Genomic DNA, 55,261 nt, shown 5'->3' on the forward strand with positions numbered 1-55,261 from the left:
GGCAATCCTCGAAGAATTGCGCGCCCTGACCGGCGACGGGAAGCTGTTGTTCCCTGCCGTTACGTCGCGCACCGGCACGATGAGCGAGAACACCATGAACAGCGCGCTTCGCCGCATGGGCTTCACCCAAGACGAGGCGACGTCCCACGGCTTCCGGGCAAGCGCGTCCACATTGCTGAACGAAAGCGGCCAATGGGCGCCGGATGCGATCGAAGCGGAATTGGCCCATGTCGGCGCCGACGAGGTTCGCAAGGCCTATCACCGGGCGCTCTATTGGGACGAGCGCGTTAAGATGGCCGATTGGTGGGCTGGGGAAATCCACACGATGAAATCACAGGTGGAATAGGAGCAAGATTGGGCAACTGCCTCTTCTTTTGTCGTGGCCACCGCGTCTATGATCCCGCATCGGCAGCGGGACGGAATCGGCAATGCCAAGACTTGAACCCTTGTGGGCGCTTGACCCTGTTCTATATCTGATCTTGCAGCGCTACCCGATCTTGCGGTTCGGCGCTCGCTCTGAAAGCGTGGGGAAAGACTATGATCCGGCTTTCGAGGAAAAGAGGCAGACGGCCGAAGAGGAATCCAAAGCCTATCGCGACGAACTGGAGCAGCTTCCGACGGTCGAACTGAAAGCCCGAATTGCCGATGCCCGCAAGCGCGAAGCGGAGATCATCGCCGCGTCGAAAAAGCGTTTGGAGGACGAGCGCTTCTATAATCAGCCGGAGAGTACGGCCGATTTCAAATACTGGGCAAAGCTATCCTATTGGTCGCTCGAAGAGATCGTCGCGCTTTCCCTTGGCCGGGACCCGCGAAAGGTAAACTGGCAAATTATAGGCCGCTTCCACTTGGAATCCGAATTCGTCGCGGAATACAGTCAACGGAACACCATCGTCAGCCGTGCCAAAACGATGGGACAATTGTGGGATCAAACGATTCCCTTCATGGCAATCGCATGGGCTCGGCGAATGCGGTTTGATTTTCCGGAGGAGCTTGCAAGTGAAATCGAATCCCTTGGCATCCAAATTGCCGACTGGAAGAGCCTCTATGATCAAAAACAGAAAGCGTTGTCGGATCTAGAATCGGCTCTCGCAGAGGAACGAGAGAAATATTTGCAGGCCATGCAGCACAATTCGAAATTCCTGGACGAGTATTCGGCGAAGGCCAACAGCACGATTGACGGATACCAGATAAAAGTCGAGCGCATGAAAGCCGAGATTGCGGATCTTTCTGACGCGCTCAACCAAAAGCAAAAGTGCGGAAGCGACGCGCCGAACCGGGATGTTGGGACCCGCGAACGGGATAGTCTCTTGAAGCTTGTGCTGGGCATGGCGATCGATGGCTACGGATTCGATGTGAAAGCGGCAAGAAGCCCTACGGCTCGCGAGCTGTCCGACCACCTGCAAAGACTGGGCCTATCACTAAGCGACGACACAATCCGCGCCTATCTCAACGAAGCCAAAGCCTTGCTACCCGGCGATTTGCCCGAATAACACATCCCGAAACCGAATTCGGTTTGGCGTAAACCGAATTCGGCCAAGGCCCTTATCGGCCGACTTAGAACCACCTCAGTTCAACCAAGACGAGGTGGCACCATGCCGAACAATACCCATTTCCCCACGACCGGCTTCGTCCGGCTTTCCGCGATCATCGCGCCGAACGGGCCGATCCCTGTCAGCAAGTCCACATGGTGGGCCGGCATCAAGGACGGGCGGTTTCCGAAGCCGGTCAAGCTTGGCCCGCGCATCACCGCGTGGCGAGTGGAAGACATTCGATCGCTGATCGACAGCGGAGGCCGGTGAATGGCCGGGCGTCGCCCGAACCGGCGGGCGATCAAGCAGCATTACAGCTACACGACGGAAGAAGCGGCCAACGTCCTGGGTGTGGCGAAAGGCAGCGTGCGTCGATGGCTGAAAGCGGGATTGCCGTACCTTGCCGACCAACGGCCCTTCCTGATCCTGGGCGGCGATCTGCGCGCCTTTCTCGACAAGCGGGGCAAGCCGAAACAGCGATGCGGGCTTGCCGAATTCTTCTGCTTCCGTTGCCGCGAGCCGAAAGCCGCTGCCGGCGGATTGATCGACTATATCCCGCAAACGGCCCTCAGCGGGCAGCTCAGCGCGATCTGTGAAGAATGCGAAACGATCATGCACAAGAACGTCAGCGCCTCGAAGCTGGCTCTTCTGGAGCGCCAAGCAGCGGTTTCATTTCCCCAAGGTGATCCACGCCTAAACGAGATGGGCAATCCCCGTTGCAATGATCACTTCGAAAAGGAGCTGAAGGCATGAAGAAACACCACCCGAAAAACGAGCGGATCAAGCGCCGCTATTTCGATTACCTGAAGGAAGCGAAGAGAATGGATGTGAGCAGCATCGACATGGCCGCCGCCGCCATCGCGGGTTTTGAGCAATGGGCGAACTATCGGGATTTCGCGGGCTTCCACATCGAGCAGGCGAAGGGCTTCAAGGCGTACCTGGCCAAGCAGCGCAATGCGAAAACCGGCAGGCCGCTGTCCAAGGCGACGATCCATTCGCGGCTGATGACACTCAAAGCCTTCGTCTTCTGGCTTGCCGGCCAACCGGGCTACAGGTCGCGGATTTCCTATGCCGACGCGGACTATTTCAACCCAAGCGCCAATGACAGCCGCATTGCCACGGCCCGGCGCGACAAGAAGGTGCCGACATTGGAGCAGGTTCGACGCGTCATCTTCGCCATGCCGGCCGGCAGCGACGTGGAGAAGCGCGATCGGGCAATTGTTGCCTTCACGCTCCTGACCGGCGCGCGCGACAATGCGGTGGCGTCCTTCAGGCTGAAGCATGTCGATCTTGCCGCGCGAAGTGTGTTTCAGGATGCACGCGACGTAAGGACCAAGGGCCGCAAAACCTTCACTACCTTCTTCTTCCCCATCGGCGAAGACGTCGAAGCGGTGCTTGCCGAATGGATCGACCATCTGAAGAGCAAGCTATGGTTCGGCACGGATGATCCGCTGTTTCCGGCAACTAAGGTCGCGCTGACCAATGCCGGCCTGTTCGGCGCCGTTGGCCTTTCGCGCGATCACTGGAAGAACGCATCCGCCATTCGGCGCATTTTCAAAAGCGCCTTCGAGGCGGCGGGCCTGCCCTATGCCAATCCGCACAGCCTGCGGAATACGCTTGTCATGTTGGGCCTACAGCGTTGCCGCACGCCGGAAGAGTTCAAGGCCTGGAGCCAGAATCTCGGCCATGAGCAGGTGCTGACGACTTTCACCAGTTATGGCACGGTGGCGACCAGCCGGCAGGCGGAGATTATCACCGGATTGAAGGAGGAAGCGGCTGGTGCCGATCGGGCGGGCGACGACTTCGAACAGCTCGCCGCGCTTGTGGAACGAATGCGGAAGAAAGCGTGACAGGGCCAAATCCGGACTTTACAAAGCTGTCAGCGAACCAATGACAGATTGCAGGACCGGACATGCCCACACTCGACTGGATCGGCAAGAAAGCCGTCGTGAACCATCATCGCGAGGTTCCCTATCGGCTGATCCATTGCGACAAGGACAAAAGCCATGGCGACCCGGATGCCGGCAATCTGCTGGTGCAGGGTGACAATCTCGAAGCGCTGAAGGCGCTCTTGCCCTATTACGCCGGCAAGGTGAAATGCATCTATATCGACCCGCCCTATAACACCGGCAATGAAAGCTGGGTCTACAACGACAATGTGAACTCGCCGGAAATCCGCGCCTGGCTCGGCAGCGTCGTGGGCAAAGAAGCGGAAGACCTGTCGCGCCATGATAAGTGGCTGTGCATGATGTACCCGCGCCTTAAATTACTTAAGGAATTCCTTGTGGAAAGCGGTTCCATCTGGGTCTCGTGCGACGATAATGAGGGGCCGTACGCACGAATACTGCTAGAGGACATATTTGGTCGATCGAATTTAGTGGCGACCTTTGCGTGGGAGAAGGATAAAGGCCGCCGAGGCGATACAGACGTATCTGGTGCTCACGAGTACGTACATTGCTTCGCCAAAGACAAGGATATTTTCGCGAAGCAACGTAATCTGTTGCCTCGTTCCCTGCATCAGATTTCACGATACAAGAACCCTGACCGTGATCCGCGAGGGGTATGGCTCCAAGGCGACAATGGCACGGCTAAGAGTGGGACAGAGTCTCTGCGATTTCCCATAACACTGCCGTCTGGTCGCGTGGTACAGCCGCCGGAAGGCAACTACTGGCGGTTCTCGCAAAGCACCTTTGAAGACGCATTAGAAGAAAACCGAGTGTATTTCGGTGCCGACGGCGACAGCCTTCCGATCATTAAGAGATATCTGACTGACGTTCAGGATGGTGTCGTTCCGAGAACTTGGATACCCGGAGAGATCGGCGGAACCAATCAAAGTGCTAAGCGAGACCATCTGCGTAAGCTATTACCTGATCGAGAACCGTTTCAGACACCTAAACCGGAGGAACTTCTCTATTTCATCCTTCAGATTGCTTCGAGTCCGGCGGACTTGGTGCTTGACAGCTTCGCGGGCTCAGGGACGACAGCAACTTCAGCGATGAAAATGGGGAGGAAGTTCATCGCAGTAGAGATGGAGAGACACACGGCCGATTATGCGGTGCCCCGTCTGAAGAAAGTGGTTAACGGAGAGGATACTCGCGGCATCACAGGCGATACCGGCTGGCAAGGCGGCGGCGGCTTCCGTTTCTGCACCCTGGGCGAACCGCTGTTCGATGCCGACGGCAATGTCTCGCCGGCTGTCACCTTTCCCGACCTCGCCGCGCATGTGTTCTTCTGTGAAACCGGATCGCCGATCCCCAAGCGTGCCGACGGCGCCTCGCCGCTGATCGGTACGTTCCAGAACCGGGCGATCTATCTCTTGCATTCGGCGGAGGCCGTGGGCGTGGCGCGCGAACAGGCGGGCAATGTGCTGACGGGCGCGGTGCTCGAAGCACTGCCGCTGCCGGACAAGGATTTTGCCGGCGCGCGGATCGTCTATGCCGAGGGCTGCACGGTGCCGGATGACCGGCTTTCCGCCCTTGGCATCACGTTCAAGCAAATTCCCTATCAGATTGAGGGGATTTGAGGCGATGGGCGATGAAAAGCCGCCAATTGAGGGCGAAATTCTTCTCTATTCCGGGCCTGAAGGTTCGGTGCGCGTCGAAGTGCTGTTTGAGAACGAGAGCTTCTGGCTGACCCAGAAGCGCATGGCGGAATTGTTCGAAGTGACAGTTCCGACCGTCAACGAGCACTTGAAAAACACGTTCCGAACAGGCGAACTTCAGGAAGACTCAGTTATTCGGAAATTCCGAATGACTGCCGACGACGGAAAGAGCTATCTGACGAGCTTCTACAATCTCGACGCCATCATTGCCGTGGGCTACCGCGTCAACAGTCGCCGGGCGACACAGTTCCGCATCTGGGCGACGTCGGTCTTGCGAGAGTTCATCATCAAGGGTTTTGCCATGGATGATGAGCGATTGAAGCTCAACAAGCGTTTCAGCAAGGACTATTTCGACGAGCTGCTTGAGCGTATTCGGGAAATCCGGGCGAGCGAGCGGCGCTTCTATCTCAAGATCACCGACATTTATGAACAGTGCAGCTTCGATTATTCGAAGGATTCCGAGATCACGGAAACCTTCTTCAAGACGGTGCAGAACAAGCTGCACTGGGCGATTACCGGGCAGACGGCGGCGGAAATCATCAAAAAGCGCGCTGATGCCAGCAAGCCCAATATGGGCCTGACAACGTGGAAGAACGCGCCGGATGGCAAAATTCTGAAATCGGACGTCTCGATTGCCAAAAACTATCTCGATCAGGACGAAATCAAGGCACTTGAGCGCATCGTTTCCATGTATCTGGACTACGCCGAAAACCAAGCCGCGCGACAAATTCCGATGAAAATGGCCGATTGGATGGCCAAGCTCGACGCCTTCCTTGCCTTCAACGAATACGAAATTCTGAAGGACGCGGGCAAGGTCAGCCATGCGGTCGCCAAGGCTTTGGCCGAACAGGAATATGCGAGTTTTCGCGAGCTTCAGGACCGAAGCTTTGAAAGCGACTTCGAACGGGAAGCCGGGCGCATGATTTCCAAGAGCAAGGAAAAGCCGGTGACACGCGCCGCCAAACGGAAAGACGACGACCAATGAGCCTTCCGGTCTTTTCGCTGAAGAACTATCAGCTCCAGACGATCGCCAGCCTTCGCCGCTTTCTCGAAAAGACGGTGGAATTGAACGATGCCGACACGGCCTTCTATGCCCTGACCAAGCGGCCATTCTTTCAGCCGCCGGGCCTGCCGGGCCTACCTTACGTCTGCCTTCGCGTGCCGACCGGCGGCGGCAAGACGATTCTTGCCGCGCACAGCATCGCGGTCGCGGCCGATGCCTTCCTCCGATGCGACAATCCGACCGTGCTTTGGCTGGTGCCTTCCGATACGATCCGCGAACAGACGCTGGCGACGCTTTCGAGCCGGGCGCATCCGAACCGGCGGGCGCTGGCCGATCGGTTCGGCGAGAATGTCCGGGTGATGACCATTCAGGATGCGCTCTATGCCAAGCGCGCCGATTATGACGGCGGCGCCGTGGTGATCGTGGCAACCATTCAGGCCTTCCGCGTGGAAAAGACCGAAGGCCGCAAGGTCTATGAGGCCAATGGCGAGCTGATGGACCATTTCAGCGGCATTGCCAAGGAACAGCGCGCCATTCTCGAAGCCGGACCTTCCGGCGATCCGCTGCCGTCACTTGCCAACGTGCTGCGCATGCGCCGGCCCATGGTGATCGTCGACGAGGCGCACAATGCCCGCACCGACCTGTCCTTCGACACGCTGGGCCGGCTTTCGCCTTCGCTAATCGTGGAGCTGACGGCAACGCCGGTCACGCCGGACGAGCACAAGCCGGAAAAGGGCATCTACGCCTCGAATGTCCTGCACCATGTCTCGGCAGCGGAACTCAAGGCCGAAGAGATGATCAAGCTGCCGGTCATCCTGCGCGGGCGGGCCGATCCGCGCGACACGATCAGCGACGCCATGGCCTGGCTGGACGAGCTTTCGGCAACGGCGCGGGCCGAAGAGAATATCACGGGCGAATTCGTCCGGCCCGTCATGCTGCTTCAGGCCGAACCGCGCTCGAAGGAAAAGCCGACGCTGCACGCCGACGAGGTGAAGAAACTGCTGGTCGACGATTTCCGAGTGCCGGAAGAGCATATCGTGATTGCAACCGGCGACAGCAAAGGGCTCGATGGCGTCGATCTGTTCGACCGCGATTGCAAGGTACGCTTCATCATCACGCAACAGGCGCTGAAAGAGGGATGGGATTGCTCCTTCGCCTATGTGCTGTGTTCGGTTGCCGAGCAGAAATCGGCGCGGGCGGTGGAACAGCTTCTGGGCCGCGTGCTTCGCCTTCCCCACGCCAAGCGCAAGCACCATGAAGACCTGAACCGCGCCTTTGCTTTCGCCACCACCACAAGCTTTCAGAACGCGGCAAACACCCTTCGCGACGGGCTGGTGAACAACGGCTTCGAGCGCGTCGAAGCGCAAGCGCTGGTGCGGGCCGTTGCCGAGCCGCTGCACGGGCTGGAGCCGGGCGGGCTGGCGCATCTTCATGAAGAAGCCGTTCCGTTCGAACTGGACTTCCAAGCCTTCGAAAAGAACATTCATACGCTGACCGGCGGCCGTGTCGAATTCGATGCCGAACGGCAGGTCATCCGGGCGCGCGGCGCGCTCACCGACTACGACAAGACGGCGCTGCTTCTGGCCTTGCCCGATGCTGCCGCCGGCATGGTCGAAGCCCTTGTGCACAAGTCACGCGGCGCGCGGCTGAAGTCGATCGGCGAGGAACAGGACGCTATCCGCTTCGCGGTGCCGCGCCTTGCGGTGAAGACCGCGCACGGTTTGCAGCTCTTCGATCGCGGGCACTTCCTCGACATTCCCTGGAAGCTCGAAAACGACGATCCGGCACACATCATGGATTTCTTCGTTCCGCCAAGACAGGCCCGCGAGGAAGCGCATGTCGACGTGGATCAGTCCGGCCATGTCAATGTCGAGTTTGTCACCGACCTGCACGAACAGTTGATGCTCAACCTTCAGGAACGCGGCTGGACGAAGAATGCGCTGGTCAACTGGCTTGACCGGCGGCTTCCCTTCACGGCCCGGCGGGACATTACCCGCATTTCCTCGACGCTCTTCATTTCCAAGGCGCTGGACCTGATTTCCGCACAAACCGGCATGTCGCTCGAAGCCTTGGCGCGGGCGAAGTTTCGGCTTGTCGAAGCGCTGGTGAAGGTGATCGCCAAGCACCGCGACGGCCGCGAAACTCAAGCCTTTCAACAGGCGCTCATTCCACAAGGTGGGCTGGACTTCAAGACTAGCGCCGAGCTGGAGCTTGTCTTCGAGGAAAGCCGCTATGCCTATCGCGAACCCTACAAGGGGCGGACGGATTTCAGGAAGCATCTGTTCCGCGTGATCGGCGATCTGGAGCCGACCGGCGAGGAGCACGAATGCGCGGTCTATCTGGAGCGCATGCCGGAAGTGAAGGCATGGGTGCGCAATACGTCTCAACAGCCGAATTCGTTCTGGCTTCAGACGGCAACGGACAAGTTCTATCCCGATTTCGTCGCCCTGCTTTCCGACGGGCGCGTTCTGGTGATAGAATATAAAGGTGCGCCCTACTTCACCAATGACGACTCGAAGGAGAAGCGGCTTGTCGGCGAGTTGTGGGCAGACCGTTCCGGCGGCTCTTGCATCTTCGCAATGATCGAAGGCAAGGAATTCAGCCGGATCGATGCCGCAATCCGCAAGGGTGGCTGACTTTATTGGGGATAACCCGAAAAGATGGGCAGCAAGGCAAGCGAGACGACAGGGATTTCGATTTGTTGGTATTTTTGTTGGTACGAGACAAAATTAAACTCATCCAAACTCTATAAATTCAATTAGATAAGCATATTTTTCTAGTCCTCTTCTGGGCACCAAATTCCCGTTTCAGACCGTGTCTAACGGTCCGGAAACAAAACAAAAAAGCCCGGTTCGCCGGGCTTTTTTGTTGCCGAAAATTCAACGGGACGGGGCGGCTCGCGACGAGGGTCCGGTCAGCGGTCGATGATGCGGGGATTGACGCCGGGATACCAGCCGCCGGAGGGATTGGGCGGCTCGGTGCTCTCGTAGACCACGCCGTCGCGGGTGCAGCGATAGACGCGAACCGGCACGCCGTCGCCGAAAAAGCGCACGCCGTGGCGCTGCCTTACCTGTCGAAGTTCCGTCTCGCATCGATAGCCGTTGCCGAACAGATCGCCGGACTGCGGCTTGACTCCGGGCAAGTCGTGAAACGACTGCGGCGCGGCGGCGGGCGGATGCGAGGGGCCGGCCGCCCTGGCGACAGGGATCGCGGCGGGGACCGCGACTGGGAGGACGACGGCGAGGCACAAGACGGACAGGGTCGGCAAGGCCCTGCGCATTGGCTGCGACCAGGGCTCTGTCGGTGCCTGTGTCTGAAGCCGGCGGATGGCCTGGCTTGCCCGCCGCATCATCGAGAATATGGTCATGACACCCTGTCTCATCCGCTGCATTCCAGTCGCCATATAGGGATCACGGTCGCCTCGCCCAAGACCCGTTGCCAATGCCCGTCGCCCCAAGCTCGTCGCCCTTAGAGCCGTGGCAAGCCCTGCCGCCCCGGAGCCGTCGCCCGGCACCCCTTCCGCCTCAGGGGAAACCGCCTTCCCTGCGGCCACCTCCCTGTTGCCCGGCCTGTGGTGCGGGCCTGCCTGCACAGGCCCTGCTCAGGCGACCGGCCGGCGATAGCCGGTCGGCATTTCGTAAAGCCAGCCGATGCGCTTCACCGCCGCCTCGAAATCCTCGAGTGCCACGGTCATGGTATGACCATTGGCGTGCAGAAGGGTCTTCTCGTCGGTCATGATGCCGGCATGGCCCTTCCAGAAGACCAGATCGCCACGCCGAAGGTCCTCGCGGGCGATGACCGCACCAAGTCCTGAAGCCTGCATGTCGGAATCGCGCGGTGCGGTCCGCCCCGTCATCTGCAGTGCCAGCTGAACCAGGCCCGAACAGTCGATGCCGAAACCGGAGCGGCCGCCCCAGAGATAGGGCGTCTCGAGGAAGCGCGCGGCGATCGCCACATAGTCGTCGGTGGCGTAAGTGCCCAGCGGCAGGCAGTGGCCAGCGACGACGGCGCGGCCGTCCGCCAGCAGGAAATAGCGAGTGCCACGCGTCTCGGCTTCGCCGACGACCGCGATGCGGCTGCCCATGGAGAGTGCCGCCGAGACGGGAAAGCGCAGGTCCGGTCCGGGATAGACGAAGGTACGCGGCACGATCACGTGATGGGTCGGCTGACCTCCGTCGGTGGCAAGCGCGCTCTCCGGCAGGTAGCCGACATAACCGTCGGTCGTCGCCTGGACCCAGGCCCAGCCATCGGCGCGATCGAAGACGGCGACATCCTCGCCGAACAGAAGCTCGGTGTCGATGCCGCTTGCGGCATCCGGCCTCGGCCGAAGGCCGGCGACCGGAACGGCGAGACGGGCGGGCGCGCCGGAGGTGAAACGGGCGGCGGTCACCTGCCCTTGCAGCACCGTGTCGGCAAGGTCATCGCGATAGGCATGCAATCTGCGGTCCAGTGCCATGTCACTCTCTCAAAAGCTGTTTCGTCAAAGCGCGCAGCGATCCTGGCGCCGGAACGGGTAGAAGCAAAAAGCCAGAGCAAGAGTGCATTTGAAGAAGAATGCCAACCTGCTCTAGTATCCCAGTCTGCGGCCCTGATCGATGATCAGGTCCCCCAGTTTCTCGAGGAAAAGCGCGCCGCCGACGGTGCGCTTGACGATGACGCTGCGCCGATCGCGTTCGTCGCGCACCCGGTCGACAAGCCCCATCTCGCCCATGGTGTCGAGCGCACGGGTGATCACCGGCTTGGTGACGCCGAGCGTTGCGGCCAGGCCGCGCACGGTGTGCGGCGGTGGCACCAGATAGATCTGCAAGAGGATTGCCATCTGCCTGAGCGTCAGGTCGCGCTTGTCCTCCTGCACCTGTTGCAGGCTTACCTGGTGCCACAGGCCCAAGGCCTGGCTGGCGGTCAGTTCAACACTCATCAACCGATCCGGAACGTCGTTGTCGCCTCTTCTTTTCCGGCAATCGGCGCGGCATTGCAAGCGCGCCGACACTTGAGGCCGGCGCGCCGCTCAAGGCCGGCCTCAGCGCAGATTGGTGCGCAGATAGCGGTACAGCGCGCGAATGCCCTGGGCCTCGCCGCCGACCGGCGAATGCGGGCGCTCGGACGGCGCCCAGCCGAAGATGTCGAAATGCACCCATTTCGTCGACTTATCGACGAAGCGCTTGAGGAACAGGGCGGCCGTGATCGAGCCGGCCATGCCGCCGGCGGGCGCGTTGGTAAGATCGGCGATCTGCGCCCGGATGTTCTTCTCGTAGCCCTTGTAGAGCGGCATGCGCCACAGCGGGTCGTCGGTCTCCAGGCTGGCGTCGATCAGGTGCTCGGCAAGGTCCTCGTCGTCGGTGTAGAAGGGCGGCAGGTCGGGGCCGAGCGCGACGCGGGCGGCACCGGTGAGCGTCGCCATGTCGATCAGCAGGTCCGGCTTGTCCTCGTCGGCATAGGCCAGCGCGTCGGCGAGGATCAGGCGGCCTTCTGCATCGGTATTGTCGATCTGGACGGTCAGGCCCTTGCGGCTGCGATAGATGTCGCCGGGACGAAACGCATTGCCGGCTATGGAATTTTCCACCGCCGGCACGATGACGCGCAGGTCGATCTTCAGCTTGGCGTCCATGATCATCAGGGCAAGGCCCATGACATTGGCGGCGCCGCCCATGTCCTTCTTCATCAGCAGCATGTTGGCCGAGCCCTTGATGTCGAGGCCGCCGGTGTCGAAGCACACGCCCTTGCCGACCAGCGTCACCTTGGGATGGCCCTTCTTGCCCCAGCGCATCTCGAGCAGGCGCGGCGCCTGGGCGCTCGCCCGGCCGACGGTGTGGACGAGCGGGAAATTGCGCTCGATGAGCCCGTCGCCGACCACCACCGAGACCTCGGCCTTGTAGTGATCGGCCAGCGCCCTGAAAGCCTTTTCCAGATCGGCCGGGCCCATGTCATTGGTCGGCGTGTTGATCAGGTCGCGGGCGAGATAGATGCCGGCGAGCTGGCGCTTGATGTCGGCGGCGTCGGCATCCTGCGGAATCATCAGCGTCGGCTCGACCGGCTTTTCCGAGCGGTAGCGGCCGAAGCGATAGGCGCCGAGGCCATAGCCGAGGAGCAGACGATTGGCGGTCAGCGGCGCGGTCTCGATGTGCCATTCGCCGGCGGGAAGGCTGCGGGCGAGCTTGGCGGAGAGGAAGGGATTGTCCGACGGATTGCTGCCGAGGCCGAAGAGCGCTCCGCCGAGATGCCCGTCGGCGGTCGGGATCAACAGCAGGGAGCCCGCATCCGCCTTGAAACCGGCCTTGCGCGCCCAGTCAAGCGCGATCGGATCGATCGTCCCGGTTTCGATATGGGCGGGAGTGACAGCGAAGACGGGAAGCGTGTGGCCGCCCTTGGTGCTGAAGGGGGTCGGTCTTTCGATATACTGATACGGGGCCATGGCCTGCCTTCTTGGGAGAATCAATGCGGATCGGGGTTATTAACACTCCGTTAGGGTTAACAGATTATTGCTTGAGTGGAGGTTGCGCCGCCTTCGTCCGCACGGATGGACATGCGGCGCCGGCAAACCGATCCAGGATAAGCGACATGGCTCTTCGGCAGACTTCACCACGGCACCGCATCGGCATTCTCGGCAGCGTCTGCGTGCTGATCGCGGCTGCGGCCCTTGGCGGCTGCTCGACGACGAAGAAGCCTCTGACGACCGGGTCCATCCCGAAACTGTCCAAGCCGGTCGAGACGATGAACGCCCCGGAACTGGCGCGCGCCGCAGCGACCGTAGGCGCCGGCTACGAGCGCAATCCGAAGGACCGGAACACCGGCCTCGCCTATGCCAACATCCTGATGATGACCGGACGCAACACCCAGGCGCTCGCCGTCATGCAGCAGGTGGCGATCGCCCATCCCTCCGACCGCGAGGTGCTTTCCGCCTTTGGCAAGGCGCAGGCTGCGGCCGGCCAGTTGGAACAGGCGCTCGGGACCATAGGCCGGGCGCAGACGCCGGACCGCCCGGACTGGCGCCTCTATTCGGCGGAAGGCGCCGTGCTCGACCAGCTCGGACGGTCCGACGAGGCCAGGGGGCGCTATCGCATGGCGCTCGACCTCAAGCCCAACGATCCGACCATCCTTTCCAATCTCGGCATGTCCTACGTGCTGGGCGGCGATCTCAAGACCGCCGAGACCTATCTCAGATCGGCCTCGCAGCAGCCCGGCGCCGACAGCCGGGTGCGGCAGAACCTGGCGCTGGTGGTCGGTCTGCAGGGGCGCTTCCCCGAGGCCGAGCAGATTGCCCGCCAGGAACTCGACCCGCAGCAGGCCGACGCCAACGTCGCCTATCTGCGCTCGATGATGAGCCAGCAGAATTCCTGGAAGCAGTTGGCGGCCAAGGACGGCAAGAACGACAAAAGCACCAACTGAGGCTGGTCGAGATCCGTCAGGGACGCGGTCGGGTGGTTGCCGTCAGACCGGGCGCATTCTGACCGCATCAAGGATCAGCCGCACGCCGAGCCCGACCAGCACCGCTCCGGCAATGCGATCGACGACGTGCTTCGCCCGGCCATAGGCGGCCCGCGGCCGCTCGGCTGAAAACACCAGCGCGACCACCGCATACCATCCTGCCTCGACGACGAAGACGCCGAGCGGCAGCGCCGTGAACAGCCAGCGCTCCGGCGCGGCCGGGAGGAAAGCGGCAAAGATGCTGCCGTAGACCAGCGCGGTCTTCGGATTGCTGAGCTGGGTGGCGATGCCGACGGCGAGACTTTTCCAAGCGGCGGCAGCGTGGTCGACGCGCCCTGCCCGCTCCGGCGGCAGGGGCAGGCTGGCACCGCGCCAGATGCGCACGCCGAGATAGGCGAGATAGGCTCCGCCGAGCAGTTTGAACAGCAGATAGGCCCATTCGACCCGCACCAGCAGCGCATGAAGGCCGGCGAGCGCCAGAAGGGCGAAGATCGCACCGCCGATTCCCATGCCCAACGCGGCGGCGAGGCCGGCCCTGCGCGAGCGGATGATCGCGGTGTGGGAGACGAGCACGAAGCTGGGCCCCGGGCTCATGGCCCCGATCAGCACGGTGCCGACGATGCTGAGCAGGATTGCGATGGAAGACATGCGGATCTCCGTTCCCGAGGGCCACGCGTGGCCGGCGCCAGACGAGCCCGCACCGCCAAGGGACGACGGCCAGGCGCAATGGCCGAGTGTTAACCGACGAGGTCGCCGACGGCAATCGGGCGAGGACTATGGAATGACTAGAAGCGGTCCGCCACCTGGATGCCGGCCGGGCCGAGAATGACCGCTACGAGGACGGGCAGGAAGAACAGGATCATCGGCACGGTCAGCTTCGGCGGCAGGGCGGCGGCCTTCTTCTCGGCCTCGTTCATGCGTTCGTCGCGGCCTTCCTGCGCCAGCACGCGCAGCGCCTGCGAAATCGGCGTGCCGTAGCGTTCGGCCTGAATCAGCGCCTGTGTGACGCTCTTCACCCCTTCGAGCTGGGTACGAGTACCGAGATTCTCGAGCGCGGTGCGGCGATCCTGCAGAAAGGAGAGTTCGGCGGTGGTCAGCACCATCTCCTCCGCCAGTTCGCTCGACTGGCTGGCGATCTCTTCCGCGACGCGGCGCATGGCGGCCTCGATCGATATGCCCGATTCGACGCAGATCAGCATGAGGTCGAGCGCATCCGGCCAGGCGCGGCGGATGGAATGCTGCCGCTTGTTCATCCGGTTCTTGACGTAGATGTTGGGCAGGTAGAAGCCGACATAGCCGCCGACGATCGTCACCAGCAGCCGAACCGGCAAGGCCTTTTCCGCCAGGTTGCCGAGGCCGAAGATCCACACCGCGGTCAGCGTCAGCGTCAGGAAGGGCAGAAGGAAGCGCGCCACCAGGAAGATGTTGAGCGCATTCTGCGAGCGGAAACCGGCCGCCTTGAGCTTGTCCATCGTCGCATCGTCGACCAGCGCCTGGCGGAGATTGAACTTCTCGACGATCTGGCGGACCGACTGGTTGTTGCCGGCGCGCAGGCTCGCCTTGCCATGGCTGCCCTCGGCGTTCATGCGGGCGCGTTCGCGGGCCCGGATCAGGTCGCGCTCGGTCGAGACGGCCTTCATCCGCTTGTTGAGGTCGCCGCGCTCCAGATAGGGGATGGCAAAAGTGTAGAACGTCGCGAAAACCGCGATCGCGACGAGAGCCGCGACAATCATGGCGGGGTCGGTCAATCTTGCGGCGAGTTGCTCCATGGCCGGCCCTCCCTAGATGTCGAACTGGATCATGTTGCGCATGACGAAGATGCCGATCGACATCCAGACGGCCGAGATGCCGAGGATGAGATGTCCGCGCGGGTCGGTGAACAGGATCATGATATATTGCGGCGACGTCAGGTAGACGAGCAGCGTCACGATGAACGGCAGGGCGCCGATGATGGCGGCCGACGCCTTGGCTTCCATGGAGAGTGCCTGGACCTTGGCCCGCATCTTGCGGCGATCACGCAGGACGCGCGACAGATTGGACAAGGATTCCGAGAGGTTGCCGCCGGCCTGGGCCTGGATGGCGATGACGATGGCGAAGAAATTGACCTCCGTCAGCGGCATGGTCAGCATCATGCGCTGGCACGCCTCGGGAACGCTTAAGCCGACTTGCTGCGATTCCACCACGCGTCGGAACTCGGCTTTCACCGGCTCCTGGCCGTCGGACGCGATCAGCCGCAGCGCGTCGTTGAGCGGCAGTCCGGAGCGGATCGAACGAACCATCACATCGAGCGCATTGGGAAACTCGTTGAGGAACTTCTTCTGCCGCCGCCCGATCAGGAAGCCGAGGATCCAGCGGGGCAGACCCAGGCCGGCGACGAAGCCCATGCCGAGCGTGACGAGCAGGGGAAACCCGGCGAGGAAGGCGACCACGAGAACGACGATGCCGAGCACGACGCTGGCGATGTAGAAATGGCCAGGCGTAAATGACAGCCCGGCCCGCACCAGCCTTTGCTTGACGCTGGTGCTGGCTATCTTCTTCGACTTCTCTTCCTGCTTGCGCTCCAGATCCTTCAGCGAATCCTGGACCGATTTGCGCCGCTTGGAGATTTCCTGCACCCGATCGCGGGCCGCCTTGACCTTAAGGGTATCGGTCTCGGCGGCCTTGACCCTGTTGATCCGGCTTTCCGTCTTCTTCTCGACCTCGATCCGCGAATAGAGGACCCCATAGGCAAGGCCAGCCGTCGCGATGGCCGCGAGAGCGACGATGGCGAGCACCATGGGATCGAAACCGAACATCGCGCCTAGATCTCCTTGCTCTTCTGTTCCATGGCGTCGAGGGCCGCGGCAAGGCGCCGTTCCTCGTTGTAATAGCGCGCACGATCCCAGAAATGCGGCTTGCCGATGCCGGTCGAGACATGGCGGCCGATGATCTTGCCGGAGAGATCCTCACCCTCCATCTCGTAGCGCATCAGGTCCTGGGTGACGATCACGTCGCCCTCCATGCCGATCACCTCGGTGATGTGGGTGATGCGGCGCGAGCCGTCGCGCAGGCGGGCGGCCTGGATGATGACGTCGATCGAGCCGGAGATGATTTCCCGCACGGTCTTGGCCGGCAGCGAGAACCCGCCCATGGCGATCATCGATTCCATGCGGCTCAGGCATTCGCGCGGCGTGTTGGCGTGGATCGTGCCCATCGAGCCGTCGTGACCGGTGTTCATCGCCTGCAGCAGGTCGAAGACCTCCGGTCCGCGCACTTCACCGACGATGATGCGTTCGGGGCGCATGCGCAGGCAGTTCTTGACGAGGTCTCGCATGGTGATCTCGCCTTCGCCTTCGATATTCGGCGGGCGGGTTTCGAGGCGCACCACATGCGGCTGCTGGAGCTGCAGTTCGGCAGTGTCTTCGCAGGTGATGACGCGTTCGGTCGTGTCGATATAGCCGGTGAGGCAGTTCAGCAGCGTCGTCTTGCCCGAACCCGTACCGCCGGAAATGACCACGTTGCAGCGCACGCGGCCGATGATCTGCAGGATCTGCGCGCCTTCCGGCGTGATCGCGCCGAACTTGACCAGCTGGTCGAGCGTCAGCTTGTCCTTCTTGAACTTGCGGATGGTGAGCGCCGGGCCGTCGATGGCGAGCGGCGGGGCGATGACGTTGACGCGGCTGCCATCGGGAAGACGGGCGTCGCAGATCGGTGAGCTCTCGTCGACGCGGCGGCCAACCTGGCTGACGATGCGCTGGCAGATCGACAGCAATTGCGCGTTGTCGCGGAAACGGATTTCCGATTCGATCGTCTTGCCTGCGACTTCGATGAAGGTCTGGCCCGCGCCGTTGACCATGATGTCGGCGATGTCGTCACGAGCGAGCAGCGGCTCGAGCGGGCCGTAGCCCAGAACGTCGTTGCAGATGTCCTCGAGCAGTTCCTCCTGCTCGGAGATCGACATCGCGAAGTTCTTGATGGTGATGATGTCGTTGACGATGTCGCGGATTTCCTCGCGCGCGCTCTCGCCGTCGAGCTTGGCGAGCTGCGAGAGGTCGATCGTGTCGATCAGCGCCGAGAAGACCTGGCTCTTGGTGTCGTAGTAGTCCTGGGTGCGGGGCGGGCGCTTGCGCGCCGGCCCCGCCGCGGGGGACTGGAGCGGCGGCGGCGAGACCTGCTGACGCACCACCGGCTCTTCGCCGACAGGATCGAACGACGGTGCGCGTTGCGGCTGGGCGGCCGCCGGCGGCGCGGCCGGAGATGCCGTTCCAGCCCCCAGACCACCCTTGCCAAATCCGTCGCTTCCGCGTCTGCCAAACATCACTGACTACCTGTTTCCGTCGAAGACACTATTTCCGGCCGAGCAATCCGAGCACCTTGTCGAGCCCGCCCCGCTTCGGTTTCTTCACCGTCGCCCGTCCGGTCACCAGATGGGCGATCTGGGCAAAGGTCTCGGCCGTCGGCGACTTGGCGTCGATCTCCGAGATCATCCGGCCGCTATTGGCCGCATTGCCGAACAGCGCGGCATCGAAGGGAATGATGGCGATCGGCTCGATTTCCAGTGGCTCGAAGAAGTCCTGGGGGGCGATTTCCGGCCGCTTCGGCATGCCGACCTGGTTGAGCAGGAGATGCGGCGCCTTGTCGTTGGGCCTGAGCTTCTTCAGCGCGTCGAGCATGTTCTTGGCGTTGCGCAGGTTGGCAAGATCGGGCGCGCAGGTGAGGACCACCTCGTCGGCTTCGGCAAGGACCGCGCGGGTCCAGTCGGACCAGGCATGCGGAACGTCGAGCACGGTGATCGGCGCTGAGCGCTGCAAGAGCTCGAGCAGCGGCTGGAATGCTCCGCGATCGAAATCATAAGAGCGATCGAGCAGCGACGGGGCGGCCAGGAGCGACAGATGCTGCGAGCAGGTCGTCAGCAGGCGATCGAGAAAGACCTCGTCGAGCCTTTCGGGCGAAAACACCGCCTCGGCAATGCCCTGGGCCGGATCCTGGTCGAAATCGATATTGGCGGTGCCATAGGCGAGGTCGAGATCGGCGAGAATGGTCTCGGTGGCAAACAGGCTGGAAATGCCGAAGGCGCAGTTGTGGGCGATGGTCGAGGAGCCGACGCCGCCCTTGGCGCCGATGAAGGCGATGGTACGGCCGAGTGGTTCTGCTTCGGGATCGACGAAGATCGCCGAAACGGCGGCCATGACCTCGGCCATGCTGACCGGGGAGACGATGTATTCGGAAATGCCGTTGCGGACCAGTTCGCGATAAAGGGCGATGTCGTTGTGCCGGCCGATGATGATGACGCGCGAGCTCGGATCGCAGACCTCGGCGAGCGGCGCCAGCTCCTGGAGCAGGGTCTGCGGGGTGGCGTCGGTCTCGAGGATGATCAGGTTGGGTGTCGGCGTCGACGAGAACATGGAGGCGGCGGCGGCGATGTTGCCGTTGGTGATCCGCATGCTGACCTTGGCCATGCGCCGATCCTGGGCGCATTGCTCCATCACCCGCTGCACGCCCTGCGAGACGCAGAAGGCGTGCACGGATATGCGCGGCAGGGGCCGCAGGCTTTCGAGATCGCCGGTTCCCACCCTGCCCTCGGGCAGAATGTCGTCTACGGGCCTCGTGTCGAATTCGTAGTCGATCGCACTCATGCTTTCATCCTGCCTTCGGGTGGCTCGCGCCTTCCTAGTTCGAAGAGGTGTCCTTGCCCTGGCGATAGAGCCCGATCACGGTCGAGCGCCGCGTGGCATCGATTGGTGCCTGGGCGCGCGGGGTGACGAGATCCATCGGATTGGCGATCTGGGCCGCCAGGTTGGCCTGGGTGGCGCAGCCGAAATTCTCCCAGTTCCGGTTGGAGAAGGTGTTGGCCTGCAAGTCCTCCGGCCACTGACCGCACTGGTTGGTCACCGCGGTGATCGCCACATAGCTCAGCCGGACCGGTGCGGTATCGCCGCTTGCCCCGGCCTGATAGCTGGTCTCGATGATGCGCGGTGCCGGCACGCCGCGACCGATCAGCGCCTGGCGGATCTGCCGGCGCATCAGCGATGCGGCACCGGCATTCGGCGAGCCCTGCGGCAAGAGGATCTGGATCGTGCCGGACGAACTGGCGAGATAATCGGCGGCGAAGCCACCGACCGCGTCGGACATGCCGATCGTCAGTTCGCGATCGCCCGAAGCGATCGGGATGTCCAGCGTGTGCTCGACTTCCGTCAGCGTGATCGGGTGACGCGTCCGGTAATCGTCGGGAATGGAACCGGTGTTCATTCGGTCGGGATTGGTGCCGCATCCCGACAGGATGGCGGCAGCACCGAGAATGGTCGCGGCAAGCGCGGTGCGGGTGAAGCGCGGCGCGGCGAAAGTGGATCTCTTGAGAGGCATGATGTTGCGGCTTTCGCTGTTGCCGGGACGGGTATGGTGCTTGTTCATCCTCGCCTCCCCCTTCACTTGTAGATGAAACCGACGGCGCCGTGATAGCGACCCGCGGTATCCGCTTCGCGCCGGCCGTAGACCTTGTTGACCTTGTTGAGGAAGAAGGTCGCCGCATCGTTTTCGGGATTGAAGTTGTCGTCGGGCCGCTGCAACTGGTTGCGTGCCACAGGTCGCACCAGATAAGGCGTGGCGATGATCACCAGTTCGGTCTCGTTGCGCTGGAAGTCCTTGCTGCGGAACAGCGTGCCGAGGATCGGCACCTTGGCGAGCCCGGGAACCCCCGACATGGCCTGACGGATATTGTCCTGGACGAGGCCGGCGATGACGATCGAGCCGCCCGAGGGCAGTTCGACGGAGGTCGAGGCCTCGCGCTTTCGGATCGACATATAGGTCGAGCCGGGAATACCGCGCGACGTGTTGCCGGTGACGGCCGAACCTTCCCAGGTCGGCTCCGAGACGTTCGTCTCGATCTTCAGGCTGATGCGGCCCGGCGCCAGCACGACGGGCCGGAAGTTCAGCTCGATGCCGTAGTCGACGGTTTCGGTGGTGCGGGTCACGGTGGGACTGCCCGTGTCCTGGTCAAAATTGATTTCCTGCTCGGCGGCCAGGCGGAACTCGCCGCCGACGTAGAACTTCGCCTGTTCGCCGGAGATCGCCGTCAGGCTCGGTTCGGCGAGCGTCCGCATGACACCGGCCTGCTCCATGGCATTGATATAGCTGCTGACCGTATAGCCCGCGATCGAGCCGACCGCGGTGGGCAGCACGCCGCCCAAAGCATTGGTCACGCCGACGGCATTGCCCAGATTGGAGGGGTTCTGGAAGGTGATGCCGCTCGAGCCGTCGGAGACGCTGCCGTTGAAGCCGAGCTGCTTCAACACCTGGCGGCTCACTTCGGCGACGGTGACCTTGAGCGTGACCTGGTCCTCGCCCTCGATGGTCAACAGGTTGACGATCGAGGAAACCTGACGCTCTTCGGCGAAGATCGCGACGTCGCCGCCATTGTCGCCGCCGGACGCCGTTTCGTTGCGGGTGGTCGCTTCACCGCCTTTGAGGAAGGCGGTGGCGAGGCTCTCGGCGCGGGCCGCGTCCTGCGGCGTGCGGACCGTACCGGTCAGCACGATGTTGTCGGAGACGATCTCGACGGTGATATCGGATTCGGGAATGAACCGGCGCAGATTGGTCTCCAGTCCGGCAATGTCGCGCTCGATCTCGATATCGAGGCTGACGATCTCCTCGCCGTTCTCGCCGAAGATGAAGATGTTCGTCTGGCCGACCGCCTTGCCGAACAGGTAGATACGGCGCGAGGTGCGGGTGACGGCGTCGGCCATTTCCGGGTCGGCGACGAGAATGTCATGCGCATCCTGCGGCAGGTCGACGACCAGCGCCTTGTTGAGACCGAGCTTGACGGTGCGGCGGGCGCCGGGACCGGCCTCGGCAATGCGCAGCACACTCTGGCTTGCCGCTTCGGCGGCCGGGACGGAGAGGAAGCTCGGGGCATAGTCGCCCGGCATGCCGGAGAAGGCCAGGCAGAGGGCCAGGCCGGTGGAAAGTGACGGGCGGATCTTCCGTTTCAAAATGGTCATGACATCCCCCCTCATTCCGACTTGACGTCGGCGGTCGACTTGACCACCTCGCCCGACTTGATGACCTGGATCGATGGGCGGCCCGATCCGCCGCTCAGCAGATAGTCGGCCGCGGACGTATCTTCTTCCTGGGCGTCGGCGACCGAGCGCAGGGCGAGCGAAAGACGCTCGGCCATCTGCTGGGCGACGGTGAAGACCTTTGCCTGGTCCGGGGTCAGCTCGAGCGTCGCGGTCGTGCCGACCACCGACTTGCCGCCGTCCGGCGTTTCCTCGATCTGCTGGTCGATCGCCAGGACGCGCACGTTTGAAAGCACCGTCTCGGTCAGATAGGAATCTTCGCTGCCCCGGCGCACCATGATCACGTCGACGCGGTCGTTCGGCAGGATGAAGCCGCCGGCCCCGGTTGCAACCGAGATCTCGCTGGCGACCGCGCGCTTGCCGGAGGGCAGGAGCGACGACATGACGCGACCCAAGGAATCGGCGATCTTCTCGCGCCGCACCGGCTCGCCCTCGAACATCGGCAGGCGCACGACGACGCCGGTCAGTTCGGTCATCGCCTGGGGACGGGCATTTTCCGTGATGAACCCTTCGATCACGCTGCCTTCGGGCCAGGCCATCCAGCGCATCGACTTTTCATCGAGCCTCGAGCCGACGGGGAGATTGGCGGCAGACACCAGGACGTTGACCGTCGGTTCCTTCTTCACCACCGACTCGGCCTGCTCCATCACGACGGAGCGGGAGCCGCTCAGCCGCATGGCCAGCAGCCCGGCCATGCCGGCGGCGACGATAGCCACTGCGAGAATGATGATACGCGCGGGTTTCATGATCGTTCCTTGAGGGACGCAAAGGTCTGTACCTCGCAGAATGATCAGCAATTGGTGTAATTATGGTTAACAAGCCGCTTACGATCTTGGTTAACGATCGCTTTCCGTCACCCCATAGTCGCGTGTTACCGGATGTTGTCGAGCGCGGCGAGGACGAGGGGCGACTGGGGATAGGTCATCAGGCCGGCGAAGCCGATGGCGATGGCATAGGGCACCTTCTTGGCGCCGAGCAGGGACTGGGGAATGGGCAGGCCCATGGCGATCACGGTATTCAGGCGCGAGCGCAGGAGCAGGATGACGATGGTCAGCGCGCCGCCCAGATAGGCGACATGAATGAGAAAGGACATGAGCTCGGGCGTGAAACCGTACCAGACGGCAGCGGCGGTCAAGAGCTTGGCATCACCACCGCCCATGACGTTGAAGGCAAAGAGCGTGAAGCCGACCGAAAAGACGATCAGGCCCGCTACCAGATGCATGCCGAAACCCGCCCAGGTCAAGCCGACGAAGGGGGCCACGACGAAGAACGAGGCCAGCAGGATCGTCGGGATCCGGTTGGGGATCGTCATCTCGAACAGGTCGGTCAGCGCCGCCAGGACGAGGCATATCGGAAATATCACGAAGATCGCAGCTTCAAGCATGGCAGGCTTCCGACTTAGACCCTTTGACCCTAACGGTCTCGGCTTAAGGAAATGCAAATCGCCGAGCGATCCGTCTCGCTCAACGAAAGAGACCGCCCTCTGGACGAGAGCGGTCTTTGGATCGCCGATGCCGATATGACCGGCAAGGGATGTATCAGTTGTTGTCCAGCTTGTCGGCCAGGTCCTTGAACTGATTGTTCAGCGAGTTGCCGAGCGTCGAGGCGCCGGTGATGAGGGCGACGGAGATCAGGGCGGCGATGAGGCCGTACTCGATCGCGGTTGCGCCGGATTCATCCTTGAAAAAACGTGCAAAAATCTTGGTCATGTGACTCTCCTACTCCACGAAGGTTGTTCAGCACTCCCGGCAACTGTTCGCCGTTGCTCGGATGGCTGCAAACTACACAGCGGCCATTGCCATCGGCTTAACAAAGAGGGTTACCGAGACCTGAAGGGCGGATTGCATCGGGCGTGGTAAACGAATGTCGAACAAGCCAGACTGCATTTTAGTCGATCGCCGAGACCTCGCTGCAGCTTCGGAAATAGTGATTAATTATCAACAAGATGATCTGCCATCCGGGCGAGAGACAATCGGCCGGCGGGGCAACTGGCGACATCAGTGCCCAGGCGTATCCCCGTTAACGGGCGAACCATGTGCCATTCCGATACGCCCGGCTTGCGGATTGCACGCAGACGACCGGCATCCTGCCCCTGTCCTCTGCAAATCGGAACGAGCGGCAACTCGTTCCGCAAGGGCTTGAAGTCCGATATCGTGGGCGATCAAGCAGTCGCGATCGTTTCCCAGGGCGACTTAACGGTTCATTCACCATTCCCGACCATGCTCTCAGACCAGTCACGATCACAGGCGGTTTCAAAGGCTGGCACGTATGTTGTCTCGCAGCGTTCTCTTCTCGCTTGCCGGCGCCCTTGCGCTGAGCGGAGCCCTTGCCGCCGGTCCAGCCCGGGCCGAGGACGACACCGTCCTGCGCGTCTATATGAACAGCGCGCGCGTGCTGAAGCTCGATCGCCCGGTGAGCAAGGTGATCGTCGGTAATTCCGACGTCGCCGATGCAACGGTCGCCGACGCCCAGACCATCGTTCTCACCGGCCGCGCCTTCGGCACCACCAACCTCGTACTTCTCGACGCCGACGGCAATGCCATCGTCGACGAGCGCATTCTGGTGTCCATCGACGAGGGCAATACCGTGCGGGTGTTCAAGGCCACCACGCGCACCGTTCTGTCCTGCTCGCCCAATTGCGAAGAGCATGTCACCACCGGCGCGACCGCCGCCGCGAAGTGATTCAAGGCCCCGACCGCCAAACCCGTGAAAAGCCGCTTGCGGCACGCATCGAATTGTAAAGATCGCGACAACGGAAAATCAACACTTCGCTCCTAACGTCGAGACTGATCCCGGACCGCGGATACGAGCGATGAGCGCAGACTTCAAGCATCCCGACAGGCAGCACCAGGACGGGCGAGCCAAGACCGGCCGGCCGAAACGCCGGCTGTGGCGACGCCTGCGCCGATCCCGCGACGGGGCTGCGGCCATCGAGTTCGCCATTCTCGCCATTCCCTATTTCCTCATCATCTTCGCGATCATCGAGACCTTCGTGGCCTTCTATGCGGAGCAACTGGTCCATTTGGCCGTGAACAACATGGCGCGCGAACTGCGCACCGGCCGGATCACCTATGATCTCGGCCGCACCACCGACATGACCGAAGGCCAGTTCCGCCAGGCCTTCTGCAACGAGATATCGATCCTGATCACCTGCTCCGAAACGGAGATCACGACACCTTCCAAACTCTACATTGATGTCCGCACCTTCCCGACCTTCGGCGACATACCCGGCGAGATACCGCGGGTTTCGACCGCCGATTTCTCCGACATCGACCCGTCGAGCTTCGATTTTGCGCCAGGCGGGCCCAAGTCCATCAACATGGTCCGGGCACTCTACCGCTGGCAGGTGATGACCGATCTCGTCCGGCCCTACATCACCACGATCCGTCCGGCCGATGGATCGATGCCCAAAGACTTCCTGATCTCGGCGACGACGGCCATCCAGAACGAGGATTATCCGTGAGCGCACCGAGCCAGCCCCTGGGCCGCGACGCAGACCGGAGCCGGAAAGGCTACCTTTCCCGGCTGACATCGGTGCTGCGCCGCATGCGGGACGACCGAAGCGGTATCGGTGGCGTCGAATTCGCCCTGATCGCCCCGCTGCTGCTGGTGCTCTATCTTGCGGCTTTCGAGCTGACACTCGCCTTCAACACGTCGAAACGGGCAACCGTGTCGGCCAGCACGGTCGCGGACCTCGTGTCGCGGGCGGACAAGGTCGTCAAGAACGACCTCGATGACATGGTCGACGTCGTGAGCGCGATCTTCGCGCCGTATGACCCGTACAAACTGGCGCTGAATATTACAGGGGTCAAAGTCGACAGCTCAAAGGCTGCGTCGGTGGCGTGGTCATGGTCGAATTCCGGCTCCGCCCCCTATGCGGTCGGCGCGACGGTGCCGGTGCCCGCCGACATGCTCGAAGCCGACATCTTCCTGATCCGCACCGAGCTCACCGTTTCCCACGAATTGCTGATGTATCTTCCGGCGCTCTCCGGATCGACGATCAGGGAACTGACGATCTCCAGAGAGTTCTACTTCCGGCAGCGCGTCAATACCGACATCACCTGTGGCGACTGCTGACAAGGCGGCTCTCTTTAAGGGCCGCGACGGCGCCGAAGTCCGTTACACGTCCGCCACCCGGGGTTTGCCAAGCCGGCCGCTTGGCGCTAAACATGCCGCTTCGACCGCCCGGACGACGACAGCCATGAGGGCCGTGTTCCGCGGCGCAGGTGGACCATGGCACGAGCATTTCTTTTCGTTCTTGATTCCTTCGGCATCGGCGGCGCGCCCGACGCGCCCGCCTATGGCGACGACGGCTCCGATACGCTCGGTCATATCGCCGAGTTCTGCGCGGCGGGTGCAGGCGATCGCCAGGGGTTGAGGTCCGGTCCGCTTGCGCTTCCCAACATGTCGGCCCTCGGACTGGTGGCCATTGCCAAACTGTCGAGCGGCCGTGCGCCGGCCGGCATGCCTGTGCCGGAACGGGTGTTCGGCCTGCACGGCGCGGCGAACGAGGTTTCGCACGGCAAGGATACGCCGTCGGGCCATTGGGAGATCGCCGGAACGCCGGTGATGTTCGACTGGGGCTATTTTCCTGCAGACGGCGACGCATTTTCCGAAGAACTGGTCGAGGCGATCTGCCGCGAGGCGGAGCTTCCCGGCATTCTCGGCAATTGCCACGCCTCGGGCACGGAAGTCATCGCCCGGTTCGGCGAGGAGCATATCCGCACCGGCAAGCCGATCTGCTACACGTCCTCGGATTCGGTCTTCCAGATCGCCGCCCACGAGACGCATTTCGGCCTCGAGCGCTTGCTGACGCTGTGTCAGATCGTGCGCAAGCTGATCGATCCGCTCAATATCGGCCGGGTCATCGCGCGACCTTTCATCGGCGAGACGCCCGCCACCTTCGAGCGCACCGGAAACCGGCGCGACTATTCCGTGCTGCCGCCGGAGCCGACCTTGCTCGACCGCCTGGTCGAGGCCGGGCGCAGCGTGCATGGCGTCGGCAAGATCGGCGATATCTTCGCCCACCAGGGCGTGTCGCGCGTCATCAAGGCGAACGGCAACATGGCGCTGATGGATGCGACGCTGAAGGTCATGGACGAGGCCGCGGACGGCGACCTGGTGTTCAGCAATTTCGTCGACTTCGACATGCTCTACGGCCACAGGCGCGACGTGCCGGGCTATGCCGCGGCGCTCGAGGCCTTCGACCGGCGGCTGCCCGAGGTGCATCGCAAGCTCAAGCCGGGCGATATGGTGCTGATGACCGCCGACCATGGCTGCGACCCCACCTGGCGCGGCACGGACCATACCCGCGAGCGGGTGCCGATCATGGCCTTCGGCCCCGGCATCAAGTCGCGCATGATCGGTATCCGCAATACCTATGCCGATATAGGCGAGACGATTGCCGCCCATCTCGGCATTCCGGCCGGGCCGCATGGACGGAGCTTCCTTTGACAGCACATCTGAAGAAGGCGGAACTCCACTGCCACGTGGAGGGCGCCGCACCGCCGGCGCTGACGATGGCGCAGGCGGAGAAATACGGCGTGGCAACCGTTGGCTTCGTCAAGGACGGCGCCTATGTGTGGAACGATTTCACCAGCTTCATAGCCTGCTATGATTTCGTCGCCTCGGTGTTTCGTACGGCCGAGGACTATGCGGCGTTGGCCGAGGCCTATCTCCTCGAGCTGGCAGCCGCCAACACGATCTATAGCGAGCTGTTCATCTCGCCCGACCACGGCGAGGCCGTCGGCCTGTCGCCGGACGACTATGTCGGCGGGCTGGCGGTCGGCATTCTGTCGGCCAAGCAAAAGACCGGCATCGAATGCCGCATGGTGATCATCGGCGAACGGCACCTGGGGCCGGAAAACGTGCTCGCCCGTGCCAAATGGGCGGCCAGGTTCGACCACCCGCTGGTCACCGGCTTCAACATGGCCGGCGAGGAGCGGATGAACCGGGTGGCCGACTATGCGCCGGCCTTCGACATCGTGCGGGAGGCGGGCCTCGGCCTCACCATCCATGCCGGCGAACTCTGCGGCGCTTTCTCCGTCGCCGACGCGCTGGATCTGGTGAAGCCCAGCCGGATCGGCCATGGCGTGCGGGCGATCGAGGATGCGGACCTGGTCAAGCGGCTGGCCGATCTCGGCACGGTGCTGGAGGTCTGCCCCGGCTCGAACATCGCGCTCAAGGTGTTTCCCGATTATGCCAGCCATCCGCTCCGGCGCTTTGTCGAGGCCGGGGTGCGCGTGACGCTCAACTCCGACGATCCGCCGTTCTTCCACACCTCGCTGGCGCAGGAATACGAGACGGCGTCGACGGTGATGGGCTTCTCAGAGGATGAGATCAACGCCATGACGAGGACGGCGATCGAGGCGGCCTTCGTCGACGAGCCGACCCGGCAGGTGCTGTTTGGCCGCCTTTGAGCGGCAGCATCTGGGGATCAAGGGGCAAATTTCAGCGACGCCCTTGCGGGCGGCCGAGGGAATGTGGAAAACATTTCCGTCGAACAAGAAAAACAGAAGGGCCCGACCATGGACGGCGTCACAGTCATCAATCATCCGCTGGTTCAGCACAAGCTCACCATCATGCGCCGCAAGGAAACCTCGACATCGAGCTTCCGCCGGCTGCTCAGGGAAATTTCCACGTTGCTCTGCTACGAGGTGACGCGGGACCTTGAACTGACCATGGAGACGATCGAGACGCCGCTGACGACCATGCAGTCGCCGGTACTCGAGGGCAAGAAGCTGGTCTTCGCCTCGATCCTGCGCGCCGGCAACGGCCTTCTGGAAGGCATGCTGGAACTGGTGCCCGCCGCCCGTGTCTCGCATATCGGCGTTTATCGCGACCACGAAACGCTGCAGCCCGTCGAGTATTATTTCAAGGCGCCCGATGCACTGGACGAGCGCCTGATCATCGTCGTCGACCCGATGCTGGCCACCGGCAATTCCTCCATCGCGGCCGTCGACAAGCTTAAGGAACGCGGCGCGAAGAACATCCGCTTCCTCTGCCTCCTGGCCGCGCCGGAAGGGATCAAGAATTTTCGCGAGGCGCATCCGGACGTGCCGGTCTTCACCGCCTCGATCGATAGCCATCTCAATGAGAAGGGCTATATCATGCCCGGTCTCGGCGATGCCGGCGACCGTATGTACGGCACGAAATAAAGGCTTAACCAGAAGCGACGGTTCACGCCCCGGAACAAGCGTTCCGGGGCGTTTTCGTTCGCGCCTTAGCGGCTTTTCAATCGGGATGGGCTATCAGACCCCTGAAGGCTTGGACAAGGCGGGAGAAATGCCATGATGATGCGCGCGATCGGGCTGGTTTTCGTGGCGGCGGTCGCTGCAACCCAGGTGCCGCAGGTATTCGAGGCCCTGAAGATGCACGTCTCCGCTGGCGGCGGGACACCCGCCGCAGGGCCTGTGACAGTCGCTCGGACGGGAAGCACGATCCTGGAAGCGGACAGGACCGGCCACTATAGCGGCACGTTCAGGCTCAACGGAAAGGCCATCGAGGCCATGGTCGATACCGGGGCATCGCTGGTGGCGATCAACGAGACGACCGCGCGGCGCATCGGGGTCAGCATCGCCTCGCTCGACTTCAAGTATCCGATCAGCACGGCCAATGGCGAAACCCGCGCCGCGCATATCCGCCTGCAAAGGGTCGAGATCGGCACGGTGCGGGTGGAGGACGTCGACGCCTTCGTGCTGCGCGACAAGGCGCTGTCCGGCACCTTGATCGGCATGAGTTTCCTCAAGCGCCTCGGCGGCTATTCGGCCGAGGGCGACCGCCTGCGCCTGGAGCGTTAAGGGTCACCCCCGCCCTCGCCCCTTATTCTTAGTTGATGCGCTTGCCGATCACCGGCGCGAGCTCCGGCCTGTCGTCGGCGATGCCATAGCTTGCCGCTACCATCTGCGCGGCACGTTCGCCGCTGTCGCGGTCGTTGGCATGCACGGTGGCGATCAGGTCGCCCCTGGATACGGCGGTGCCGAGCGGAACGAGCCCCGTCAGGCCGACGCGGTGGTCGATGGCATCGGTCGGCCGCTGGCGTCCGCCGCCAAGGGCGACGACGCAAAGGCCGAGGCCGCGGGTGTCGGCGGAGGCGAGGTAACCATCGGCCTTGGCCAGCACCGGAATCTCGATGGCCGCCTTTTGCAGGTAGCGATCCGCATGGTCCATGAAATCGACCGGACCGCCGAGCGCATGCACCATTCGGCCAAACACCTCGGCTGCCTTGCCGGAAGCGAGCACATCACGGCACCGGGTGAGGCCGGTCTGGAGGTCAGCGACAGTGCCGGCATTCACCAGCATTTCGGCCCCTAGCGCCAGCGTCACCTCCTCGAGCCGCGTGCCGGTCTTGGCGCCACGGAGGAATTCGACGGCATTCTGCACCTCGACCGCATTGCCCGCCGCATCGGCGAGCGGTTCGTTCATGTCGGTCAGAAGCGCCGAGGTGCGCACCCCTGCCCCATTGGCAACAGTCACCAGCGAGCGGGCCAGCGCCTCGGCATCCTCGGCCCTGGCCATGAAGGCGCCGTTGCCGACCTTGACGTCGAGGACCAGGCTCTCCAACCCTGCGGCAAGCTTCTTCGACAGGATGGAAGCGGTGATCAGCGGAATGGATTCGACGGTCGCGGTGACGTCGCGGATCGCGTAGAGGCGCTTGTCGGCAGGCGCGAGGTCGCCGGTCTGGCCGATGATGGCGCAGCCAACCTCGTCCACCACCCTGCGGAAGGTCGCCGCATCGGGCATCACGTCATAGCCGGGTATCGACTGCAGCTTGTCGAGCGTGCCGCCGGTATGGCCGAGGCCGCGGCCGGAGATCATCGGCACGGCAAGCCCGCAGGCCGCGACGATCGGCGCCAGCATCAGCGAGACATTGTCGCCGACACCACCGGTCGAATGCTTGTCGGCAATCGGCCTGCCGATGCCGGCCCAGGAGAGAACCTCGCCGGAATCGCGCATGGCAAGCGTCAAGGCGACGATCTCCTCCGGCGTCATGCCCTTGAAGAACACCGCCATGGCAAAGGCCGCGACCTGACCCTCGGAAATGCTTTCCTGGCTCAGCCCTTCGACGAAAGCGGTGATCTCGGTGGCGGTGAGGACGGCGCCGTCACGCTTGCGGCGGATGATTTCCTGGGGCAGCATCTATCAGTATCCCGTGTTGTCGGCGCTCGACCGGCCACCGCCGAGCACGGTCAAAATATCGTCGAGCAGGCCTGAGGCGCCGAAGCGGAAGGTCGACGGCATGACCCAGTCCTCGCCCAGGATGGTATCGGCAAGGCGCAGGTATAGACCGGCGTCGGCGACGCTCGAAATGCCGCCGGCCGGCTTGAAGCCGACCTTCTTGCGGCTGTCGCGGATCGCCTGCAGCATGATGTCGGCCGCCTCGAGCGTCGCATTGACGGCGACCTTGCCGGTCGAGGTCTTGATGAAATCGGCACCGGCGGCGATCGCCAGTTCCGAAGCGCGGCGGATCAGGGCGGTGTCCCTGATCTCTCCGGTTTCGAGGATGGTCTTCAACAGCACGGGTTCGGCACAGGCGGCGCGCACCGCCTCGACCATGGACGTTACCGCCGCTTCGTCTCCGGCCATGAAAGCCCGGTAGGGAATGACCAGATCGATTTCGTCGGCACCGTCGGCGATCGCCTCGCGGGTCTCGGCCAGCACGTCCTCGAGCTTCAGGTCGCCGGAGGGGAAATTGACCACGGTCGCGATGCGCACCGGGCTTTCCGGCCCGAGCAGCGTGCGGGCGCGGGCGATGAAGCGCGGCCAGATGCAGATGGCCGCGGTGTGGCCATAGGGCGTTACCGCCTTGGCGCACAGGGCATCGATCTGCGCCGGTGTGCAATCGTCCTTCAGATTGGTGAGATCGACCAGGGCAAGTGCCCGGGCGGCGATGGCCCGCGCTTCGTGACTATCCAAGTTCCGTCCCTCCACCAGCGATCATTCTCTTGAGGATGGCGGCAAGCCGTTTGCCCCCGATCGGTGCCATGTCCTTGGTTTCGGCATGACTGAGCTCGGCCCCGGTCATGCCGGCGCCGAAATTGGTGATAACAGAGGCGGCGGCCACCCGCAGCCCGAAAAAGCGGGCGAGGATGACTTCCGGCACGGTCGACATGCCTACCGCATCGGCGCCGAGGATGCGGGCCATGCGGATTTCGGCCGGCGTTTCGAAGCTCGGGCCAGAGAACCACATGTAGACGCCGGAGGACAGCGGAATGCCTTCCTCGGCGGCGGCACGCTGCATGGCGGCGGCGAGATCGGCGTCGTAGGCGGAGGTCATGCCGACGAAGCGACTGTCGCTCTCCTCGCCGATCAGCGGATTGACGCCGGAAAAATTGATGTGATCGCTGATCTGCATAACCGAACCCGGCGGCAGATCCTCGCGCAGCGATCCGGCGGAATTGGTGAGGATCAACGACTGCACGCCAAGCCCGCGCAGCACCTCGATCGGCACGCGCATGGCATTGGCTTCGCCGTGTTCGTAATAGTGAATACGGCCGGCCAGCATGATGACCGGTTCCCGGTCGAGATAGCCGGCGACCAGTTCACCGGCATGACCGGACACGCCACTCAGCGGAAAGCCCGGCAGATCATGGTAGGAGACGCGGATCGGATCGCGGATCTCCTCGACCAGCGAGCCGAGGCCCGATCCGAGCACGATGCCGTAGCGCGGCAGAAGGCCTTCCAGCCGGTCGACGAGGAAGTTGATCGCCTCCCTCATCCGAGAATGTCCGTCTTGAAGGAGAAAGGCAGGAGTTCGTCCATGGTCATCGTCTTTTTAACGCCGACCTCGTCGCAAAGGTAGATCTTCGTGCCTGCCTCGGCGAATTCGGCGATCTTCTGGCGACAACCGCCGCAGGGCGGGCAGAGCGCCATCTTCTCGGCTATCACCGCCATTTCGACGATCTTCTTCGCCCCACCCATGATCATGCAGCCGATCGCCGTCGGCTCGGCGCACCAGCCTTGCGGGAAGGACAGGTTCTCGATGTTGGCGCCGGTGTAGATCCGGCCGTCATCGGCGCGGATGGCCGCCCCGACCGGGAATTTCGAATAGGGCGCATGGGCGAATTTCATCGCGTCGCGCGCGGCCTCGAACAGGTCATGGGACATGGGAATCAACGCTCCTTCACATAGGGGACACCGCCGGCCTTGGGCGGGTTGGCGGAACCGATCAAGCCGGCGAGCAGGATGCAGGTGAGGATGTAGGGCAGCGCCTGGAAGATCTGCACCGGCACCTCGCCGATGCCGGGAACCGACTTGCCCTGCATGAAGTTGGCGAGCGCATCGAGGAAGCCGAACAGCAGGCAGGCAAGCAAGACCGGAACTGGCCGCCACTTGGCGAAGATCAGCGCGGCGAGTGCGATATAGCCCTTCCCGGCCGACATGTTGTTGATGAAGGCCGCCGACTGGGCGATCGCCAGATAGGTGCCGGAGAAGCCGCAGAGGAAACCGGCGACCAGAACCGCGCGGTAGCGCAGCCAGGTGACCGAGATACCTGCGGTATCGACCGCTCCGGGATTTTCGCCAACGGCGCGCAGGCGCAGGCCGAAACGGGTGCGATAGAGCACCCACCAGGAGATCGGCACGGCGAGGAAGGCGAGATAGGTGAGCAGGTTGTTGCCGGAGATGACATTGGCGTAGAGCGGGCCGATGATCGGCACGTCGCGGATCAGGTCGACACCCGGAAGCGTGATCGGCGAGAAGCGCGCATCGGCGGTGAGGCCGGGTGTGCGGCCGCCCTGGCGGAACCAGGCATGGCCGAGCACGGCGGTGAGACCGGCTGCGGCAAAGTTGATCGCCACGCCGGAGACGATCTGGTTGCCGCGATTGGTGATCGAGGCGAAGCCGTGGACCAGCGAGAAGGCGAGCGACACGCCGATGCCGGAGGCGAGCCCGAGCCACGGCGAGCCGGTCATGTAGGCGGCGGTGGCGGCGGCGAAGGCGGCCGCCAGCATCTTGCCCTCGAGGCCGATGTCGAAGATGCCGGCGCGTTCGGAAAACAGGCCGGCCAGCGCGGTGAAGATCAGAGGGATCGACAGGCGGACGGTGGAGCCGAGGATGCTGACGAGAATGTCGAAGTAATCCATGTCGCTCACCTCACGCTTTGACGATTTGCTGGTAGATGCGCACGATCGTCGGCCGGAACATGTATTCGAGCGCGCCGGCAAACAGGATCACCAGACCCTGGATCACCATGATCATGTCACGGGTGATGGTCGGCATGTCGAAGGACAGTTCCGCCCCTCCCTGGTAGAGCACGCCGAACAGGATCGCCGCGAGCACGATGCCGATCGGGTGGTTGCGGCCCATCAGCGAGACGGCGATGCCGACGAATCCGGCGCCGCTGACGAATTCGACCTGCAGGCGGGCAGATGCGCCCATCACCGGATTGAGCGCCATCATGCCGGCAAGGCCGCCGGAGATCAGCATGGTGATGATGACGATCTTGACATAGGGAATGCCGGCATAGGCGGCGACCGAACGACTGAGGCCGAGCGTACGCATCTCGTAGCCGAGCTTGGTGCGCCAGATCAGCACCCAGACGAGCACGCACATGACGAGCGCGATCAGGAAGGAGACGTTGAGCGGCGCGGGGCCGAGTTTCAGGCCGAACATGGCCATCAGCCAGTCGAGCTTGGGCAGCTGTCCGCCTTCGAGGAAGGTGCGGGTCTCCGGCGCCATCTTGCCGGGCACGATCAGAACGTGCACCAGCACATAGTTCATCAGCGACGAGATAATGTAGTTGAACATGATCGTGGTGATGACGATGTGGCTGTTGCGCTTGGCCTGCAGCCAGGCGGGGATGGCAGCACCCGCAGCACCGAACAGGGCCGCGGCACAGATGGCGAGCGGCATGGTCACGTACCACGGCACATAATGGTCGAGCGACAGCGCCACCAGGGCTGCGCCGAGGCCGCCGAGATAGGCCTGGCCTTCGGAGCCGATGTTGAACAGGCCGGCATGATAGGCGACGGCGACGGACAATCCGGTGAAGATGAAGTTCGTGGCATAGAACAGGGTGAAGCCGATGCCCTCGCCGCGTCCGAGCGCGCCGGCGAGCATCAGCTTCAGGGCTTCATAGGGATCCTCGCCGATGATCCAGACCACGAGACCGGAGACCAGGAAAGCGAGGATGAGGTTGATCAGCGGGATCAGCGCGTAGTTGATCCAATTCGGCAGCGGTACGGAAGCGGTGCTCATCAAAACCTCATGCGGCAATGCCGGCCATCATCAGGCCGAGCGTCTGTTCGGCCGTTTCCGGGCTCTTCTCGCCGACGATCTTGCCGGCGAACATCACCAGCACCCGGTCCGACAGCGAGCGGATCTCATCCAATTCGACCGATACCAGCAGCACCGCCTTGCCGGCGTCGCGCGTCTCGACGATCCGGCGATGGATGAATTCGATGGCGCCGATGTCGACGCCGCGGGTCGGCTGGCCGACGACGAGAAGCTTCGGGTCGCGCTCGATCTCGCGGGCAACGACGATCTTCTGCTGGTTGCCGCCGGAGAAATTGGCGGTCTTCAGCCTGGGATTGGGCGGACGGATGTCGTATTTCTCGATCTCGTCGACGGCGGCCTTGCGCACCGCATCGGGCTTCAGGAATGCACCCCTGCCGTAACGATCGTCGCGGTGATAGCCGAGGATGGCGTTCTCCGCCTCCTCGAAGGCCAGCACCAGGCCCATATGGTGGCGGTCTTCCGGAATATGCGCCAGTCCCATGCGCCTGAGGCGCGCCGGATCAAAGCCGGTGACCGGCTCGCCGCAGAACAGGATTTCACCCGAGGTCGGCTTGCGGATGCCGGTGATGGCCTCCAAGAGTTCGCTCTGGCCGTTGCCGGCAACGCCGGCAATGCCGAGGATCTCGCCGGAGCGCACGTCGAAGGAGACGCTGTCGACCATTGTGACGCCGCGTTGATCCTTGACCGTCAGGTTGCGTACGGAGAGGAAGACCTCGCCGGGCTTGGAATCGCCCTTGTCCACATGCAGCAGCACGCGGCGACCGACCATGAGTTCTGCCAGTTCCTCGACCGTCGTTTCGGACGTCGTGCGGGTGGCGACGATCTCGCCGCGGCGCATGACCGACACCGTGTCGGTGATCGCCATGATTTCGCGCAGCTTGTGGGTGATGAGGATGACCGTCTTGCCCTGGTCGCGCAGCACCCGCAGGATCTTGAACAGGTGGTCGGCTTCGGCGGGGGTGAGCACGCCGGTCGGTTCGTCGAGGATCAGGATCTCGGCGCCGCGATACATGGCCTTCAGGATCTCGACCCGCTGCTGCAGCCCGACGGGGAGTTCCTCGACCACGGCATCGGGGTCGACCTCGAGTTCATAATCGTCCTCGAGCTTCTTCAAGGCGTCGCGCGCCGCATCCGTGCCCTTGCCGAGCAGCGGGCCGCCCTCGGCGCCGAGCATCAGGTTTTCCAGCACGGTGAAATTCTCGACCAGCATGAAGTGCTGATGCACCATGCCGATACCGGCGGCGATCGCCGACTGGCTGTCACGGATGGCGACCGGCCTGCCGTCGATGCGGATCTCGCCGCTGTCGGCGTGGTAAAATCCATACAGGATCGACATCAGGGTCGACTTGCCGGCCCCGTTTTCGCCGATGATGCCGTGGATCGAGCCCTTGGCGACCGTGAGATTGATGTTCTTGTTGGCGTGCACCGCACCGAACTTCTTGTCGATGCCGATCAGTTCGATCGCCGGCGCCTGGCTCTTTTCGTTCATTCCGGTCCCCCAGACATAAAAAGGGCGCAAGGCGGATTGAGCAACCGCCTTGCGCCCGGATCAGATCACTTCGGGCAGGAATTGTCCGACATGTAATCGTGGACCTTGATGGTGCCGGCAATAATGTCGGCCTTGGCCTTTTCGACGGCTGCCTTCATCTCGTCGGTGATGAGCTTGGCATTGTTGTCGTCGAGGGCATAGGCGACGCCGTCTTCCTTGACGCCGAGCGCCTGGACGCCGGCGGTAAACTTGTCACCCTTGCTGTCGGCATAGGCATTGTAGACGGCAAGGTCGACGCGCTTGACCATCGAGGTCAGGACCGACCCCGGATGCAGGTGGTTCTGGTTGGAGTCGACGCCGATCGACAGCTTGCCGTTGTCGGCCGCGGTCTGCAGCACGCCAAGGCCGGTCGCACCGGCTGCCGCATAGATCACGTCGGCGCCCTGGTCGATCTGGTTCTTGGTGAGCTCGCCGCCACGAACCGGGTCGTTCCAGGCAGCGCCGGTGGTGCCGGTCATGTTCTGGAACACCTGGATGTCGGGATTGGCAGCGCGCGCGCCCTGCTCGTAGCCGCATTCGAACTTGCGGATCAGCGGAATGTCCATGCCGCCGACGAAGCCGATCTTGCCGGTCTTCGACGCCATGCCGGCGAGCACGCCGACGAGGTAGGAGCCTTCCTCTTCCTTGTAGACGACCGAACGGACGTTCGGCAGGTCGACCACCGAGTCGACGATGACGAACTGGGTATCGGGGAATTCGGCCGCGACCTTCTCGACCGCCGAGGTCCAGGCGAAGGACACGGCGACGACCGGATTATAGCCCCGCGAGGCGAAGTTGCGGATCGCCTGTTCGCCCTGGGTGTCGCCGGTCGGTTCGAAGTCGCGATATTCGGTGCCCGTCTCGGCCTTGAACTTCTCGGCACCGGCATAGGCTGCTTCGTTGAACGACTTGTCGAACTTGCCGCCCGTGCCGTAGACGAGTGCCGGCTTGACGTCCGCGGCGAGCGCCGTTGCCGACATTGCGGCCAAGGCAAAGAGACTCAAAAGGGTTTTCTTCATTGTGCAGCCCTGTTGTTGCTATTGATCTTGCTGGGTCCTCCCGCAAGCGCTTTGACGCGCCAGTCTGCGGAACCACCGACCCCTTTTCCAAGGGCCTGGCTGGTTTCATCCTTGCATGGCTCTTGGAAAAATTCACCCGATTTTTTTCAACTGGTAAAGAAACATTCGGCGCTTGCCCGCCTCAACCGCGCACGCCGAAAATTCAGCCAGATCAAGGGGCTCGCTGCCGCCGGAACGAGCAGCGGGCGGCTCATGAGGCGACCGGCAGCGGGCGGCTCATGAGGCGACCGGCAGCGGGCAGGTCACCCCAATGCCGCGAAGGCCGCAATAGCCGTCAGGGTTCTTCGCCAGATATTGCTGGTGATAGTCCTCGGCATAATAGAACGGTCCCGCCGGGGCGATCTGCGTCGTCACCGTTTGCTTGCGGCCCGCTGCGATCATCGCCTCCTGGAAGGCATCGCGAACCTTGAGCGCGGTGTCGATGTCATCGACGCTTTCGGCATAGATGGCCGAACGGTAGGTCGTGCCGATGTCATTGCCCTGGCGCATGCCCTGGGTCGGATCATGCGCCTCGAAGAAGATTTTCAGCAGCGCCTCGAGCGTCACCACCTGCGGATCGTAGACGACCTTGACCACCTCCGCATGACCGGTGAGCCCCGTCACGGTTTCCTGGTAGGTGGGATTGGGCGTGAACCCGCCCTGGTAGCCGACCGCCGTGACGTAAACGCCGGGCGTCTTCCACAGCAGCCGTTCGGCGCCCCAGAAACAGCCCATCCCGAGATAGACCGTCCTCGACCCCTCCGGATAAGGTCCCTTCAACGGGCGCCCGGAGACGAAATGCGTCTCGGCGGTCGCGAGCGGCTCCGGGCGGCCGGGAAGCGCGGTCTCGGCGGTGGGCATGGTCATCTTCTTGTTGAACATATCGATCAGGAACATCAGGACTCCTAACGGGCACGGACAGGCCGCGCGGCTGGGGCGGCACAAGGATCAGGCGGCGAAACGGCCGGCCGGCGACGGCTTCTTGTAGCCGACCATCCACAAAAGCAGCGCCAGACCGAGCAGCACCGCGAATGCGGGTTGCGGCAGGAACCAGGCATCGAACATGCGCCAGGCCGACGCGCCGATCTTCGTTTCGACGAAAGCGCGGAAACCGACCAGGGACGCGGGGGCGATTTCCACCCAGGCCAATCGGAGCGGCGTGACGACGAATTGCGACGCCGACACCGAGGCGATCGAATCCATGGTGGCGGCAATCACCGCAACACACAAGGCCCCGAAACTCGCCAGACGAAAGATGAAACGCACCGAACCATTCCCCCATGCAGCTACCCACGCGACCACGGCACCTGCCCCCTGCATGCACCGCCTTCGGGGCGAAGGCCAGCCAATAGATAGGCTTTTGTCCAGGCAAGTCAAAAAACCGTCAGATTTCGGTTGATCGCCGGGAAATCCTCGTTATATATCGCGCCCGACCGGCCGCTTCGCATGACGAGGGTGTCGGCTCCTACGGACAGGTGGCCGAGTGGTTTAAGGCGCACGCCTGGAACGCGTGTGTACGTGAAAGCGTACCGAGGGTTCGAATCCCTCTCTGTCCGCCATAGTTTCCTTTTAAAATACTGAAATAATTGACTTTTTTTAAATTTAACTCAGCCCGTCCCTAACTCTATCCCTCCCTTGCGATGTTTGTTTAAAGCCGCCTTCCCTTCGCCAAGCGATTAGCTCTACCTTTTCCATGAATCAATTACCCGCTCAAAGACTAGCGAGCCCGTGTCTCCCTTTTCCACGGTGAGCAGGACTCTCTGGCCGCTTCTAAGTGCGATAGGAATATCCATCCAGCCGCGTGTTTTGAGAAGGCTGAGATTCTGACGAACAGCATCGTCGAAATCATTGAGCGCGTAAACGAATGTATCGTCTGATAATCGAGCCGGAACGCCGATCAATGCGCTTCCACGATCCGGCTCCGTCCGCTTTAATGCTATCCGCTCTACGACTTGAGCCGGGTCATTGTCTAAATCTAACGGGTAGGAGAATAGAAACCGAATCAAATGGCTTGCCGGAAGTGATGATTCGTTGTTGGGCGCAATCATCAGTTCCAATTCAAGCCGCTTCGAGGGCACCTTAATACTTCCGATAATGCGCTGCTGAAGACCCTTTGTTGGCGATTCTTGCTGACCAATGCTCCATGCGACAGTACCAACAGAGACAGTCGGTTGCAGGCCGTTTCGCTCTTCATAAAGAAACACCCTTTCTTCGACTGGCCGGGGCTTAGGAAGCGGAAGACGAGTTGGTGGGAGAGATGCATCCTTAGTGCCTACATCGCGCGCGCCGGACTGTGCAGACGTTGAAGGGCTCGCAACCTCCACAAGAGTAGCGTGAAGCCCCAAAAGTAATGCATCTTCCATCGTAAGCCATTGCATCGAGGTTGGTGCGGACTGAGTAACGTAGACAACGACCCGGTCTGAAAAGCCAAGCTGACGCAGATAAGCACCGACGAGAGCATTTCCATCGCTGCTAATGGCAGGTTTTCCGTCAGGCGTGGTATAGATGGCATGGAAGCCAATGCGTGAGTTTGGATATAGGAACCGCTCGCGCCCAGCCAACCATATAAGTCCGCAGGAAGACGCGCACACGCCCTTGGTTCCCACCGCTGTCAGAAAACCCTTGATGGAGACGGTCCTGCCTATCTCAATGCCGACGGCAGACAGCCCACCCCGACTGTCGAGAAGCACGACAGCCCGATCAAGAGCAATGGCAATGTTCTTGAACTTCCAGTCATCGCCATCAACCAAATCACCCGTAATGGTTATGAAATTCTGGCCGGATACAACAGCGGTACTTATGTCCGCTGCAAATAGGCGCGGCGTAAGAATCCCCATGGCGATAACGAAAAGAAGAAACCTGAACACGTACACCCCCAAGTATGCGGGGAAAGTACACGGAAAACTTTCGACATGTCCAGAAATCCGAACTTAGAAGCCGACCAAGCATTGCCAGCGCCGCGCGTTCCGACCGTTCGTCCAGAGCCTCGCTTTTGGCCCTAAGCTTCTCATAAGTCCGCCAGTGCATGCCTTTCGGCTTTTCCGGGAAAGGCTCATCTGTGCAAGGTGAGCAGCCGCCGCGGCGGGCGGGTCTTATCCACGTCCTCGTTTTCCTATGGCGCGGCGCACGGGTTTACTGCAGGCGTCGCATCAGAATGCTGGCTTGGTCGAGCGGATCGGCCGCAAAGACGGAAACCCGGCGGTCTCCCGCCGGGTTTCTTCGTCGCGACAGATTGTGTCCTTGCCGTCAGCCGCCGAAGCCGAAGCCGACCGGCATATCGTCGAGAGTGATGCCGAAGGTCTCCAGGCTCTTCAGGATCCAGGTCTGGTTGTTGCCGATGCGGCGATTGTATTCGGCCCAGGCGGAAACGAAGCTCTTGAAGGTTTCGTCGGCACCATAGTTGAGGGCGATGACCGAGGGCGTGGAGAGAACCGGCGTCGGCACCTGAACCGCGCCGATGGTCGGTGCCTTCTTGGCAATGACCAGGCCGTTCAGCATGGTGTTGACCAGCGCATCGGCCTTGCCGGTGGTCACTGCGACGATCGCTTCGTCCCGGGTCTTGAAGCGCAGGATATTGGCCTTGGGCAGATATTGCTGGGTGATCAGGTCCTGGGCCGAGCCGAGGTCGACGGCGAAGGTGTATTTCGGGTCGTTGAGCTCGGTCCAGGTCTTGCCGGCAATCTCCTCCTTGGCGGAGACCAGCACGAAGCTGTTGTAGTAGGTCGGGTCGGAGAAGGAGACCGACATGGCACGGACCGGCGTTGCGGTGACGGCAAAGGCCATGTCCACCTTGCCGCTCTGCACGTCGAGAATGGCGTTGGCCCAGCTGGATTCGACCACTTCGAGCTTGACGTCCAGGGTCTTGGCGATGTCGTTGGCCATGTCGAGCACGAAGCCCTGCCATTCGCCGGTGCGGGGATCCTTGTTGAAGTAGGGCGTCTCGTTGAGGATCGCCGGAATGCGAAGCACGCCGCGGGCGCGGATATCTTCGATGGTTCCGGCCGAAGCGGCCGTGCCGGCCAGCAGCGACAGCGCGATTGCGGCTGCGCCACAGATCTTTGAAAGCAATTTCATGGTCTGGTTCTCCATTGTTCCCCGGAATCTCGTTGATGTCCGTCTCCCCGAAGCCGTGCTTGAGGCTCGCGGGCTCACCGGCCGGAAATCAGCCTATCCGCGAATCGATCGGGAACAATGCTAGAGAGTCCGAGCCACTTATCGGCTTTTTTATATGTCGTGGTCAGACCGGCGGCAGGGAGAGTTCGCTGCTGCGCGGCGGATCGAGCACCGGGCCAACCAGTTCGCGGCGGCAGTCCTCGAACAGCTGCTGCACCATCGGGTGCTTCTGCAGGAAGCCGGCATTACCGAAATAGACCCGCACTTCCGGGAGGTTGGTGAGCTTTGTGCTGCGGATCGACACGTCTTCCGGACCGACGCACCAGGAGGGAATGATCGAGAAGCCGAGACCCTCCTCGACGCAGCGCTTCACACTGGAACTGCCGGAGGTGGAGACGGCCGGCTGGACGATCGCCCCGTCGCGGCCGAGGAAGTCGACCGCCAGGTTGCGAAGTGTCTGGCCTGGCTCGTAGGTGATGAAGGGGCGGCCCTCGGCCCAGCGGGGAATGTCCTGTTGCGCGGGCGGCTCGCCCCAGGCCTCAGGATAGACGAGGCTCAGCCGATAGCTGCCGAGCAGGCGCTGCGGAACGACCGGATCGCCGAAATAGCGTTCGGAAATGCACACGTCCAGACTGCCATTCTTGACGAGTTCGGCGAGCACCGTATCGCGCTCGTAGACGGCGAACTCCATTTCGGGAAAGGCCTCGCGGAACCGCGAAAGCACCCGCGGGAACAGATAGAAGAAGATCGCCTGGGGCATGCCGACGCGCAGCGACGAGCGCTGGTTCTCGATCAGCTTGGTCAGCCGCTCCAGCATGATGTCGAGCTCGGGATGAAGCAGGCTGTAGAGCGCCCGTCCGCGCGGGGTGAGCGAAATGCGCTTCGCCCCCTGCTCGGAATCGATCAGCTTTCCCTGCAGGATCTGCTCCAGTCGCCGCACATGATTGGCCGCCGACTGATAGCTGAGGTTGAGATCGCGCGCCGCACCGGAAAACGAGCCGTGCCGTGCCACCTGATAGAAAGTCTGGATGAGTGTGAGGCTGATCTTGGCCATGGAGCGGGTCCCCCTCCTTCTCTGTTAAGGGGTCGGGACTTTGTAGCGGATACAAATTTCGTGAACAAGCAAGGCCGTCATCTTGTATCGACGGTCAAGCCCTGCCGCCGCCAATATTGGTCGACAACCAACAAGGCCGGCCAAGAACCCATGCAATCCCGCCCCCCATCCAGTGCGATCGTCGTCGGCTCCGGCATCGTCGGAGCAGCCACGGCCTATTTCCTGGCCAAGCGCGGCATCGCCATCCGGCTCATCGATGCCTCGGCCCCGGCGGCGGAAGCGACGGGGGCCGCCGACGGTGCCGTGTCAGTTGCCAGCAAGCGACCGGGACCGATGATGGCCGCGGCGCTCAAGGGTGTCGCACTCTATGGCGAACTCGCCGACAACGGCCTGCTTTCCGGCGCCTTCAAGCGCCGCTCGACCTTCATCGTTGCGGCATCGGACGAGGAATGCGCCGTGCTCGAGGCCCATTCGGCGGCTCTCGCGGGCGCAGGCGTCAGGGTCGAGATGCTGTCCGGAACCGATCTGCGCCAAGACTTCCCGGCTCTCTCGCCGCAGGCGAAGATGGCGGTCGAGGTGCATGGCGAGGGCCATGCGATCGGCTACCAGATCGTCCACCGACTGCTGACGGCTTCCGGTATCGTGGTCGAGCGCGATATGCGGGTCGAGGGATTTCAGCTTGAGGACGGCGGCAGGCGCATTGCGGGGATAACGACGAACCGCGGCTCGCTCACCGCCGACGTGGTCGTGATTGCCGCAGGCAATGGCTCGGCGAAACTCCTCGGGTTCTCCGGCATACTCACACCGCGAAAGGGCCAATTGCTGGTGACGGAACGGGCACCCGAGCTCAACGCCGCCATGCGTGGCGCGATCATGTCGGGTCGCTACCTGCTCAGCAAGGGCAGCCAGAAGGCCGGCCATACGCCGCCGCGGGGGCTGGGGCTGGTGATCGACCCGCTCGTTACCGGCCAGTTCCTGATCGGCGGCACGCGCGAGGATTTCGGCAAGCGCGAAACCAACGACATCGACGCGGTCTCGCGCATTCTCACCGATGCCGTGGCGCTTGTTCCGGGCCTTGCGGGCGTCAGGCTTCTCAGGAGTTTTGCCGGCGTGCGCACCGCCGTTGTCGACGGCCTGCCGCTCGTCGGCAGAATTCCCGGCCTGGAGAACGGATATGTGGCGACCGGCTTCGAGGGCGACGGCATCTGTCTCGGCCCGGTCACCGGCAAGTCGATCGTCCAACTGATCTGCGGAGAGGAACCGGACATCGATCTTTCGTCCTTCGATCCGTCCCGGTTCGCCGGCCAGGGAGAGGCCGCATGACCGGGCAGAGTTTCGACTGGATGGGGCGGAGAATTCCCTTCCGCACCGGAGAAAGCCTTGCGGCAGCGCTGGAGGCCGCCGGCATCCTGACCTTCGGCCCCGACACGCTCGGCCAGGAGACGCGCTATTTCTGCGGCATCGGCGCCTGCCAGTGCTGCCTGCTGCGGGTCGACGGGGTGGTCCGGGAAGCGTGCATCACACCGGCCAGGGCGGGCATGCAGGTGGAAGCGCTGGAGAGACGCCATGATTGAGCCCGATGTCATCATCATCGGCGGCGGTCCGGCCGGGCTTGTGGCCGCGACCGAAGTTGCTCGTTCCGGCCACACGGTCGAACTCGTCGAACAGCGCGAGAGCCTGGGTGGTGCGATCCATCGCCAGCCGATCGAAGACGTCCAGCCGATCCACCAGGCGGCTGGCCCCAAGGCCCGCTGGCAAACCCTCGCACAAGCCTTCTCGGCCGCGCGCATTCCTGTGCGTCATGCTTCGGTTTTCCTCGGCGTCGACGGCGACGGACGGGTGTTGATCGAGAACCGACGCACCGGCCGGGTCGAACAATTGGCACCCAAGGCCGTCATTCTCGCGATCGGCGCGGTCGAAAAGGTCTATCCGCGGCCCGGCTGGCAGATGGCCGGGGTTTCGACTGCCGGCGGGTTGCAGGTGATGATGAAGGAGACCGGACTTGCTCCGCAAGGTCGCGTCCTGCTGGCCGGCAGCGGGCCGCTTTTGATCGCGGTGGCAGCGCAAATGGCGCGGCTCGGCAATCCGCCGGTGGCGATCGTCGAGGCCGGCGATCCAATGCGACAGGTCGGACCAGGGTTTGCCATGCTCGGCCACGCCGCACTCCTGCGCGAAGCGGCCGCCTATCTCGCGGACATTAATCTTCGCCGCATTCCGTGGATGCGCGGCACGCAACTGATGACGATCGAGCGCGATGGCGCGGGCCTTCAGACGATCGTGCGGCGGCGTGATGGCAGCGAGCGGCGGATCGCGGTCGATCGCATCGGTCTGCATGACGGCATTCGTCCCAACGATTTCGGCCTGCCGAACGAGGGGACGGAACCGACGTCCGGACCTTTGATCCTCAGGGCCGGGGATTGTCGAGAGGCGCTGGGCGCTTTCGCCGCCGAGGCGGATGGCCGCCGGGCGGGCCGCGCGGTCGTGGATATCCTGTCGGGGAAGCGCGACCGCGCAGAGTTCGACCGGACAATCGGCCGCGCTCGCATGGCGCAGGCGACCCTGGCCGCACTGTTTGCCCCGCTTGATCCGCGACCGCCCCTGGTCAGCCTGCCGGACGACACCGTCCTCTGCCGCTGCGAAGGCAAGACGGTCGGCGACTTGCGCCGGCTCTGCGACCGTGAGGACCGCCTGACGGGCCGGGAGGTCAAGCACAATGGCCGCTTTGCCATGGGCGCCTGCCAGGGCCGGTTCTGTGCCGCCAACACTGCGGCGCTGATGGCCGAGCTCAAACCGGATGTCACCGCACCTGCGCCCGAGGATCTGACCGGCCGCCGCTGGCCGGTCCGGCCGATCTCCATAGCGGCGCTGACCGGCGCCACTTCCCAGAACACTGAAAACGAATGACGAGGTTTACCGACATGACGCAAGCCAAGCGCCTGATCCTTGAGACGAGCAATGCGATCCTGGTCCGCAACCCCTTCGACGGCACAGCGGTCGGCGAGATCGCCGTGAGCTCGACCGCCGAGATCACCGCAGCCGTGATCCGCGCTAAGGCGGCGCAGCACGATTTTCGCCGCTCGACCCCGGCCGTGCGCCGCGCCATGCTGAACGCGCTCGCAGCCGAAATCGCCGGGGATGCGGAGAATCTCGCCCGCATCATCTCGAACGAGATGGGCAAGACCATCCGCGAGGCGCGCAACGAGGTGCGCCGGGCGCAGAATACGCTGAAGCTTTCGGGCGATGCCGCGACCTTCCTCGACGGCGAGGCGCTGCACTGCGCGATCGTCGAGGGCGGTGCGGACCGGCTGGCGACGATCACCTACGAGCCGGTCGGCGTCGTCGGCGCGATCACGCCGTTCAACTACCCACTCAACCTGCTCTGCCACAAGCTGGGCCCGGCGATCGCCGCCGGCAATGCCGTGGTCGCCAAGCCGTCTCCCAAGGCGCCGCTGGCCGCCCAGCGCTTGCGCGAGCTGGCGCTGAAGGCCGGCTGGCCGGCCGACCTGTTCCAGATCGTTCATGGCGCGGCGGAGGCTGCCGTGTCGCTCGCCCGCTCGCCGATCGATCTTCTGTCGTTTACCGGCGGGCCGGGTGCCGGCCTTGCGCTCAAGAATGCCAGCGGGCTCATTCGCTGCCTGATGGAACTGGGAGGCAACGATCCGCTGTTCGTGCTGCCCGACGCCGATCTCGACAAGGCGGTTGCCACCACCATCGGCCACCGCTTCGAGATCGCCGGACAGAGCTGCGCCGCTGTCAAGAAGCTCTACCTGCACAAGGACATCGAGAAGGTCTTCACCGAGAAGCTGCTTGCCGCCGTCGACGCCGTCGAGTTCGGCGATCCGTCGAAGGACGATACCGACATGGGCACGGTCATCGACCTGGCTGCGGCAAAGGCCGTAGCCGAACGCGTCACAGCCAGCATCTCCGGCCATGGCGGCAAGCTGCTGACCGGCGGTACCCATGACGGCACGGTCTTTGCGCCGACGGTCATCTCGGAAGTCGCCGTCGATGCGCCGGTGATCGCCGACGAGACCTTCGGCCCGATCATCGCCATCCGCAGCTTCACCGACCCGCACGCCGCGATCGCCGAGGTCAATGCCGGCGCCTATGGTCTGCAGGCCGGCGTCTTCACCAACGACCACGCTCTCATCAAGACCTTCTCACGCGACCTTGTCGTCGGCGGTGTGATGATCAACGAAGGCCCGGATTTCCGCGCCGAGCACGTGCCCTTCGGCGGCGTCAAGCGCTCCGGACTTGGCCGCGAGGGTGTCCGCATAGCGCTGCGCGAAATGTCGGAGCCGAAGGTCGTGATCGACTGAGGAGCACTGCCATGCGTATCGCCATCATGGGAGCCTCGGGCCGGGTCGGGACCCGGCTCGTCGAACTGGTCCTCGCCAATCCGGGGCTGGAACTTGCAGCCGCCCTGGTCTCTCCCGGATCGCGCCTTGTCGGCATACCGGTCGCCGGCGGCAGCATCGAGTACCGCCCGGCAGATGCGGCGATGAAGAACCATTGCGATGTGATGATCGATTTCTCGGCCCCGGCCGCGAGCCTCGCCCTGCAGGAGGAAATCGGCACAAAGGCGATCCCGATGGTGATCGGCACCACGGGTTTCACAGCTGAGGAAGATCAACGGCTGACCGCGTCCTGCGTCTATCGGCCGATGCTCGTCAGCGCCAACTTTGCCCACGGCTTCGAAGCCTTCCGGCTGGCGGCCCTGGACTTCGCACGGCGCATGCCGGACGCCGAGGCAACCGTCAGCGAAATCTACCATGCCCGCAAGAAGGCGGAACCGTCCGGCACCTCGCGCCTTCTGGCGCGCCAGCTGTTCGAGGCACGCAGCCGCGCCATGGGCTTTGCCGCCCCCCAACCGGCAATCACCGTCCACCGCGAGGGCGACACGGTCGGCGTGAACGAGGTGCGCTTCGATTTGGGCTCGGCCGAGGCCAGCTTCACCTACCGGGTTCACACACTCGCAGCCTATGCGGAAGGCGCGCTTGCTGCCGCCCAATGGCTGGTTTCCACACCGCGTCCCGCCGGCCGCTACAGCCTGGCGGACAGCCTGAACGACTGATGATAATAGAGAGGAACATGACCATGCAGGACCTTCATCAACGCTTCAACGGCGTCTTCACCGCCCTCATCACGCCCTTCAAGGACGGTGCCGTCGATACCGCAGCCTATGACGCCCTGGTCGAGCGCCAGATCGAAGCCGGGGTCGCCGGTCTCGTTCCGGTCGGAACGACCGGTGAGGCGGCGACGCTTTCCGACGAAGAGGCCGACGCACTGATCGCCGGCACCGTGAAGCTCGCGGCCGGGCGTGTCCTGGTGATGGCGGGCGCCGGCGCCAACGACACGAAGAAGACGATCGACAAGGTCAAGCGGGCCGAGCAGGCCGGCGCCGATGCGGTGCTGATCGTCACGCCCTATTACAACAAGCCGACCCAGGCGGGCCTTGTCGCGCATTACGGCGCGGCGGCTGAGGCGACCTCGCTGCCGGTCATGCTCTATTCGGTTCCCGGACGCTGCGGCGTGGAGATTGCGCCGGAGACCTGCGCAGTCCTCATGGCAAAGCACGACAACATCATCGCGATCAAGGAAGCCGGCGGATCGGCCGCCCGCGTCACCCAGTTGCGCGCCGCCTGCGGCGACGGGCTGATCATCCATTCGGGCGATGACGGACTGACCCTGCCCTTCCTGTCGCTGGGCGCCGTCGGCGTCACCAGCGTCGTCGCCAATGTCGCGCCGCGCGAGATGGTGCAACTGGTCGAAGCCTGGAAGGCAGGCGATACGGCGCGGGCGCTGGCCCTGCACGAACTCGTCGCCGAACTGACCGACGGCATGTTCATCGAATCCAATCCGGGGCCGGTCAAGGCGGCGCTGGCGCTCTCCAACCTCGCCGGGCCGGAGATGCGCCTGCCGATGGTTCCAGTCTCGCCGGCCAACCGCGAAAGGCTCGCCGGCATTCTCGGCCGCTTCGCCTCCGCCTCGGCCGCCTTCCAAGAAATGCGGTAAGCGGCGGCATCAGCTTTGCATTGTCCGTGGCGAACGGACGTAGGACTATCCACCGTCGGCTTCCGGCCTCGTTCGGCAGCCGACGAAAAGACCAGGGGAACAAGAATGACAAACAGGACTGACGTGTACCGGTGTCGCCGATGCGGGCATCATCCGTCTTTCCCGGCGGACAAGACCGCAAGAGGTGGCCGATGAGTTACAACTGGGACTTCCATTCCGTATGGCAATATTGGGACCTCTTTCTCTGGGGTCTGTGGATCACCGTCCTCTACACCTTCGGCTCGATCTTCTTCGGCGTGCTGATCGGTTTCCTCACCTGCGCGGCACGGCTGTCCGGCTGGAAAATCCTGTCCGGCATCGCCCGGGTCTACCAGGAGATCTTCCGCTGCACGCCTCTCCTGGTCCAGCTTCTGTGGTTCTACTATGCGTTTCCCTTGCTGGTCGGGACCTCGATCGACAACCGCATCGCGGCCATGCTGACCCTGTCGCTCTATGTCGGCGCCTTCTATGCGGAAATCTTTCGGGGCGGGATCGTGTCGATCGACAAGGGACAGCGCGAGGCCGCCTCGGCGATCGGCATGAGCCCGTGGCAGTCGATGAGCCGGATCATCCTGCCGCAGGCGATGAAGCGGGTGCTGCCGTCCTTCATCAACCAGTCGGTCATCCAGTTCAAGAACACCTCGCTGGTCTCGGTCATCTCGGTCGCCGATCTCGCCTACATGGCGGCGGTGGTGAACGGCCAGACCTACCGACCGCTGGAATCATACACGCTCATGGCCGGGCTCTACATCGCCATGCTTTTGCCCCTCACCCAGGCTGCGGACTGGATCGAACGACGCCTCAGGGTCAGCGATTAACGGAACGGAAGCACGGACATGACACAGAACTCCACACCAAAGGCACCCGTGATCGAAGCTTCCGCTCTGCGCAAGAGCTACGGAACGCTCGAAGTCCTCAAGGGTCTCGATCTCAGCCTCGAGCGCGGTGAGGTCGTCGCGCTGATCGGCCCTTCCGGGTCTGGCAAGTCGACCTTCATCCGCTGCCTCAACATGATGGAAATCCCGACCGGCGGCACGATCCGCTTTCGCCAGAAGGCGGTCGGCGAACGATTTCGCGACAAGGGCGACGAGATCGGCATCGGCACGCTGCGCCGCCATGTCGGCATGGTGTTCCAGCACTTCAACCTCTTTCCGCACAAGACCGTGCTGCAGAACGTGACCGAAGGCCCGATCGTCGTGTGCAAGCGACCGAAGCGCGAGGCGGAAGAACTGGCCATGGACCTGCTCGCCCAGGTGGGACTTGCGGAAAAGCACGCCGCCTATCCGAACCACCTGTCCGGCGGCCAGAAACAGCGCGTGGCGATCGCCCGGGCTCTGGCCATGGAACCCGAGGTGTTGCTGCTCGACGAGGTGACCAGCGCGCTCGATCCGGAGCTGGTCGGCGAGGTTCTCGCCGTCATTCGTGGCCTGACGGAGAAAGGCATGACGATGGCAATCGTCACCCATGAAATGGCCTTTGCCGCCGACGTCGCAAGCCGTGTCCTGTTCCTCGACCAGGGCGTGATCGCCGAGACCGGCACCGCCGAGGACGTGATCCTCAATCCGCAGAACCCGCGCCTTCAGGGCTTTGTTCAGCGGTTCAAGGGCTGAACATCATCATGGCGAAACTCAAGGTCTGCATATTCGGCGCCGGGGAAATCGGCTCGGCGCTGGCAATGGCCCTGGCGGCGAACGAGGATTTCGCGGTCCAGGTCATCGATCGATCGGAGGACGCACTCGACCGCCTCCGATCGATGAACATCCAGGCGACGCTCAAGACCTTCGGTCATAGCGACGAGTTGCAGGGGCTGCTGTCAGGCCAGGACGTCGCGGTGGCGGCCGTGCCGGACGGGGCTGTCAACGCGATCGCCGAGGCGGCGGCCCGGGCAAAGGTGCACTATCTCGACTTTTCCTGTGCCCGGCCGGAGACCCGGGCCATCCTCGCGCCGCTTTCCGAACACCGCGCCGTGTTCAACGGTTGCGGCGTCTCGCCGGGAATGATCGGCAATGTCGCCTGCGGCCTGCTCGACGCCTTCTCGCCGGTCACGGACCTGACCATCCGGGTCGGCGCCATACCGCGCTATCCGACCAACCGGCTCGGCTATGGCCAGATCTGGAACGTCGACGGCCTGATCGACGAATATACCCGGCCCAGTGCCGCGATCCGCGACGGCAAGGCGGTCAGCGTGTCACCGCTCGAGGAATACGGCCATCTGAGCATTGATGGCGTGACCTATGAAGAGTTCGTCACATCCGGCGGTGTGGAGGATCTGTCGATCTTTTCCGAATCGGCGCCGAAGAACGTGACCTTCAAGACCATCCGTTATCCGGGCCATCTCGACTACATGCGCTTGCTGCTCGACGACCTCGGCTTGCGCCACCGGCGCGACATGCTGCGCTCGCTGCTCTACAACGGCCTGCCGGTGATCGAGGACGACGTATTGCTGCTGGTCGTTACCGCGCGCGGCTATCGCGGCCGCCAGCCGACGGAGCGCACCATCTGCCATCGCTTCTCGCCGAACCGGACCCTCGGACCCTTCAATGCGCTGACCTCGGTGGCGACCGGCTATGCTGCGACGCTGCTGTCGATGTTGCAGCGTGGAGAGATCCCGGCAAAGGGCCTGATCGCACACAACCGCATCGACACCGGAACCCTGCTTTCGAGAGACTTCCTGAAGCCGCTTTTGTCGGCTTGAACAGGACGCCCGGCCGTTGTCGGGCGGCGCGATTTCCGGCCCGCGCCGAACTCTGGCAGGCGGGCGGGGGAAGCGCTATGAGGGACGTTCAGGAGCATCCCATGTATAGCCTCGAGCGCACCGAGACATTTTCGCAGGATATCAAGAAGAGCCGGTTCGTCGCCCACGCCGCCCCGGTCATGAGCGAGGACGAGGCCAAGGGCTTCATCGCCGCCGTGAGCGACCCTTCCGCAAATCACAATTGTTGGGCCTGGCGCATAGGCCAGGCTTATCGCTTCAGCGATGACGGGGAACCGAGCGGTACGGCCGGCAAGCCGATGCTGCAGGCGATCGACGGCCAAGCGCTTGATCGCGTCGTGGTCGTTGTCACACGGTGGTTCGGCGGCATCCTGCTCGGAAGTGGCGGGCTGATGCGCGCCTATGGCGGCACGGCGGCAGCCTGCCTGAGAGCGGCCGTAAAGACAGAGATCATTCCCCGCATCGAAGGCGAGATCATCGCCGGCTTTTCCGACCTTGCGGTACTCAAGGCCCGTCTCGGCGCCCTGCCCGATCTCATCGTCGTGAGCGAGGAATTCACCGCGACCGGCGCGATCCTGACTGTCGCCCTGCCGGAAGCGGCGGCCGCGCAGGCCAACCGGCTGGTGACCGACCTCACCAGCGGACGGGCTTTCGTTCGCTTCGGCGAAAGCTGAACCAGCGTCGCGTCAGGCCCGTTTCAGTGGATGGTGTCCGGCGATTCGTCGCGGAGCAAATGCAGCGCATCGGTGAGGGCCGCGACCAGGATATCGGTCAGTTCGTCACCCTTGTTCTCGACCAGCATGGCCTGGATTGCCGCATCCTGCTGTTCGAAAAAGTGATCCGGTTCATTGGTCATTCTATCAGTCCCCTCATGGTGCCGATTCAGTCTGCATCGTTCGGGACTGTTTAACGCCGGCTGGCTTGCGCCGGGCTGTCACGCCCGGCTCTCGCCCCATGCCAGCAACGGCATCACGCCGTCTGGGGTTCCCCATCCGCTCCACCTCCGGCGACGATCGCGCCGAACTTGGAGAAGAATTCGCCGGCGAGCTTCTTCGAGGTCGAATCGATCAGCCGGCTACCCAGCTGGGCGATCTTGCCGCCGACCTCGGCCTTCACCGTGTAGGTGAGGATCGTCGCATCCGGACCATCGGCTTCAAGCGAAACATCGGCGCCGCCCTTGGCAAAGCCCGCCAAGCCGCCCTTGCCTTCGCCGGCTATCGTATAGGAATGCGGCGGATTGAGGTTCTGCAGCTCGACCGCGCCCTCGAACTTCGCCTTGATCGGCCCGATCTTGAGGACCACCTTGGCGGTCATGGCGGTGTCGGAGGTCTTGTCGAGGCTCTCGCAGCCGGGGATCGCCTGACGAAGGATCTCCGGGTCGTTCAAGGCCTGCCAGACCGTCTCGACCGGCGCCTCGATGCGTTCGCTGCCATTCATGTCCATGTCGGTGCTCCTCCCGTTCCGCGACCGTCCAGTGTGTTTGCGCCCTCCCCGGGCACAAGCTGGATGCGGAAGCTTACAGGGCAAGGAGTGGATGGCAAGCGCTGCGGGCAGGATGTTTCGGCTTTAGACGAGGACGGCTTGCTCGACACGGTCCTCCGTGCCGAAGAATTGCATGTAGCGTTCGACCTCGGCCGGATCGCCGGTCGCCTTCTTCGGATTGTCGGAGAGCTTGACCGCCGGACGGCCGTTGGCCTCGCTGACCTTGCAGACCAGCGAAATCGGCTTCAGCCCCTCGATCTCGCGCGGCGCGCAGCCGGCGAAATCATTCGTCAGATTGGTGCCCCAGCCGAAGCTCATGCGCACCCGGCCTTCGAAATGACGATAGGTATCGATGATTGCGTCGACGTCGAGACCGTCGGAGAAGATCAGCAATTTCTGGCGCGGATCGCGTCCCATCTTCTGCCACCAGTCGATGATCTTCTCGCCGCCTTCGATCGGCGGCGCGCTGTCGGGACGGAAGCCGGTCCAGTCGGCCACCCATTCCGGCGCATTGCGCAGGAAGGCGGCCGTGCCGTAAGTGTCGGGAAGGACGATCAGCAGGTTGCCGCCGTATAGCCGGTTCCAGTCACGCATCACGTCATAGTTCGAGGAGAGCAGTTCGGCGTCTGTCTTCGCGAGCGCGGCCCTGACCATCGGCAGTTCATGGGCATTGGTCCCGACCGCCTCGAGGTCGGAGTCCATTGCAAGCAGGACGTTGCTGGTGCCGGTGAAGGCCGGGCCGATGCCTTCCTTCAAAGCTTCCACACACCAGCGCTGCCAGAGGAAGCTATGGCGACGGCGGGTGCCGAAATCCGAGATCCTGAGGCCCGGAAGCTCACGCAATCGCTCGACCTTGGCCCACATCTTGGCCTTGGCGCGGGCATAGAGCACGTCGAGGGTGAAAAGGCCCATGTTCTTGGACACGGTCCGCGAGCGCAGTTCGTTGATGATGGCGAGCGCCGGGATCTCCCACATCGTGGTTTCCTTCCACTTGCCGTGGAAGTTCAGGACGTACTGGCCATCCTTCTTTGAAAGTTCGTATTCGGGCAGCTGGAAGGCGGCGAGCCAGGCAAGGAATTCCGGCTCGAAGATCTGCTTGGTGCCGTAGAAGGTGTTGCCGGCGAGCCAGATCGCTTCCTTCTTGGTAAGGCGCAGCGTGCGGGCATAGTCGAGTTGGGCGCGCAATTCGCCCTCGTCGATCTCGTCGGCGAGCCGCACCGTCTTTGTCCGGTTGATCAAGGTAAAGGTCGCATCGACATCCGGATAGAGCTTCCAGATCATTTGCAGCATCAGGAGCTTGTAGAAGTCGGTGTCGATCAGGCTGCGGATGATCGGATCGAGCTTCCAGCTGTGATTGAAGACTCTGGTCGCGATGTCGGTCTTGGTCATCGAGTGACTGTCCTGCAAGTCGCGGCCGGGTCGGACCGCAGCAATCGGCCGGGATTTGCCCCGGCCGTTTCAGAGGTCAGTTATCGGGAATCCGTCCGGCAAAGTCCATAGCAGGGATCAGGGACGGGCCGGCGTGTTCTCAGCCGGCGACGGCGCCTGTTCCTGCACCGGCTGGTTAGACGGGTTCTCCGGCGCGATCGCGTTACCCCACCACTCGGCGGGTATCCAGACGAGCATCGCAAGGACGATGCCCGCGAGCAGGACGATCAGGACAGGACGCCCGCGAAACCCCTGGCGGGCCTCCGTCGGCGTAACGGTTTCGGGCCGCATGCCCCGCGTGCGGCGATCGGTGGTGTCGGGCAGATCAGTTCGGCTGGTCATGGATCTCTCCGTGTCGTGCTGAAAATGCGCGGCATGGCTGTGCCGCAGTCTCAGGGCAAACGGAGGGGCAGGCCTATTGTTCCAAAGAGACGCGACAACACCGTATCAATAGCCGGACGAGCGGTCGACGACGTACTCCAGCGGCTCGCCCTTTTCGAACCGGTCGATCTGGCGTTCGACGTGGCGGAACAGCGCACCGACGTCAGAGGCGGCAGCGGCATGCGGCGTGATGACTACATTGGCCAGATCCCAGAGCGGGCTCTCCGGCGAAAGCGGCTCCTTCTCGAAGACGTCAAGCGACGCGGCGCCCAAGACCCCCTTCTCAAGCGCCGTGACGATGTCGGCCTCGACCTGGCTTCCGCCGCGGCCGGCATTGATGAAAACCGGCTTGCCGAGAGCACCGCCCTCGCGAAGCATGGCAAACAGCGATGCATCGTAAAGCCCACGCGTGTCCGACGTCAGCGGCAGGAGTCCGACGAGGATGTCGGTACGAGCAAGAAAGGCGCCGAGGCCGGCGGCATCGAAGGTCTCGACGCCGTCGATCTGCTTCTGGCGCCGTGACCAGCCGATGACATCAAAGCCCATGACCTTCAGCTTGCGCACCGCGTCCTGCCCCAGCACGCCCAATCCCATGACGCCGA

General features: G+C 63.1%; 58 protein-coding genes and 1 tRNA gene (2 of these 59 running past the window's edge). 27 read left to right on the forward strand and 32 right to left on the reverse strand.

Translation table 11 applies throughout. The features are described 5' to 3' along the window. From RHIZ70P_RS02435 to RHIZ70P_RS02470, 8 genes are all read left to right on the forward strand, one after another. A protein-coding gene (locus RHIZ70P_RS02435; RefSeq protein WP_115668773.1) for a tyrosine-type recombinase/integrase crosses the window boundary here: on the forward strand, positions 1 to 346 show its 3' portion. Its footprint begins 848 nt before the window's first position; the window shows 346 of its 1,194 coding nt (coding positions 849–1,194); the start codon falls outside the window, past its left edge; the stop codon is at positions 344 to 346. A gap of 82 nt (positions 347 to 428) precedes the next feature. Then, positions 429 to 1,490, forward strand: coding sequence for a hypothetical protein (locus RHIZ70P_RS02440; RefSeq protein WP_115668774.1), 1,062 nt, complete (start codon positions 429 to 431; stop codon positions 1,488 to 1,490). Between the two features lie 102 nt (positions 1,491 to 1,592). Next, on the forward strand, positions 1,593 to 1,799 hold the full coding sequence (locus tag RHIZ70P_RS02445; protein WP_115668775.1) for a helix-turn-helix transcriptional regulator: 207 nt from the start codon (positions 1,593 to 1,595) through the stop codon (positions 1,797 to 1,799). Continuing rightward, positions 1,800 to 2,282, forward strand: coding sequence for a helix-turn-helix domain-containing protein (locus RHIZ70P_RS02450; RefSeq protein ID WP_115668776.1), 483 nt, complete (start codon positions 1,800 to 1,802; stop codon positions 2,280 to 2,282). Then, complete coding sequence (locus RHIZ70P_RS02455) at positions 2,279 to 3,379, forward strand: tyrosine-type recombinase/integrase (RefSeq protein WP_115668777.1); 1,101 nt, start codon at positions 2,279 to 2,281, stop codon at positions 3,377 to 3,379. Before RHIZ70P_RS02450 ends, RHIZ70P_RS02455 begins: the two co-directional genes overlap by 4 nt. Before the next feature lie 62 nt (positions 3,380 to 3,441). Continuing rightward, positions 3,442 to 5,052: a site-specific DNA-methyltransferase gene (locus RHIZ70P_RS02460; RefSeq protein WP_115668778.1), complete on the forward strand. Its 1,611-nt coding sequence runs from the start codon at positions 3,442 to 3,444 to the stop codon at positions 5,050 to 5,052. A 4-nt stretch (positions 5,053 to 5,056) separates the two neighbouring features. Further along, positions 5,057 to 6,115 carry a virulence RhuM family protein gene (locus RHIZ70P_RS02465; RefSeq protein ID WP_115668779.1) on the forward strand — a complete coding sequence of 353 codons (1,059 nt, stop codon included), beginning with the start codon at positions 5,057 to 5,059 and terminating at the stop codon, positions 6,113 to 6,115. Further along, entirely contained in the window at positions 6,112 to 8,769 is a 2,658-nt protein-coding gene (locus RHIZ70P_RS02470) for a DEAD/DEAH box helicase (RefSeq protein ID WP_115668780.1), read from the forward strand. The genes RHIZ70P_RS02465 and RHIZ70P_RS02470 overlap by 4 nt, the downstream gene beginning before the upstream one ends. Before the next feature lie 278 nt (positions 8,770 to 9,047). On the opposite strand, the gene RHIZ70P_RS02475 is transcribed toward RHIZ70P_RS02470, so the two are convergent. From RHIZ70P_RS02475 to RHIZ70P_RS02490, 4 genes are all read right to left on the reverse strand, one after another. Then, complete coding sequence (locus RHIZ70P_RS02475) at positions 9,048 to 9,500, reverse strand: hypothetical protein (RefSeq protein WP_115668781.1); 453 nt, start codon at positions 9,498 to 9,500, stop codon at positions 9,048 to 9,050. Between the two features lie 234 nt (positions 9,501 to 9,734). Next, complete coding sequence (locus RHIZ70P_RS02480; RefSeq protein ID WP_115668782.1) at positions 9,735 to 10,589, reverse strand: NlpC/P60 family protein; 855 nt, start codon at positions 10,587 to 10,589, stop codon at positions 9,735 to 9,737. 111 nt (positions 10,590 to 10,700) lie between these two features. Next, on the reverse strand, positions 10,701 to 11,051 hold the full coding sequence (locus tag RHIZ70P_RS02485) for a MarR family winged helix-turn-helix transcriptional regulator (RefSeq protein ID WP_115668783.1): 351 nt from the start codon (positions 11,049 to 11,051) through the stop codon (positions 10,701 to 10,703). Between the two features lie 102 nt (positions 11,052 to 11,153). Beyond that, positions 11,154 to 12,545 carry a leucyl aminopeptidase family protein gene (locus RHIZ70P_RS02490; RefSeq protein ID WP_115668784.1) on the reverse strand — a complete coding sequence of 464 codons (1,392 nt, stop codon included), beginning with the start codon at positions 12,543 to 12,545 and terminating at the stop codon, positions 11,154 to 11,156. A gap of 146 nt (positions 12,546 to 12,691) precedes the next feature. On the opposite strand from RHIZ70P_RS02490, the gene RHIZ70P_RS02495 reads away from it, so the two are divergent. Continuing rightward, positions 12,692 to 13,519, forward strand: a complete 828-nt coding sequence (locus RHIZ70P_RS02495; RefSeq protein ID WP_115668785.1) for a tetratricopeptide repeat protein — start codon at positions 12,692 to 12,694, stop codon at positions 13,517 to 13,519. Positions 13,520 to 13,561: 42 nt separating this feature from the next. Here the strand turns inward: RHIZ70P_RS02495 and RHIZ70P_RS02500 are convergent, their stop codons facing one another. The 10 genes from RHIZ70P_RS02500 to RHIZ70P_RS02545 form a co-directional block, all read right to left on the reverse strand. Then, the gene (locus RHIZ70P_RS02500; RefSeq protein ID WP_115668786.1) at positions 13,562 to 14,206 is read right to left on the reverse strand and encodes a LysE family translocator; all 645 of its coding nucleotides are present in this window, start codon (positions 14,204 to 14,206) and stop codon (positions 13,562 to 13,564) included. Positions 14,207 to 14,343: 137 nt separating this feature from the next. Continuing rightward, positions 14,344 to 15,327, reverse strand: coding sequence for a type II secretion system F family protein (locus RHIZ70P_RS02505; protein WP_115668787.1), 984 nt, complete (start codon positions 15,325 to 15,327; stop codon positions 14,344 to 14,346). A gap of 12 nt (positions 15,328 to 15,339) precedes the next feature. Then, entirely contained in the window at positions 15,340 to 16,353 is a 1,014-nt protein-coding gene (locus tag RHIZ70P_RS02510) for a type II secretion system F family protein (protein ID WP_115668788.1), read from the reverse strand. Positions 16,354 to 16,358: 5 nt separating this feature from the next. After that, positions 16,359 to 17,855 (reverse strand): CpaF family protein, encoded by a 1,497-nt coding sequence (locus tag RHIZ70P_RS02515; protein WP_115668789.1) that lies wholly within the window; start codon positions 17,853 to 17,855, stop codon positions 16,359 to 16,361. Between the two features lie 28 nt (positions 17,856 to 17,883). After that, positions 17,884 to 19,173, reverse strand: a complete 1,290-nt coding sequence (locus RHIZ70P_RS02520) for an AAA family ATPase (protein ID WP_115668790.1) — start codon at positions 19,171 to 19,173, stop codon at positions 17,884 to 17,886. Between the two features lie 34 nt (positions 19,174 to 19,207). Then, complete coding sequence (locus RHIZ70P_RS02525) at positions 19,208 to 19,900, reverse strand: CpaD family pilus assembly protein (RefSeq protein ID WP_115669044.1); 693 nt, start codon at positions 19,898 to 19,900, stop codon at positions 19,208 to 19,210. A gap of 62 nt (positions 19,901 to 19,962) precedes the next feature. Beyond that, positions 19,963 to 21,534, reverse strand: a complete 1,572-nt coding sequence (locus RHIZ70P_RS02530) for a type II and III secretion system protein family protein (RefSeq protein WP_181903922.1) — start codon at positions 21,532 to 21,534, stop codon at positions 19,963 to 19,965. 11 nt (positions 21,535 to 21,545) lie between these two features. Next, positions 21,546 to 22,358, reverse strand: coding sequence for a Flp pilus assembly protein CpaB (gene cpaB, locus RHIZ70P_RS02535; RefSeq protein WP_115668792.1), 813 nt, complete (start codon positions 22,356 to 22,358; stop codon positions 21,546 to 21,548). Positions 22,359 to 22,483: 125 nt separating this feature from the next. Continuing rightward, on the reverse strand, positions 22,484 to 22,996 hold the full coding sequence (locus RHIZ70P_RS02540; protein ID WP_115668793.1) for an A24 family peptidase: 513 nt from the start codon (positions 22,994 to 22,996) through the stop codon (positions 22,484 to 22,486). A 154-nt stretch (positions 22,997 to 23,150) separates the two neighbouring features. Next, positions 23,151 to 23,321 (reverse strand): Flp family type IVb pilin, encoded by a 171-nt coding sequence (locus tag RHIZ70P_RS02545; RefSeq protein ID WP_115668794.1) that lies wholly within the window; start codon positions 23,319 to 23,321, stop codon positions 23,151 to 23,153. Between the two features lie 559 nt (positions 23,322 to 23,880). Here RHIZ70P_RS02545 and RHIZ70P_RS02550 point away from each other — a divergent pair. The 7 genes from RHIZ70P_RS02550 to RHIZ70P_RS02580 all read left to right on the forward strand — a co-directional run bounded on the left by RHIZ70P_RS02550 (position 23,881) and on the right by RHIZ70P_RS02580 (position 29,411). Then, complete coding sequence (locus tag RHIZ70P_RS02550; protein WP_115668795.1) at positions 23,881 to 24,294, forward strand: pilus assembly protein N-terminal domain-containing protein; 414 nt, start codon at positions 23,881 to 23,883, stop codon at positions 24,292 to 24,294. 130 nt (positions 24,295 to 24,424) lie between these two features. Further along, positions 24,425 to 25,075, forward strand: coding sequence for a TadE/TadG family type IV pilus assembly protein (locus RHIZ70P_RS02555; protein ID WP_115668796.1), 651 nt, complete (start codon positions 24,425 to 24,427; stop codon positions 25,073 to 25,075). Continuing rightward, on the forward strand, positions 25,072 to 25,689 hold the full coding sequence (locus RHIZ70P_RS02560; protein WP_235842113.1) for a TadE/TadG family type IV pilus assembly protein: 618 nt from the start codon (positions 25,072 to 25,074) through the stop codon (positions 25,687 to 25,689). The genes RHIZ70P_RS02555 and RHIZ70P_RS02560 overlap by 4 nt, the downstream gene beginning before the upstream one ends. A gap of 156 nt (positions 25,690 to 25,845) precedes the next feature. Then, positions 25,846 to 27,066, forward strand: a complete 1,221-nt coding sequence (locus tag RHIZ70P_RS02565) for a phosphopentomutase (RefSeq protein ID WP_115668797.1) — start codon at positions 25,846 to 25,848, stop codon at positions 27,064 to 27,066. Continuing rightward, a complete protein-coding gene (locus RHIZ70P_RS02570) occupies positions 27,063 to 28,031 on the forward strand; it encodes an adenosine deaminase (RefSeq protein WP_115668798.1) in 969 nt (322 codons plus the stop codon). The genes RHIZ70P_RS02565 and RHIZ70P_RS02570 overlap by 4 nt, the downstream gene beginning before the upstream one ends. Positions 28,032 to 28,139: 108 nt before the next feature. Next, complete coding sequence (gene upp, locus RHIZ70P_RS02575) at positions 28,140 to 28,769, forward strand: uracil phosphoribosyltransferase (RefSeq protein ID WP_115669046.1); 630 nt, start codon at positions 28,140 to 28,142, stop codon at positions 28,767 to 28,769. Between the two features lie 132 nt (positions 28,770 to 28,901). Further along, complete coding sequence (locus RHIZ70P_RS02580; RefSeq protein ID WP_115668799.1) at positions 28,902 to 29,411, forward strand: TIGR02281 family clan AA aspartic protease; 510 nt, start codon at positions 28,902 to 28,904, stop codon at positions 29,409 to 29,411. A gap of 28 nt (positions 29,412 to 29,439) precedes the next feature. On the opposite strand, the gene deoA is transcribed toward RHIZ70P_RS02580, so the two are convergent. The 10 genes from deoA to RHIZ70P_RS02630 form a co-directional block, all read right to left on the reverse strand. Next, the gene (gene deoA / locus RHIZ70P_RS02585; protein ID WP_115668800.1) at positions 29,440 to 30,750 is read right to left on the reverse strand and encodes a thymidine phosphorylase; all 1,311 of its coding nucleotides are present in this window, start codon (positions 30,748 to 30,750) and stop codon (positions 29,440 to 29,442) included. Positions 30,751 to 30,753: 3 nt separating this feature from the next. Continuing rightward, complete coding sequence (deoC, locus tag RHIZ70P_RS02590; RefSeq protein ID WP_115668801.1) at positions 30,754 to 31,527, reverse strand: deoxyribose-phosphate aldolase; 774 nt, start codon at positions 31,525 to 31,527, stop codon at positions 30,754 to 30,756. Next, positions 31,520 to 32,329 (reverse strand): purine-nucleoside phosphorylase, encoded by an 810-nt coding sequence (locus RHIZ70P_RS02595; protein ID WP_115668802.1) that lies wholly within the window; start codon positions 32,327 to 32,329, stop codon positions 31,520 to 31,522. Before RHIZ70P_RS02595 ends, deoC begins: the two co-directional genes overlap by 8 nt. Then, a complete protein-coding gene (locus RHIZ70P_RS02600) occupies positions 32,326 to 32,718 on the reverse strand; it encodes a cytidine deaminase (protein ID WP_115668803.1) in 393 nt (130 codons plus the stop codon). Before RHIZ70P_RS02600 ends, RHIZ70P_RS02595 begins: the two co-directional genes overlap by 4 nt. 5 nt (positions 32,719 to 32,723) lie before the next feature. Then, positions 32,724 to 33,695 carry an ABC transporter permease gene (locus tag RHIZ70P_RS02605; protein WP_115668804.1) on the reverse strand — a complete coding sequence of 324 codons (972 nt, stop codon included), beginning with the start codon at positions 33,693 to 33,695 and terminating at the stop codon, positions 32,724 to 32,726. 10 nt (positions 33,696 to 33,705) lie between these two features. Beyond that, a complete protein-coding gene (locus RHIZ70P_RS02610; RefSeq protein WP_115668805.1) occupies positions 33,706 to 34,809 on the reverse strand; it encodes an ABC transporter permease in 1,104 nt (367 codons plus the stop codon). 7 nt (positions 34,810 to 34,816) lie between these two features. Next, complete coding sequence (locus RHIZ70P_RS02615) at positions 34,817 to 36,337, reverse strand: ABC transporter ATP-binding protein (protein WP_115668806.1); 1,521 nt, start codon at positions 36,335 to 36,337, stop codon at positions 34,817 to 34,819. 65 nt (positions 36,338 to 36,402) lie between these two features. Beyond that, entirely contained in the window at positions 36,403 to 37,395 is a 993-nt protein-coding gene (locus RHIZ70P_RS02620) for a BMP family lipoprotein (protein WP_115668807.1), read from the reverse strand. Positions 37,396 to 37,671: 276 nt separating this feature from the next. After that, the gene (msrA, locus tag RHIZ70P_RS02625) at positions 37,672 to 38,331 is read right to left on the reverse strand and encodes a peptide-methionine (S)-S-oxide reductase MsrA (RefSeq protein ID WP_115668808.1); all 660 of its coding nucleotides are present in this window, start codon (positions 38,329 to 38,331) and stop codon (positions 37,672 to 37,674) included. Between the two features lie 51 nt (positions 38,332 to 38,382). Beyond that, positions 38,383 to 38,700: a hypothetical protein gene (locus RHIZ70P_RS02630; RefSeq protein ID WP_115668809.1), complete on the reverse strand. Its 318-nt coding sequence runs from the start codon at positions 38,698 to 38,700 to the stop codon at positions 38,383 to 38,385. Positions 38,701 to 38,903: 203 nt separating this feature from the next. Here RHIZ70P_RS02630 and RHIZ70P_RS02635 point away from each other — a divergent pair. Further along, positions 38,904 to 38,993: transfer RNA gene (locus RHIZ70P_RS02635), tRNA-Ser, on the forward strand. 123 nt (positions 38,994 to 39,116) lie between these two features. Here RHIZ70P_RS02635 and RHIZ70P_RS02640 read toward each other — a convergent pair. The 3 genes from RHIZ70P_RS02640 to RHIZ70P_RS02650 form a co-directional block, all read right to left on the reverse strand. Then, positions 39,117 to 40,301: a hypothetical protein gene (locus tag RHIZ70P_RS02640; protein WP_147293959.1), complete on the reverse strand. Its 1,185-nt coding sequence runs from the start codon at positions 40,299 to 40,301 to the stop codon at positions 39,117 to 39,119. Between the two features lie 379 nt (positions 40,302 to 40,680). Continuing rightward, positions 40,681 to 41,508, reverse strand: a complete 828-nt coding sequence (locus RHIZ70P_RS02645) for a transporter substrate-binding domain-containing protein (protein ID WP_115669047.1) — start codon at positions 41,506 to 41,508, stop codon at positions 40,681 to 40,683. Between the two features lie 163 nt (positions 41,509 to 41,671). Continuing rightward, positions 41,672 to 42,601: a LysR family transcriptional regulator gene (locus tag RHIZ70P_RS02650; RefSeq protein WP_115668811.1), complete on the reverse strand. Its 930-nt coding sequence runs from the start codon at positions 42,599 to 42,601 to the stop codon at positions 41,672 to 41,674. 150 nt (positions 42,602 to 42,751) lie between these two features. Here RHIZ70P_RS02650 and RHIZ70P_RS02655 point away from each other — a divergent pair, with 150 nt between their 5' ends. The 10 genes from RHIZ70P_RS02655 (at position 42,752) to RHIZ70P_RS02700 (ending at position 52,042) form a co-directional block, all read left to right on the forward strand. Next, on the forward strand, positions 42,752 to 43,924 hold the full coding sequence (locus tag RHIZ70P_RS02655; RefSeq protein WP_115669048.1) for an NAD(P)/FAD-dependent oxidoreductase: 1,173 nt from the start codon (positions 42,752 to 42,754) through the stop codon (positions 43,922 to 43,924). Next, entirely contained in the window at positions 43,921 to 44,175 is a 255-nt protein-coding gene (locus tag RHIZ70P_RS02660; RefSeq protein WP_115668812.1) for a 2Fe-2S iron-sulfur cluster-binding protein, read from the forward strand. The genes RHIZ70P_RS02655 and RHIZ70P_RS02660 overlap by 4 nt, the downstream gene beginning before the upstream one ends. Continuing rightward, positions 44,168 to 45,505: an FAD-dependent oxidoreductase gene (locus tag RHIZ70P_RS02665; RefSeq protein ID WP_115668813.1), complete on the forward strand. Its 1,338-nt coding sequence runs from the start codon at positions 44,168 to 44,170 to the stop codon at positions 45,503 to 45,505. Before RHIZ70P_RS02660 ends, RHIZ70P_RS02665 begins: the two co-directional genes overlap by 8 nt. Then, positions 45,502 to 46,920, forward strand: a complete 1,419-nt coding sequence (locus RHIZ70P_RS02670; RefSeq protein WP_235842114.1) for an aldehyde dehydrogenase family protein — start codon at positions 45,502 to 45,504, stop codon at positions 46,918 to 46,920. Before RHIZ70P_RS02665 ends, RHIZ70P_RS02670 begins: the two co-directional genes overlap by 4 nt. Before the next feature lie 11 nt (positions 46,921 to 46,931). Next, entirely contained in the window at positions 46,932 to 47,675 is a 744-nt protein-coding gene (locus RHIZ70P_RS02675) for a 4-hydroxy-tetrahydrodipicolinate reductase (protein ID WP_115668815.1), read from the forward strand. A gap of 17 nt (positions 47,676 to 47,692) precedes the next feature. Further along, complete coding sequence (gene dapA / locus RHIZ70P_RS02680) at positions 47,693 to 48,616, forward strand: 4-hydroxy-tetrahydrodipicolinate synthase (RefSeq protein ID WP_115668816.1); 924 nt, start codon at positions 47,693 to 47,695, stop codon at positions 48,614 to 48,616. 191 nt (positions 48,617 to 48,807) lie between these two features. After that, positions 48,808 to 49,473 carry an amino acid ABC transporter permease gene (locus tag RHIZ70P_RS02685; protein ID WP_115668817.1) on the forward strand — a complete coding sequence of 222 codons (666 nt, stop codon included), beginning with the start codon at positions 48,808 to 48,810 and terminating at the stop codon, positions 49,471 to 49,473. 18 nt (positions 49,474 to 49,491) lie between these two features. Next, positions 49,492 to 50,265 carry an amino acid ABC transporter ATP-binding protein gene (locus tag RHIZ70P_RS02690; protein WP_115668818.1) on the forward strand — a complete coding sequence of 258 codons (774 nt, stop codon included), beginning with the start codon at positions 49,492 to 49,494 and terminating at the stop codon, positions 50,263 to 50,265. A gap of 8 nt (positions 50,266 to 50,273) precedes the next feature. Beyond that, positions 50,274 to 51,350: a saccharopine dehydrogenase family protein gene (locus RHIZ70P_RS02695; protein ID WP_115668819.1), complete on the forward strand. Its 1,077-nt coding sequence runs from the start codon at positions 50,274 to 50,276 to the stop codon at positions 51,348 to 51,350. 101 nt (positions 51,351 to 51,451) lie between these two features. Continuing rightward, entirely contained in the window at positions 51,452 to 52,042 is a 591-nt protein-coding gene (locus tag RHIZ70P_RS02700) for an IMPACT family protein (protein WP_115668820.1), read from the forward strand. A 23-nt stretch (positions 52,043 to 52,065) separates the two neighbouring features. On the opposite strand, the gene RHIZ70P_RS22900 is transcribed toward RHIZ70P_RS02700, so the two are convergent. The 5 genes from RHIZ70P_RS22900 to RHIZ70P_RS02720 form a co-directional block, all read right to left on the reverse strand. Beyond that, entirely contained in the window at positions 52,066 to 52,224 is a 159-nt protein-coding gene (locus tag RHIZ70P_RS22900) for a hypothetical protein (protein ID WP_181903923.1), read from the reverse strand. Between the two features lie 113 nt (positions 52,225 to 52,337). Continuing rightward, positions 52,338 to 52,811, reverse strand: coding sequence for an SRPBCC family protein (locus tag RHIZ70P_RS02705; protein WP_115668821.1), 474 nt, complete (start codon positions 52,809 to 52,811; stop codon positions 52,338 to 52,340). Positions 52,812 to 52,934: 123 nt separating this feature from the next. Further along, positions 52,935 to 54,239, reverse strand: a complete 1,305-nt coding sequence (gene pncB / locus RHIZ70P_RS02710) for a nicotinate phosphoribosyltransferase (RefSeq protein ID WP_115668822.1) — start codon at positions 54,237 to 54,239, stop codon at positions 52,935 to 52,937. Between the two features lie 117 nt (positions 54,240 to 54,356). Further along, positions 54,357 to 54,620: a hypothetical protein gene (locus tag RHIZ70P_RS02715; protein WP_115668823.1), complete on the reverse strand. Its 264-nt coding sequence runs from the start codon at positions 54,618 to 54,620 to the stop codon at positions 54,357 to 54,359. A 105-nt stretch (positions 54,621 to 54,725) separates the two neighbouring features. After that, positions 54,726 to 55,261: the 3' portion of a 2-hydroxyacid dehydrogenase gene (locus RHIZ70P_RS02720; RefSeq protein WP_115668824.1), read on the reverse strand. The gene runs 427 nt beyond the window's last position; only the last 536 of its 963 coding nucleotides appear in the window; its start codon lies beyond the right edge, outside the window; its stop codon occupies positions 54,726 to 54,728.

The organism is Paenirhizobium selenitireducens ATCC BAA-1503 (assembly GCF_900492185.1).
In the GTDB taxonomy this organism is placed as follows: Bacteria; Pseudomonadota; Alphaproteobacteria; order Rhizobiales; family Rhizobiaceae; genus Allorhizobium; species Allorhizobium selenitireducens_A.

Coding starts and splice junctions, on each gene's coding strand:
- RHIZ70P_RS02440 (WP_115668774.1), top strand. CDS start 429: ATGCCAAGACTTGAACCCTTGTGGGCGCTTGACCCTGTTCTATATCTG.
- RHIZ70P_RS02445 (WP_115668775.1), top strand. CDS start 1,593: ATGCCGAACAATACCCATTTCCCCACGACCGGCTTCGTCCGGCTTTCC.
- RHIZ70P_RS02450 (WP_115668776.1), top strand. CDS start 1,800: ATGGCCGGGCGTCGCCCGAACCGGCGGGCGATCAAGCAGCATTACAGC.
- RHIZ70P_RS02455 (WP_115668777.1), top strand. CDS start 2,279: ATGAAGAAACACCACCCGAAAAACGAGCGGATCAAGCGCCGCTATTTC.
- RHIZ70P_RS02460 (WP_115668778.1), top strand. CDS start 3,442: ATGCCCACACTCGACTGGATCGGCAAGAAAGCCGTCGTGAACCATCAT.
- RHIZ70P_RS02465 (WP_115668779.1), top strand. CDS start 5,057: ATGGGCGATGAAAAGCCGCCAATTGAGGGCGAAATTCTTCTCTATTCC.
- RHIZ70P_RS02470 (WP_115668780.1), top strand. CDS start 6,112: ATGAGCCTTCCGGTCTTTTCGCTGAAGAACTATCAGCTCCAGACGATC.
- RHIZ70P_RS02475 (WP_115668781.1), bottom strand. CDS start 9,500: ATGACCATATTCTCGATGATGCGGCGGGCAAGCCAGGCCATCCGCCGG.
- RHIZ70P_RS02480 (WP_115668782.1), bottom strand. CDS start 10,589: ATGGCACTGGACCGCAGATTGCATGCCTATCGCGATGACCTTGCCGAC.
- RHIZ70P_RS02485 (WP_115668783.1), bottom strand. CDS start 11,051: ATGAGTGTTGAACTGACCGCCAGCCAGGCCTTGGGCCTGTGGCACCAG.
- RHIZ70P_RS02490 (WP_115668784.1), bottom strand. CDS start 12,545: ATGGCCCCGTATCAGTATATCGAAAGACCGACCCCCTTCAGCACCAAG.
- RHIZ70P_RS02495 (WP_115668785.1), top strand. CDS start 12,692: ATGGCTCTTCGGCAGACTTCACCACGGCACCGCATCGGCATTCTCGGC.
- RHIZ70P_RS02500 (WP_115668786.1), bottom strand. CDS start 14,206: ATGTCTTCCATCGCAATCCTGCTCAGCATCGTCGGCACCGTGCTGATC.
- RHIZ70P_RS02505 (WP_115668787.1), bottom strand. CDS start 15,327: ATGGAGCAACTCGCCGCAAGATTGACCGACCCCGCCATGATTGTCGCG.
- RHIZ70P_RS02510 (WP_115668788.1), bottom strand. CDS start 16,353: ATGTTCGGTTTCGATCCCATGGTGCTCGCCATCGTCGCTCTCGCGGCC.
- RHIZ70P_RS02515 (WP_115668789.1), bottom strand. CDS start 17,855: ATGTTTGGCAGACGCGGAAGCGACGGATTTGGCAAGGGTGGTCTGGGG.
- RHIZ70P_RS02520 (WP_115668790.1), bottom strand. CDS start 19,173: ATGAGTGCGATCGACTACGAATTCGACACGAGGCCCGTAGACGACATT.
- RHIZ70P_RS02525 (WP_115669044.1), bottom strand. CDS start 19,900: ATGCCTCTCAAGAGATCCACTTTCGCCGCGCCGCGCTTCACCCGCACC.
- RHIZ70P_RS02530 (WP_181903922.1), bottom strand. CDS start 21,534: ATGACCATTTTGAAACGGAAGATCCGCCCGTCACTTTCCACCGGCCTG.
- cpaB (WP_115668792.1), bottom strand. CDS start 22,358: ATGAAACCCGCGCGTATCATCATTCTCGCAGTGGCTATCGTCGCCGCC.
- RHIZ70P_RS02540 (WP_115668793.1), bottom strand. CDS start 22,996: ATGCTTGAAGCTGCGATCTTCGTGATATTTCCGATATGCCTCGTCCTG.
- RHIZ70P_RS02545 (WP_115668794.1), bottom strand. CDS start 23,321: ATGACCAAGATTTTTGCACGTTTTTTCAAGGATGAATCCGGCGCAACC.
- RHIZ70P_RS02550 (WP_115668795.1), top strand. CDS start 23,881: ATGTTGTCTCGCAGCGTTCTCTTCTCGCTTGCCGGCGCCCTTGCGCTG.
- RHIZ70P_RS02555 (WP_115668796.1), top strand. CDS start 24,425: ATGAGCGCAGACTTCAAGCATCCCGACAGGCAGCACCAGGACGGGCGA.
- RHIZ70P_RS02565 (WP_115668797.1), top strand. CDS start 25,846: ATGGCACGAGCATTTCTTTTCGTTCTTGATTCCTTCGGCATCGGCGGC.
- upp (WP_115669046.1), top strand. CDS start 28,140: ATGGACGGCGTCACAGTCATCAATCATCCGCTGGTTCAGCACAAGCTC.
- RHIZ70P_RS02580 (WP_115668799.1), top strand. CDS start 28,902: ATGATGATGCGCGCGATCGGGCTGGTTTTCGTGGCGGCGGTCGCTGCA.
- deoA (WP_115668800.1), bottom strand. CDS start 30,750: ATGCTGCCCCAGGAAATCATCCGCCGCAAGCGTGACGGCGCCGTCCTC.
- RHIZ70P_RS02595 (WP_115668802.1), bottom strand. CDS start 32,329: ATGAGGGAGGCGATCAACTTCCTCGTCGACCGGCTGGAAGGCCTTCTG.
- RHIZ70P_RS02600 (WP_115668803.1), bottom strand. CDS start 32,718: ATGTCCCATGACCTGTTCGAGGCCGCGCGCGACGCGATGAAATTCGCC.
- RHIZ70P_RS02605 (WP_115668804.1), bottom strand. CDS start 33,695: ATGGATTACTTCGACATTCTCGTCAGCATCCTCGGCTCCACCGTCCGC.
- RHIZ70P_RS02610 (WP_115668805.1), bottom strand. CDS start 34,809: ATGAGCACCGCTTCCGTACCGCTGCCGAATTGGATCAACTACGCGCTG.
- RHIZ70P_RS02615 (WP_115668806.1), bottom strand. CDS start 36,337: ATGAACGAAAAGAGCCAGGCGCCGGCGATCGAACTGATCGGCATCGAC.
- RHIZ70P_RS02620 (WP_115668807.1), bottom strand. CDS start 37,395: ATGAAGAAAACCCTTTTGAGTCTCTTTGCCTTGGCCGCAATGTCGGCA.
- msrA (WP_115668808.1), bottom strand. CDS start 38,331: ATGTTCCTGATCGATATGTTCAACAAGAAGATGACCATGCCCACCGCC.
- RHIZ70P_RS02645 (WP_115669047.1), bottom strand. CDS start 41,508: ATGAAATTGCTTTCAAAGATCTGTGGCGCAGCCGCAATCGCGCTGTCG.
- RHIZ70P_RS02650 (WP_115668811.1), bottom strand. CDS start 42,601: ATGGCCAAGATCAGCCTCACACTCATCCAGACTTTCTATCAGGTGGCA.
- RHIZ70P_RS02655 (WP_115669048.1), top strand. CDS start 42,752: ATGCAATCCCGCCCCCCATCCAGTGCGATCGTCGTCGGCTCCGGCATC.
- RHIZ70P_RS02660 (WP_115668812.1), top strand. CDS start 43,921: ATGACCGGGCAGAGTTTCGACTGGATGGGGCGGAGAATTCCCTTCCGC.
- RHIZ70P_RS02665 (WP_115668813.1), top strand. CDS start 44,168: ATGATTGAGCCCGATGTCATCATCATCGGCGGCGGTCCGGCCGGGCTT.
- RHIZ70P_RS02670 (WP_235842114.1), top strand. CDS start 45,502: ATGACGAGGTTTACCGACATGACGCAAGCCAAGCGCCTGATCCTTGAG.
- RHIZ70P_RS02675 (WP_115668815.1), top strand. CDS start 46,932: ATGCGTATCGCCATCATGGGAGCCTCGGGCCGGGTCGGGACCCGGCTC.
- dapA (WP_115668816.1), top strand. CDS start 47,693: ATGACCATGCAGGACCTTCATCAACGCTTCAACGGCGTCTTCACCGCC.
- RHIZ70P_RS02685 (WP_115668817.1), top strand. CDS start 48,808: ATGAGTTACAACTGGGACTTCCATTCCGTATGGCAATATTGGGACCTC.
- RHIZ70P_RS02690 (WP_115668818.1), top strand. CDS start 49,492: ATGACACAGAACTCCACACCAAAGGCACCCGTGATCGAAGCTTCCGCT.
- RHIZ70P_RS02695 (WP_115668819.1), top strand. CDS start 50,274: ATGGCGAAACTCAAGGTCTGCATATTCGGCGCCGGGGAAATCGGCTCG.
- RHIZ70P_RS02700 (WP_115668820.1), top strand. CDS start 51,452: ATGTATAGCCTCGAGCGCACCGAGACATTTTCGCAGGATATCAAGAAG.
- RHIZ70P_RS22900 (WP_181903923.1), bottom strand. CDS start 52,224: ATGACCAATGAACCGGATCACTTTTTCGAACAGCAGGATGCGGCAATC.
- RHIZ70P_RS02705 (WP_115668821.1), bottom strand. CDS start 52,811: ATGGACATGAATGGCAGCGAACGCATCGAGGCGCCGGTCGAGACGGTC.
- pncB (WP_115668822.1), bottom strand. CDS start 54,239: ATGACCAAGACCGACATCGCGACCAGAGTCTTCAATCACAGCTGGAAG.
- RHIZ70P_RS02715 (WP_115668823.1), bottom strand. CDS start 54,620: ATGACCAGCCGAACTGATCTGCCCGACACCACCGATCGCCGCACGCGG.